Below are 56124 nucleotides of genomic sequence, written 5' to 3' on the forward strand. Positions count from 1 at the left end.
TTGAAGGAAGGACTGAATTACCGACAGGCTCACTTCCTGAAAAAAGTGCTGCAACACCCTGGGCGCATCTATACGTCCAGGGAACTCACCCATGACTATGACATTTCCGAAAATACGGCACGCAAGGATCTTGAAAAACTGGTCGGTATGAAACTTCTATTCAAGGTACAGGAAGGAAAAAGCCACCTGTACATCGCGCGCGACGATGCGCAGCTCAACTTGAAGAAGCTGACAAATGCGGGTTGATCGAAAACGAAAAAACCGGCTGATCAGGCCGGTTTGGGGTTCCCTTCAACAGCAGGGGTTATACGTGGTTGCTCAGCAGGCGTTCAGCGCCGCCCTCGGCCAGGCCACGTTCCTGCAGACGATCCGCACCGCCTTCAGCCAGGCCACGTTCCTGCAGACGGTCAGCACCGCCCTCAGCCAGGCCACGTTCCTGCAAGCGGTCAGCGCCACCTTCAGCCAGACCGCGTTCCTGCAAACGATCCGCGCCACCTTCGGCAACACGGGTTTCAATCATGCGATCCGCGCCGCCTTCAGCGACTACCGGGTGGGCGAAAGCGTTTGCAGCGAGTACCGAGAAAGCGAGGCTAAGCAAGAGTTGGCGTTTCATGAGGGTGTGCTCCAAGTGTTTTAGTCGGGTGCCGTTTGGCATGGGTTTGATGTTACGCGTCGCATTTTTTAAGAGAACTTCATTGCGCTGATGGTGACTATCGACGCCAGCGATGGTCCCGCTCACGGGGCCATCACTGCGACCGTCATGGCATCTGCGGCACTTCATTGGGGCGCAGGTCAAATACCAGCACCTCGGCGTCAGTGCCCTGGCTCAGGCGAATCTGGCGCTCGTCCCGTACGCGCACGCCGTCGCCTTCCTGCAAGCGCTGGCCATTGAGCTCGACGCTGCCGCGCGCCACATGGATGTAGGCATAGCGATCCGGCGCCAGGTCCAGTTGCGCGCGTTCATCGCCATCGAACAGCCCGGCATACACCCGCGCATCCTGGCGAACATTCAACGAACCGTCGGCGCCATCCGGCGAGATGATCAACTGCAGGCGTCCGCGTTTTTGCGCCTCGCTGAAGTGCTCCTGCTGATAGCGCGGCTCGGCCCCTGCTTCATTGGGCACAATCCAGATTTGCAGAAAGTGCACGCCCAGGCGCTGACTGTGGTTGAACTCGCTGTGGGCCACGCCGCTGCCGGCGCTCATCAGTTGCACATCGCCGGGGCGGATCACCGAACCGGTGCCCAGGGTGTCCTTGTGTTCCAGGGCGCCTTCGAGCACGTAGGAGAAAATCTCCATGTCACGATGCGGGTGCTGGCCGAAGCCTTTGCCGGCGGCGACGCGGTCGTCATTGATCACCAGCAGGTCGGAAAAACCCTGTTCCTTGGGGTTCCAGTAGTTGGCGAAGGAAAAGGTGTGGAACGACTTCAACCAACCGTGATTGGCGGCGCCGCGTTCGGAAGCTTTGCGAAGGGTCAGCATGGTCCAGTCCTCAAGTGAGCGCGGGCTGCGAGATGCAGGGCGCTTGCGTTGAGAAGAAGATTAATGGTTAACGGTGAATTCATTAAGAAGATTAAATCTGAATAACTGTCCTGTATGAGTTGACAGTAAAAGACATGCCATAATGCCCGCCGCATTCCCTTCCCGATGGACGTTTCCCGCTTATGAAAACCGTGGCCATGGCGCTGTTTCCGGACTTCCTGCTGCTCGACATGGCCGGGCCGCTTGAAGTGTTTTCGATTGCCAACCGCTACCTGCCGCCGGCCGACCACTACCGCATCCTGACCATCGGCACCGAGCCCGGGCCGTTGCGTGCCTCCAATGGCGTCATGGTGCAGACCGATCTGCTGCTGGAGCAGGCCCAGGACGCCTATGACGTGCTGCTGGTGCCTGGCGGTCCGGGGGCCTATAACGAATGCCATCCCGCGTTGCTGCCCTGGCTGAAGGCGGCGGCGCCACGGGCGCGGCGTTTCGGCTCGATCTGCACCGGCGCCTTTGTGCTCGGGCACGCCGGCCTGCTCGACGGGCACCGCGTGACCACCCACTGGCATTACACCGAGCGCTTGATCAAGGCATTCCCCAACGCCGTCGTCGAGACCGATCGCATCTACTTGCAGGACCGGCGCCTGATCACCTCGGGCGGCGTCACGGCCGGTATCGACCTGGCTCTGTCGATTGTCGCCCAGGACCATGGCAAACAAGTGGCGGTGGACGTGGCCAAGGTGTTGCTGGTGGTGATGAAACGCCAGGGTGGCCAGACCCAGTTCAGCCCGATGACCGCCGCCGTGGCGCCCCAGGAAACCGCGATTACCCGGGTGCAGCACCATGTGCTGGCCCATCTCGACCAACCCTTTACCATCGAGTCGATGGCCGAACTGGCCGGCATGAGTGCGCGTCACTTTGCGCGACTGTTCGCCAAGGAAGTGCAGATGACGCCCATGGCATTCCTGCAAGGCGCACGCATCGACCGTGCCCGGCAGTTGCTGGAAACCACCGACCTGCCGCTCAAGACCGTGGCGTTCCACGCAGGCTTCGGCAGCGTGCGGCACATGCGCTTTCTGTTCAGTGAAAAGCTCGGCCTGAACCCTACCCAATACCGACAACAGTTCAGTTAACGACACAATGTCCGTCTGACGCACCCGATTGTCCGTATCGCTCCCCGTGCCAGCATTGTCCTGTCACCGCCAGCTGGCAAGATAACGCCGAGCCCACGGAAAAGGATGCGCAGGCACTCAAGCACGGGTGTTTCAGCGCTGTTACGGACATGAATCATGCTGCGGCGGTGAGCTTTGGCCCCTATACGTTTCATCGGCACCAGCGTCTGGTCAGCAAGGCCGGCTGGCCGGTGCCGCTGGGTGGCCGCGCCCTGGACATCCTCGCCGTGTTGCTCGAAGCACCGGGGCACTTCGTCAGCAAGGCGACCTTGATCGAACGGGTCTGGCCCAACAGCGTCGTCGAAGACAATAACCTGCGCGTGCACATTGCCGCGTTGCGCCGCGCCCTCGATGTGCAACCCTTGATCCTCAATCATCCGCAGCGCGGTTACTGCTTCGCCGCCCCCGTGCACGGCGCGCTGCCGACGTTGCCGGCGCAGCACAACCTGGCGGCGCGGCTCAGCCCGGTGGTCGGTCGCGATGAGCTGGTGGGCGTGCTAGTGCGGCGCATGGCCGGGCAACGGTTGTTGACCCTGACCGGGGTGGCCGGTATCGGTAAAAGTACCCTGGCCCTGGTCCTGGCCGAGCGCGTATTGCCACGCTATCGCGACGGGGTGTGGTGGGTTGACCTGGGCAACCTGCACACGCTGGACGAACTGCTCGGGCATCTGGCCACGCTATTGCAGTTGGACCCTGCCAGCAGCCTCGATGAGCTGTGCCGACGGTTGGCCTCGCGCCGGTTGTTGCTGGTACTCGACGGGGCCGACCTGCTGCTCGGTGCCTGTCGCACGCTGCTGCGCGCGCTGCACCACAGGGCACCGCAGGTCAGCGTGCTGGTCAGCAGCCGCGAGGCCTTGCTGGCGCCGGGCGAATGGGTGGTGCGCGTGCCGCGGCTGAGCGTGCCGTCCCCATCGACGCTGGGCAGTGTCGAGCAGGCCATGGCCTGTCCTGCGGTGCAACTGTTCGTCACACGGGCACGCGCCAGTCAGCAGGGTTTCGTGTTGCGGCCCCAGGAATTGACGCCGCTGCGCGATATTTGTCGGCGCCTGGACGGTATCCCGTTGGCCCTCGAACTTGCGGCCGCCCAGGTCGACGCGCTGGGCGTCAGCGGGGTGCAGCGGCAATTGCGCACCGGCCTGCACGGGCTGAGCCGTGGCCGTCGCACGGCGGTGGAACGCCATCGCTCACTGAGTGCCGCGCTGGACTGGAGCTACCAGCGCCTGAGCCTGCCGGAGTGCTGGCTGTTCCTGCAGTTGGGCCTGTTCAAGATGGCGGTGACCCTGCCCACCTTGAGTGAACTGGTCGCCGGTACCGAGCTTGAACATGCCGATTTGTATTACCTGCTGGCGCGTCTGGTCAACCTGTCGCTGCTCACCGTCGAGCCTGGCCTGGGCCCGACGCGCTATCGCCTGCTCAATTGCGTGCGCAGCTACGCCCTGGCGCAACTGCGCGATCCGCGTCAGGTAGAGCGCCTGCAGCAAGGCTACGGGGAGTGCCTGGGTGGGTTTTCAGGCCGGCCGTTTGTCCTGCAACTCGTCGAGCAGGCGGCGTACGCGCAGTAGATCGCGGGTGGCGAAGCCTTCGGTAAAGCGAGCATAGAGGGGCTGCAGCAACTCCCTGGCGGCTTGCCTGCGCCCTTGTTGTTGCCAAAGTTGCGCCAGGCTATCGGCACAGCGCAGCTCCCAGGCCAAGGCATCTTGCCGGCGCGCGAGGTCAATGGCTTCAAGCAGCAGTGTTTCAGCGCCGTGGGTATCACCCTGGAGCGCTGCCTGCTCGGCGTACACCCGCAGGATTTCCGGGGCGCACCAGCCCGCCGCGCCAGTGCGCGCGCGTTGCATCCCCGGCTCATCGACCCGGCTCATGCCAAAGGTGACCAGGGTGTCCTCGATCAGTCCCAGGCCCTGTAGATCCTGGTCGCCCAGGATACCGGCGTAGTGCCCGGCCCAGGTCTGGAACAGTTGCACCGAATGCTTGTGTGCCTGCTCGAGCAGCAGGCGTTGCATGGCGTGGGCCTCGTCGTCGGCACCGTTGTAGCGGGCGATCACCACGCCGGCCAGGGCCAGGGTGTAGCAGATCGAGGTGCCGTGGTTGATCTGCAGCGCCAGGTCCAGTGCCTGGCTTGCGGTGCGCCAGGCACGTTCGGGGAAGCCTTGCAGCCAAAGGATGCGCGCCAGTACCGTCAGGGAGGCGACGCTCTGGTCGTATTGCACGCCGACGCCGTGGGCGAAGCGGTTCACGTGACCGCTGTGGCTCATGCGCTGCAGCACCTGCTCGGCCTGATGTCGGGCCGGTGCCTGATTGCCGGTGTAATGCTGGGCCAGGGCGCGCAGGCGCTGGGTGCTCAGGTCCAGCAGCGGCTCGGTGCGCGGGTCGAGGCGATCGAATTGCAGGCTCTGTTCCAGCGCCTGGCCATAGCGCCCGGCACACAGGTTCACCGCCATATGCCCGGAGACCGCGCGCAACTGGCCGGCCAGGTCCTGGCGCTCTTCGGCCAGGCGCGCGGCACCGACAAATGCCGCAATGGTCTGCGGCGCGGCGCCCAGGGCATGGTAGGAAAGGCTACCCAGGGCCAATTGCAGTTGCAGGGTCAATTGTGTGCAGGGCGCCTCGACCTGATCGATCAGCGCCAGCGCCTTGTCCACATAACCGGCATGTTCGCGCAGCAACGACAGTTCTTGCCACAGGGGCATCGCACTGACCGTCAGGCGGATCGCCAGCAAATGCCCCGTGGCGTCGGCAAACCCCCAGTCGAGGGCGGCACGCACGTCTTCGCGCAGTGGTGCGTAGCGCTCGATCCAGGGCTGGGTGGCGATCAGCTCCCAATCGCCCTGGGCCTGTTCCATCAGCGCCAGGCAGCGCGCCGCGTGGCGCTCGCGTGTGGCCTGCAGTTCGTCCGCGAGGTTGAGCTTTTCCAGGGCGTAGGTGCGGGTGATATCCAGCAGGCGATAGACCATCTCGTCCTCGCCGGCGTCCACGTTCAGCAGCGACTTGGCCACCAGTTGCGTGATGGAGCCCAGCACATCGGCCGGGGCGATGTGGTCCCCGGCGATCACCGCCGCCGCGCTGACCAGGCTGAAGCCGCCGCGAAACACCGCCAGCCTGCGCAGGCAGATTTTTTCGCCTTCGGTGAGCAGGTCAAAGCTCCAGTCGAGCGTGGCCCGCAGGGTTTGCTGGCGGGGCAGGGCGCTGCGCTGTCCGCGGGTCAACAGGCGCAAGTTGTCTTCCATCTGTACCAGCAGCCCCGACAAGCCAAAACGCTCGATCTGCGCGGCCACCAGTTCGATCGCCAGGGGGATGCCGTCCAGGCGCTGGCAGATATCGATGGCCAGCGGCAGTTCGGCGTCGCTGAGGACAAAGCTGTCCTGGTGGGCCATGGCCCGCTCGATCAGCAATTGCATGGCCGGGTAACCCAGGGCCTGGGCGCGGTTGCCGGTGGCGGGCGGGCAGCTCAACGGCTCCAGGCGTTGCACGGCTTCACCCTCGGCACGCAGGGCTTCGCGGCTGGTGGTGAGGATGTGCAGATGCGGCGCATGGCGCAACAGGGTTTCGCTGATCAGGGCGATGTCGTCGAGCAGGTGCTCGCAGTTGTCGATCACCAGCAGCAGCTGGCGTGCCTGCAGGCTGCGGGCGAAGCTGACCAGTTGCGTGCTCTCGCCAGGTGCGGCGCCAAGCAGGGCGGCGAGGTTGGGCAGGATCATCGACGCGGCGCTGAGCGGCGCCAGGTCCAGCAAATGAATACCATCGCGGTAATGCCCGATCAGCAATTCCGCGACGCGCAGGGCCACGGTGGTCTTGCCGATGCCACCGGCACCGGTCAGGGTGATGAAACGTTGCTGCGGCAGTTGCTGCACCAGCGCATCGATCAGCGCCTGGCGGCCGATCATGCGCGTGCGCCGCAGCGGCAGGTTGTGGCTTGGGCGTTGGGGCGCGCCGTCGGTGGGTAGCGTCATCGGTTCGATGCTCAGTGGCGCGACAAAACTGTAGCCGCGCTGGGCGACCGTGACGATATAGCGCTGCCCGGCCTGGCCGTCGCCCAGGGCCTTGCGCAACGCGGCCATGTGCACCCGCAGGTTGCCGTCTTCCACCACACTTTTGGGCCAGACCCGGGCGATCAGTTCCTGCTTGCTCACCACATTGCCGGCGTGCTCGAGCAGGATCAGCAGAATGTCCATCGCTCGCCGTCCCAGGCGCAGCGGGCGACCGGCCTCCAGCACCAGGCGCTCGCGCGGATGGATGCGGTAGGGGCCGAAGTGCACGGCCTGGTCGCTCAAATCATTCATGGCTGCCCGGGTTCAAACGTAAAGGATGGGCCAGCATATTCCAGGTGCTTGAAGACCACTAGGCCGCGATCACCTCGGGCTTGGGGCGCGAGTGGTGGTTTCGCCAGGTCATCGGGTTGACGCCTTCACTGCGGGTGAACATGTGACAGAAGTGCGCCTGGTCGCAAAAGCCGCATTCCAGGCTGATTTGCGTAAGGCTCAGGGACGAGCCGGTGATCAGTTCCTTGGCGCGCAGAATGCGCTGCCGGCGAATCCATTCCTGGGGCGAGACCCCGGTGGAACATTTGAAGGCGCGGGAAAAGTGGCTGCGCGACAAGGCGCAAGCCTGGGCCAGCTCGGTAATGCTCAGGCTTTCGCCGAGGTTGGCGAGAATCAGCTGTTTGGCGATGCGTTCGCGCCGGGGGCACAGGCCTCCGGTGGCGGATAGACGAGGGGCATATTGCTCGAGTCGGGCCATGACAAATATCCGCAGTCGATGGGAGCGTTCCCGTTGAATGGATGCAGTGTAGACGCCGCCCATCTTGTTGCCGGACCGCCTGGCTGACGAGTTAATCGTTGTTAATTTCGCCAGGTGCGGGCGTGGAAAAGACAGCACAGGTATGCAATCGCGAGCGTTGCGGGCATGCTTCCCTGACCCCCTGCAAACCGTCCGGATACCGCCATGAATCGCAACGACCTGCGCCGCGTCGACATGAACCTGCTGGTGATTTTCGAAGCCCTGATGTTCGAGAAGAACCTGACCCGGGTCGCCGAGAAACTCTTTATGGGCCAGCCGGCGGTGAGTGCGGCACTGGGCCGCCTGCGCGATCTGTTCGACGACCCGTTGCTGTTGCGCAACGGTCGCGGCATGGAACCCACGCCACGGGCGGTGGCGATACTCAAGGAGCTGCAACCGGCCATGGACACCATTTCAGGCGCCGTCAGCCGCGCCAAGGATTTCGACCCCTCCACCAGTTGCGCGGTGTTTCGCATCGGCCTGTCCGACGACGCCGAGTTCGGGCTGTTTCCGCCACTGCTCAGTCGCCTGCGCGAAGAAGCGCCCGGCATTATCGTGGTGGTGCGCCGGGCCAATTACTTGTTGATGTCGTCGCTGCTGGCCAGTGGCGAGATTTCGGTAGGCGTGAGCTACACCACCGAACTGCCGGCCAACGCCAAGCGCAGGAAGCTGCGCGATATTCCCTGCAAGGTGTTGCGCGGGGATGACGGCGAGGCGCCGCTGACCCTGGACGATTACTGCGCCAGGCCCCATGCCATGGTGTCGTTCTCGGGCGACCTGAGCGGCAATATCGACCTGGACCTGGCACGCATCGGCCGCTCGCGGCGGGTAGTGCTGGCGGTGCCGCAGTTCAGCGGATTGCGCGCATTGCTGGCCGGTTCGCAGATCATTGCGACGGTACCCGACTACGCGGCGTGCGCCTTGACCGAGGGCACCTGCCTGCGGGCCGAGGACCCGCCGTTCGCGATCGATGCGGCAGAGCTGTCGATGGTGTGGAGCGGGGTGCATGACAATGACCCGGCGGAGCGCTGGCTACGCGGGCGGATTGCCGAGCATATGGCGGCGAGTTGACTGCCAAGTGACTGTCGGTGACCCCCTGTAGGAGCGAGCTTGCTCGCGAAAAACTTACAGGCGCCGCGTTCATTCAGGAAGCACGCTTTATCGTTGACGTTTTTCGCGAGCAAGCTCGCTCCTACAGAGGGCAAGCACCCTCCCACAACAGCACATACATCCAATTCCCCGCCTTCTGATCCCGGCAAACTTCCCCCATCGCTCAATCCTGCGGGGAACACCCAACCATGGACCCAACACCCAACACCAGCGCCGACGAAGTCGTCCGCTGGTCGTCAAGCACCGGGTCAAACCCGGTCGTGAAACCGAGTACGAAGCCTGGCTGCGCCGCATCGTGCGCATCGCCGGCGAACGCCCCGGTCACCTTGGCGTCGACGTAGTGCGCAGCCAGCAGAGCGGCATGGCCCTGTTTACCTGCGTACTGCGCTACCGCTCCACCGAGGCCCTGGAGTTGTGGCTCGAATCCCCGCAACGCCAGGCCCTGATCGACGAAGCCGCGCCCATGCTGGCCGACGGCGATCAGACCGAAATCGGCGCCGCCAATGAATTCTGGTTCGCCCCCCAGGCCGACGGCGCCGCCAAGCCGCCGCGCTGGAAGCAGGCCGTGGTCAGCCTGTGTGTGATCCTGCCGCAAACCTTGCTCCTGCCGTTTATCTGGGGCCCGATCCTGCGGTTGCACCCGTTTCTGTCCAACTACGTGGTCTCCACCTTCCTGGTGACCCTGACCATCGTGCTGCTGGTGGTTTACCTGCTGATGCCGGCCGCCACCCGCCTGTTCGCTCCCTGGCTTGAAGCCTCTGTAAAGGAAACCCTATGAACGCCGATCTGATTCTGTTCAATGGCCAGTTCCACACCGTGGACCGGGAAAACCCCCGCGCCAGCGCCGTCGCCATCCGTGACGGGCGCTTCGTCGCCGTGGGCACCGACGGTGAAGCCATGGCCCTGCGCGGCAGCGCCACCCAGGTCATCGACCTCAAGGGCCGTACCGTGATTCCCGGCCTTAACGACTCGCACCTGCACCTGATCCGCGGCGGGCTGAACTATAACCTCGAGCTGCGCTGGGAAGGCGTGCCGTCCCTGGCCGATGCCCTGCGTATGCTCAAGGACCAGGCAGACCGCACTCCCACGCCGCAATGGGTGCGCGTGGTGGGTGGCTGGAACGAATTCCAGTTCGCCGAAAAGCGCATGCCCACCCTTGAAGAACTCAACCAGGCCGCGCCGGACACCCCGGTATTCGTGCTGCACCTGTACGACCGCGCCTTGCTCAACCGCGCGGCACTGCGCGTGGCCGGTTACACCAAAGACACGCCCAACCCACCGGGCGGCGAGATCGTGCGTGACAGCAACGGCAACCCCACCGGCATGCTGGTGGCGCGGCCCAACGCGATGATTCTGTACTCGACCCTGGCCAAGGGCCCGAAACTGCCGCTGGAATACCAGGTCAACTCCACCCGCCAGTTCATGCGTGAACTCAATCGCCTGGGCCTGACCAGCGCCATCGACGCCGGCGGCGGTTTCCAGAACTATCCCGACGACTACGCGGTGATCGAGCAACTGGCCAAGGACCAGCAGTTGACGGTGCGCATCGCCTACAACCTGTTCACCCAGAAGCCCAAGGAAGAGCTCAGCGACTTCAAGCACTGGACCGGCAGCGTCACCCTGCATCAGGGCGATGACTACCTGCGCCACAACGGCGCCGGCGAGATGCTGGTGTTCTCCGCCGCCGACTTCGAAGACTTCCTCGAACCGCGTCCGGACCTGCCGCTGACCATGGAGCAGGAGCTGGAACCGGTGGTGCGGCACCTGGTGGAACAGCGCTGGCCGTTCCGCCTGCACGCCACCTACGACGAATCCATTTCGCGCATGCTCGACGTGTTCGAGAAGGTCAACCGCGACATTCCGTTCAATGGCCTGCCGTGGTTTTTCGACCACGCCGAAACCATCACCCCGAAAAACATCGAGCGCGTGCGCGCCCTCGGCGGCGGTATTGCGATCCAGGACCGCATGGCGTTCCAGGGCGAATACTTTGTTGAGCGCTACGGTGCCAAGGCCGCCGAAGCGACGCCGCCGATCAAGCGCATGCTCGCCGAAGGCGTGCCGGTAGGCGCGGGCACCGATGCCACACGGGTGTCGAGCTACAACCCGTGGACGTCGCTGTACTGGATGGTCAGCGGTCGCACCGTGGGCGGCCTGGAACTGCACGCCGAAGGCCTGCCGCGCCTCACCGCGCTGGAGCTGTTTACCCACGGCAGTGCGTGGTTCTCGTCCGAGCAGGGCAAGAAGGGCCAGATCAAGGTGGGTCAATTGGCCGACGTTGCGGCGTTGTCAGCGGATTTCTTCAGCGTCGACGAAGAAGCCATCAAGTGGATCGAGTCGGTGCTGACCGTGGTTGGCGGCAAGGTGGTGTATGGCGCCGGCGACTTCGAGGATTTCGCGCCACCACGCGTTCCGGTGCTGCCTGACTGGTCGCCGGTGGTCAAGGTGCCGGGGCACTGGCGCCCGGCTTCAGCGTTGCAGGCCCAGGTTCACCACTGCAGCGGCCCCTGCGGCGTGCATGCCCACAGCCATGAAAAAGCCCGTCTTTCCAGCGTGCCGGTCAGCGACTTCCAGGGTTTCTGGGGTGCGTTTGGCTGTTCGTGCTTTGCCTTCTGATTGTCACTACCCAAAGGAGTTACCCGCATGACTTATTCGCGCTTGAACAAAGATGACGCTGTCGTACTGCTGGTCGATCACCAGACCGGCCTGATCTCGCTGGTGCAGGATTTCTCCCCCAACGAATTCAAGAACAACGTGCTGGCCCTGGCCGACGTGGCGAAGTTCTTCAACCTGCCGACCATCCTCACCACCAGCTTCGAAAGCGGCCCCAACGGCCCACTGGTGCCGGAACTCAAGGCACTGTTCCCCGACGCGCCGTACATCGCGCGCCCTGGCCAGATCAACGCCTGGGACAACGAAGAGTTCGTCAAGGCCGTCAAGGCGACCGGGCGCAAGCAGATCATCATTGCCGGTGTCGTGACCGATGTGTGCGTTGCATTCCCGACCCTGTGTGCCCTCGATGAAGGCTTCGAAGTGTTCGTGGTCACCGACGCCTCCGGTACCTTCAACGAAACCGTGCAACAAGCGGCCTGGGCGCGTATGACCGCCGCCGGTGCGCAACTGGTGAACTGGTTCGCCGTGGCCTGCGAGCTGCAGGTTGACTGGCGCAACGACATGGAAGGCCTGGCCAACCTGCTGTCGCCGCGCATTCCCAACTACCGCAACCTGATGAACAGCTACTCGGCGTTCACCGCCAAGTAACCCGGTCTGCCAGATGTAGGTAGTCCCCTGTGGGAGGGGGCTTGCCCCCGATAGCGGTGCAACAGTCACAGTTGCTGTGTCTGAACCACCGCTATCGGGAGCAAGCCCCCTCCCACATTTGATTTGTGGTGCTGCGACCAACCGGTTATAAAACAGCCCATCGTCCACCGAGAAGCGACAATGAACCCCTTCGAAGACATGCGCCTGTTCTGCCAGGTCATGGAGTCCGGCAGTTTTACCGCCGCCGCCGAGCAGCTGGGCCTGTCCAAGCAGTTCGTCAGCCGCCGCCTGATCCAGCTGGAAGACCGTCTGGGCGTACGCCTGCTCAACCGCTCCACGCGCCGCCTGGATGTCACGCCGCTGGGCCAGAGTTACTACGAATCGGCCTTGCGTTTGCTCAGTGATGTCGAGCAAGTGGAGCAGGGCATCGCCGGCCAGAACAGCGAACCGCGCGGCACCATTCGCCTCAGCGCGCCGCTGTCGTTTGCCATGGCGCACCTGGGTTGCCTGCTGCCGCTGTTCCTGCAGCGCTATCCTGACGTGGCGGTGGAAGTCGACCTCAGCGACCGTCCGGTGGACCTGATCGGCGAAGGCTACGATCTGGTGCTGCGCATCGGCACCCTGGAAGATTCCACCTTGATCGCCCGGCGTATTGCCAGCATCCCGCGCGTCTACTGCGCCAGCCCCGATTACCTGGCCCTGCGCGGTACGCCGCAAAAACCCGATGACCTCGCCGATCACGATTGCCTGCCCTACGGGCACGGTCGCCAGGTGCAATGGCGTTTCAAGGGCAAGCTGCAAGCGCTGAACGTGAGCGGGCGCATGCGCGTCAATAACGGCGACTTGCTGCGCGACACAGCGATTGCCGGCCTGGGCGTGACCTACCTGCCGACCTTTATCGTCGGCGATGCGTTGAAGGATGGCCGCCTGGTCAGCGTACTCGACGACTTCGCCCCCGAAGCCCTGACATTGTCGGCGGTGTACCCCCAGCACCGACAGAGTTCGCGGCCGGTGCAGGCGCTGGTCGAATTCCTGCGCGAGCGTTTGGCTAGCGGCTGCTGAACAACTGCCGGATCAGGTTGGGCGTGCTGCCGGTCCAACGCTTGAACGCGCGCCGAAAGTTCGCCGCATCGTTGAAGTTCAGGTAGGCGGCCACCTCGTCGTTAGTGAGTCCCTTGACTTGATACAGGTGCAGCGCCATGTGCTTGCGTACCCGGTCCACCTGTTGCTGATAGCCGGTGTCGTGTTTGTGCAGCTTGCGCTTGAGGGTCGCCGGGCTCATGGCGAAGGCCTGCGCGGTCTGTTCCAGGCTCGGCGGCTGGCGCACGTGCTCGCGCAGGTAGTCGTTAAGACCGTCGAGAAAACTGCCGGCAAAACCCAGCTGGTCGATCTGTTCGCGGGCCTGCTGGCGCGCCACCTGGCCGGCCGTGGCCGAGGCACCAGGCCAGGCGCGCGTGAGGTATTCGCGCGGCAGGCACATCATGTCCAGCGGGCGTGCGAAGCGCGTCTGTTCGCCCAGGTGCACCCAGTATTGCTCCACGTACCGCGGCTCGGCATGGCTGAAGCTGCACACCCACGGCAGGCGCTCGCCGCTGAGCCATTGGCTCATGGCAACCAGCGCGGTCATGCTCGCTTCCAGCAAAAAACGCCAATGCTCGCCGGCGCCGCAACTGTCCAGCCAGTACAGGTAGGCGTGGTGCTCATCCAGCTCCAGGTGCGGCGTGACCAGCGGGCTGAGCAGCACGTGCTGCTGGATCAGGATCTCCAGCGCCTGATGCAGGTTCTGTGCATGCCCCAGGGCATGGCTGGCCGCGCCGTAGTGGCCGGGCAGCAGGCGCTGGCCAAACAGGAAACTGCTGTCATCGGCGTCCAGCAGCTTGCGGCTGTTGCCGATCAGACCGAGCAACTGCTGCGGGCTCACGCGTGCGTTGCCGGCCAGGATGTCCTCGTGGAACAGCCCGGTGCCGCGCAGCAGGCGATGGCTGTCGATGTCCCGGGACAAGGCCAGGTCGATCAATGTGGCGGGTTGGTAATGGCCGGGAATGAAGCGGCTGTCGCATTCATACCCGCTGGCTTTCACCGCCATCTCAGGCGCTTTTCGCCAGGGGTTGCTTGGCCCGCGCCAGCGCCAGGTTCAGGCGCTTGAGCAAGTCATGGGGTGGCTCGTCCAGGGCCATCACCACCGCCGTGGTCGCCGCCAGTTGCAGGCGCTCGCCCTGTTGCCGGGTTTTGTGCGCCAGGCTCTGCACCGCCTGCTGCAACTCGAGCGCCAGCCCCTGGGCCTGGCGCTCGCCGGTGTTGGGCAGCAACACCACAAAGCGGTCGCCGGCCAGGCGGCATAACAAATCCTGACGGCGCAGGTTGAGCAGCAGCACATGGCTGACCGCCTGCAACACCGCATCGCCTTCGGCATGCCCGTAGGCCTGGTTGACGGCGGCGAAGCGGTCCAGGTCCAGGGCCAGCAGCGACAAGGGTTGCTGCTGGTCGCGGCTCTCTTGCAGGCTGTCCTGGAGTTGGCGCTTGAGGTAGTCGGCACCGGCCAGGGGCGTGAGTTTGTCGAACAACCGATGTTCGCGAAACAGGCGCTCGCGCTTTTCCATCTGCGCACTGATCGCCAGTTGTTCGCGGTGCCAGTGGTAGATGCCGATGGTCAGCAGGATCATGCCCACCGGCATCGGCCCCGATTCCAGCCAGTGATCCCAGGTGATGCTGTCGGGCAGGCGGATGAACTCGTCGAGGCTGTCGATCCACCAGGAAAAGAAGATGCACGACAAACCCAGTGCCAGGTAGTTGGTGACCCGTCCGGCGGGGCGGCTTTTGAGCACCAGGCCCAGCCAGATCAGCGCGAGCAGCGCTGAACCGCCTTCGCCGACGATATCCAGCCACACCCATTCGCCGACGCTTTTGAGCTCGCCGCAGGCCAGGTGCAGGATCAGCCCGAGGTTGGCCGCGATCAGCAGCAGGGCGAGTTTCCAGCGGTGGGGTTTGAGCACGGAAAACATGGCTGCGAGTCCTTGGGCAGGTAAGCGATGGACGTCAGCACAGCAGATGCATGTGACGGTTGGATGACGGTGGGGGAAGGTCGAATCAGCTCACATCAGCGGGCGATGAGAAGCAAAATGTGGGAGGGGGCTTGCCCCCGATAGCGGTCTATCAGCCAGCTTATTTGTCGCTGACACACCGCTATCGGGGGCAAGCCCCCTCCCACAGGGGATTTTCACCGGTCATATCAGCTCATTGTGAGCCAAGAGTTCGTTCAAAGCCCCGGTTTACGGGCTTCGCTACCCAACGCTGTCACAGAATCGTCATCCCCCACCCCTAGCTTGCCCTCCCAGTTGCCGGGCCCCTTGCCTGGCGCCAACGGATTCTTGGGGAGGGTTTCATGTACAAGCGCACCGGGCTCGTCAGCTTCACGCTTACCGCCTTGGCCCTGGCAATCGCCTGCGAGCGGCTCAACGCCGCCGAAGCGGCCGCCACCGAGCATGTCGATGTGGTCGGGCAGGCCGCCGCCATTGGCAGCGCCCTCAAGGAGCAACGCGTCTCCGACAGCATCAAGAGCGTGGTGCATGCCGACGGCGTGGCCCAGTTGCCGGATGAAAACGTCGCCGAAGCGGTGCAGCGCCTGCCAGGCATCAGCGTCGAACGTGACCAGGGCGAAGGCCGGTTTGTCAGCGTGCGCGGCCTGGGGCCGGACCTCAACAGCGTGACCATCAACGGCACTCTGGTGCCATCGCCGGAAAGCGAGCGCCGCGCCGTGGCCCTCGATGTACTGCCCTCGGAACTGGTGCAGTCGCTGTCGGTGATCAAGACGCTGACGCCGGACATGGACGCCAACTCCCTCGGCGGCACCGTCGAGGTAAAAAGCCTGTCGGCGTTCGACCACAAGGGCCTGTTCTATACCGGCAGCACCGAGGCCAGCTACGACAAGAACACCCGCCAGACCAGCCCGAAATTCTCCGGCGCCGCCAGCAACCGGTTCAGCCTTGGCGAGGGTGTCGACAATTTCGGCGTGGCGGCGGCCCTCAGCTGGCAGCAGCGCGATTTCGGCTCGGACAACGTCGAAACCGGCGGCGCCTGGGATTTTCGCAACGGCGCCAGGCTCAACGAGTTCGAGCAGCGCGACTACGACATCAGCCGCGAACGCGCCGGTGGTGGCCTGAACTTCGACTACAAGCCCGATGACCTGAGCAGCTACTACCTGCGCACCCTCTACAGCCGCTACAAGGACACCGAAACGCGCAACGCCGCCAGCCTTGAATTCGCGGAACCACAAGCGCCGGGCGAACTGGGCGAGGCCGAGGGCAAGCGCAAGCTCAAGAACCGCGAAGAAACCCAGCAGATCCAGTCCTACGTGTTCGGCGGCGAGCGCATGCTCGGCCTGTGGACCTTGAGCGGCCAGGCCGGTTACAGCCGCTCCAGTGAGGACAGCCCGGCGCATATCGCCGGGGCCACCTTTGACGGCGGTGACTTTGCAGGCAGCGGTTTCTACGACAAGGCCAAGCCACGCCCGATCATCGGCAGCGGCTTCTACGACGCCGGCAATTTCAGCCTCGATAAAGTCGACTGGGAGAAACAGAACACTCAGGACACCGAGAAAAACCTGCGCCTGGACCTGGCCCGCGATTATGACCTGAGTGGCTACGCCTCCCAATTCAAGTTCGGCGGCAAGGTCAGCCGCCGCCATAAAGACAACGACCTGGAAGCCTGGGCCTACAAGGACCTGGATGAACAGGGCTTCACTGACGAGCAGCTCAACCTCACGCAGTTCCAGAAGGGCAACGTCGATTACCGTCTCGGCCGCTTTGGCCCAGGCATCAGCGCCGGCAACATCCGCCAGTTGATCGGCGGCCTCAACCGCGATGACTTCTATGACCCGACCGAATCGCGGGTCAACGACTTCACCATTCGCGAAGACATCAACGCCGGCTACCTGATGAACACCGTCGACATTGACGACTGGCGGTTCATCGCCGGGATGCGCTACGAGGGCACCGAATTCGACGCCAAGGGCACCGGCGCCACGGACGGTCAGTTCAGCACCACCGAGACCAAACGCCGTTATCACCACTGGTTGCCGGGCCTGCATGCGCGCTATCAGATCGACAAGAACACCCAGGTGCGCGCCGCCTGGACCAAATCCGTGGTACGCCCGACCTTTGGTCAACTGGCCCCAGGCTTCGTGATCGACGATGACGAAGCCACCTTCGGCAACCCGGACCTCAAGCCCCTGGAGTCGAGCAACCTTGACCTGGGCATCGAACACTTCATGGGCCGCGCCGGTACCGTGTCGGCGTTCGTGTTCTACAAGGACATCCAGAATTTCGTCTACAACACCGATGTCGCCGGCACGGGCGCCTGGACCGATTTCGCCGAGGCCCACACCTTCGCCAACGGCGACAGCGCCAAGCTGTATGGCCTGGAACTGGCCTACTCACAGAAATTCGACTGGCTGCCCGCGCCGTGGAACGGCCTGCTGATCGGCGCCAACAGCACCTTCAGCCGCTCCAGCGCGGACATCGAGGGCTTCGACAGTGCCGGCGGGCGCAACCGCAAGCGCAACATCAGCCTGCCCAACCAGTCGGACAGCGTCGGCAACCTGATGCTGGGCTGGGAAGACGACAAGCTCAGCCTGCGCCTCTCGGCCAACTACAAATCGGCCTACCTGTACGAGCTGGCGTCGATCAACGACAAGGCCCATGACCTGCATGTGGATGCGCAAACCTTCGTCGATTTCAGTGCGCGCTACTCGGTGACCAAGAACCTGCAAGTCAGCTTCGAGGCGCAGAACCTCACCGATGAATCCTACTTCGTCTACACCGGCCACCGCAGCTACAACGGCCAGTACGAAGAGTACGGGCCCACTTACAAGCTGGGCCTGACCTTCACCCATTTTTGAATTCAACCCATCCCAATTTGGGAGGGGGCTTGCCCGCGATAGCAGTGGGTCAGTCAAAGCTGCATCAACTGACACACCGTCATCGGGGGCAAGCCCCCTCCCACATTGGATCTTCACCGTATTCGAAGGATTTGCCTGTTCATGAGAACTTCCAGGCTGTACCTGCTGATCGCGCTGGTCATCAGCGCTAATGCATTCGCCACTGACCTGGCCCTGACCCCCTGGGCGCCGGGCCTGAATGCCGAGGCTGTGGCATTCCTGCCCAACCGCACCGACCGTGTGGTCGCCAGTACCCACGATGGCCTGTTGCTGCTTGACGAAAAAGGCGCCGAACTAGCCCGATTCAACGGTAATTTCAGCAGCCTCGACAGCCGCGCCGCCGGCACTCGATCGCTGGTCGCCAGCCTCGACAACGACCGCCAGCAGGCCGTGTTGATCAACCTTGATGTCGCCGGCAATGCCTGGGGCAAGCCGCTGTATCTGCCCACGCGGGATTTTCCGGTGAACGGCCTGTGTCTGTACCGCGATTCGGCGGCCAATCTGTTCGTGTTCCTGGTGGGCGAGGAGGGCAAGGGCGAGCAATGGCTGGTGGGCAGTGGCGCGACGCTGCTGGCCCAGGCACAGCGCGTGCGTGGCGTTCCGCTGCCGCCGTCGGCGCGGTTCTGCCAGGTGGACGATGCGGCCGAGCGCCTGCTGGTGAACGAGGCAAACGTCGGCTGGTGGGCCTACCCGGCGCACCCGGAAGCCGAGGTGAAACGCACGCCCGTGGCGCTGTTCGACAATCCCGGGCGCGAAGCAGGGGCCATGGCGCTGATGCCCGGTGGGATGGTGGCGCTGGACCCGAAAACCGCGCGCTTGCATCTGTTCCAGCAGACCGGCGAGCGCTGGGCCGAGCAATCGAGCCTGACCTTGCCGGGTCTCAAGGAGCCGGAGCAACTGGCGATCAACGCCCGGCAGGTGCTGGTGCGCGATGACGACAGCGGCCAGCTCTACCAGGCCCGACTCGACTGGCAGGCCACACCGGTGCCGGTCGCCCCGGTGCTGGCGCAGGTCGCCGCCCTGCGCCAGACCGAGCCGGTGGCACGCCAGGGCGACGCGGCGGATGACCCGGCCATCTGGATTCACCCGCACACGCCCGCGCACAGCCGCGTATTGGGCACCAACAAGAAGCAGGGCCTGCTCGTCTATGACCTCAACGGCAAGCTGCTGCAGGAACTGGCGGTCGGGCGCCTGAACAATGTCGACGTACGCCCCAACTTCAAGCTGGGCACGCAGACCGTCGACCTCGCCGTCGCCAGCAATCGCGATCGCAACAGCCTGAGCCTGTTCAGCATCGACCGCCAGAGCGGCGAGCTGCGAGAAGCCGGCGAAGTGCCGACGCCGCTCAAGGAAATCTACGGTATCTGCCTGTTTCAGCCCGCCGGCGGCGAGCTGTATGCGATTGCCAATGGCAAGGACGGCACCTTCCTGCAATACCGCCTGAGTGCGCCGACCGGGCGTGTGCAGGGCGAGCTGGTGCGCCAGTTCAAGGTCGACAGCCAGCCGGAAGGTTGCGTGGCCGATGATCAACGTCAGCGCTTGTTCCTGGGGGAGGAAGACGTCGGCGTGTGGGCGCTGGACGCCCGCGCCGACCAACCGGCCACGCTGACCAGCGTGATCCGGGTCGGCGCGCAACTGCACGCGGATGTCGAAGGCCTGGCGCTGTACCAGAGCCCCGCACGGGATTACCTGGTGATCTCGAGCCAGGGCGATGACAGCTACCTGGTGCTGGACGCCGAACCACCGTTCGCCGTGCACGGTGCCTTTCGCGTCGGCTTGAACGCCGCCGCCGGCATCGATGGCGCCTCGCAAACCGATGGCCTGGAGACAACCGCCATCAACCTGGGCGGGCCGTGGAGCCAGGGCATGCTGGTGGTGCAGGACGGGCGCAAGCGCATGCCCGAACAAGCGCAGAACTTCAAGTTCGTGCCCTGGGCCGAGGTGACCCGCGCGCTGAAATTGCCTTGAGCTGTCATCACGCAGTCATCCGTTTTTAATCGAATAGGAGTTTCACCATGCACGCGACGATGGAACATATGACGATCTGGAGCTTGATCAGCGATGCCAGCCTGTTGGTCAAGGCGGTGATGATCACTTTGCTGCTGGCGTCCCTGCTCAGTTGGTACCTGATCATTCGGCGTGGCAGCGTGCTGCGGCGCCTGGAGCGGCAGTTGAATGATTTCGTGGCGCGCTTTCGCGGCGCGTCGGACTTGCAGGCGCTGTACCGCGATGCCGTGCAGGCGGGCGAGGGCGGTGTGACGCCGATCTTTATCGCCGGCCTGCAGGAGTATCAGCACCTGCACACCCATGACCCGGCGGTACTCGAAGGCGTGGAGCGTGCGCTGCAGGTGGCGATCACCGAGCAGGAACTGGAGCTGGAAAAGGGCCTGCAGTTTCTAGCGACCGTGGGTTCGGTCAGCCCCTATATCGGTCTGTTCGGCACCGTGTGGGGGATCATGAACTCGTTCCTGGGCTTGTCCCAGGTACAACAAGCCACCTTGTCCACCGTGGCGCCGGGGATTGCCGAAGCCTTGATTGCCACGGCCATTGGCCTGTTTGCGGCGATTCCGGCCGTGATCGCCTATAACCGCTTTGCCGCGCGCAGCCAGACCCTGCTCACCCGTTACTACGCCTTCGGCAACGAACTGCAAGTGCGCCTGCACCGCGCCCTGCGTGGTACTTCGATCAACCTGGCCGTGGCCGCCTGAACAGGAGCAGACCGATGTTGATCAGGCCGCAACGCAAGCACGGGCCCAAGGCCGAGATGAACGTGGTGCCCTATATCGACGTGATGCTGGTGCTGCTGGTGATCTTCATGGTCACCGCGCCCATGCTGACCCAGGGCGTGAAGATCGAATTGCCCAAGGTCGCCGCCGAGGCGCTGGCCACCGACACCCGCCAGCAAATCCTCACGCTGTCGGTGAAGGCGCACGGCGGTTACTACTGGAACCTGGGCGGGGAGCTCGACACCCGGCACCAGACCGACAGCGCCGTGAGCCTGGAAGACATGGGCGCCAAGGTCATGCAGGTGGTGGCGGCGCGCAGCGACACCCAGGTGTATATCCGCGCTGACGACAACGCCGGGTACGGTCGCGTGGTGGCCGCCATGGCGGTGTTGCAAAAGGGTGGTGTCACTCATCTGGGGCTGGTGACCGAGGCTCCCCAATGACCGCGATGATCATGCACGGTGCGACACCGGTGCAGGTGCCGCACAGCGACGGGCTGTGGCGCAACAGCCTGGCGGCGGGCCTGGCCGTGGCGCTGCATGTAGCGGTAGTGGCGGCGCTGACGCTGGGCTGGTCGCCGGAAACACCGCAGGCAGACGCGCCAAGGGTGATGCACACGCAGTGGGTGATGATGCCGGCCCCAGCGCCTGAGCCGGTAGCCCCACTCACTCCCGTAGCGCCTGAGCCTGTTGTTGTCCCTGTACCGGCCAAACCAACGGTTGACCCGCAGATCCAGGCGCAAAAACTCGAGAAAGCCGCGCTGGCGCGAAAGCGGGTCGAAGCGCAGAAAATCGAACAGCAGCGCCTGGCCGCCGAGCAACGCAATCGGGAACTGGAGCAGCAACGTCTGAACCAGGAGCGTTTGGCTGCTGAAAAAGCCCGCGCCGCCTTACCCGCGCCCACCGCTGCTCCGGCGTTCGACAGCCGCCAGTACCAGCCCCTGAGCAAGGAAGCACCGGACTACCCGGAGCGCGCGCTGGACAAGAACCTCGAAGGCGACTGCTCGGTGGAATACACCGTCAATCCCCAGGGCCGGGTGGAAAACCCCAAGGTACTGGACGGCTGTCACCCAGTGTTTATCCGGCCCTCACTGGCGGCGGTGGACACCTTTCGCTATCAGCCCAGGGTTGTCGACGGCAAGCCCGTCGCCGTACCGGCGGTGCGCAACACCTTTCACTACCGCATAAAATGATGGTTAACACCGAACCAACGTGGGAGGGGGCTTGCCCTAATGCCAGTCAGTTAAGGCTTTTTGTAGGAGCGAGCTTGCTCGCGAAAAACGTCAACGATAGCGCGTGCTTCCTGAATAAACGCGGTGTCTGTGAGTTTTTCGCGAGCAAGCTCGCTCCTACAGAGGGCCACGTACGCTTAACTGACTGGCATTAGGGCTTGCCCCCTCCCACATTTTGGATCGCATCAGGCATTGGCGACGTTGGCTAATGCAAGGCCTGCCACATAGCGCTCCAGATTGGCCAGGAACGTGTCGGCAATCTCTGCCTGGCTATTGGTGGATATCGCCGACGTATGCGGCGACAACCGCACCCTCGGGTGGGTATACAACGGATGCCCATCCGGCAACGGCTCGGGCTCCGTTACGTCGAGTGACGCCAGCCCGATCCGGCCGTTATCCAGCGCTTCGAGCAGCGCCTCCTGATCCAGCAACCCACCCCGCGCGATATTGATCAGGTGCAGCCCCGGCCTGGCGCTGCCCAGTACGTCGCGGTTGATGATGTGCCGCGTCGCGTCGGTCAGCGGTGCCGCCACCACCAGGTGGTCGGCACGGGCGAACAGGTCGTGGATATCCCTGGCCGCTTCCACACCGTCGACGCCAAAGGGCGTCGTGCTTTGGCGCAGCGCTACCACCTTGATGCCCAGGCCCAGGGCTTTTTGCGCCAGGCGCTGGCCAATCGCACCAAACCCGAGAATGCCCAGGGTCGTGCCCTTGAGCGGGCGCAACGCGGTGAATTGCCACTGCGAATCCTGCACCCAGATGGCCGGCAGATGCTTGGACGCGGCAAAGATGGCCGCCAGGGCGAACTCGGCCAGGTTGTCGGCCGCGCTGCCCCGTGACGTGGTCACCGGCGGGCCGTTGAACAGCCATTGCGGGTAGAAGTCGATGCCTGATGACACCAGGTGCACCCATTGCGCACCGTAGGGCCAGCCCGGGGGCGGCGTATCCGGTGCGGTGTAGCCGCGCACGTTGATGGGCCGCAGCAGCAGGATATTCGCCTGGGGCGGCAGGTCGCTCGGCACGCCGGCCGGCACTCCGATCACCTGGGCCTGGGGATGCAGCGTGGCGAGACGGGCGCGGATCACGTCGTTGTAGTCTTCGTCCAACTGGCTGGCAATGATCACCTGGCTCATGTGCGTGCCTTCTGGCGTTGGGCGAACACCGCTTTGCCGACACCTTGCAGCACGGCGTCGTTCTGTGGCGTATGCACGCGGCTGCACAGCACATCGCGATAGTGCCGTTGCAGTGGGCTGTGCCGTGACAGGCCGGGGTTGCCCGAGGCTTCGATGGCCAGCTCGACCGCACGGATGGCGTTGCCGGTCACCAGGTACTTCAATTGCGCCGCGTTGGCGACCGGGGTGTGGCCGTCGGCGGCGGCATCGAGCAGGCTGCGGTTGGCGAACAACAGGGTGTCGATATGGCCGACGGTCTCCTGGAACCGCGGCAGGGTCGACAGCGCCGCACCGAGATTCGACGGCTGGCGTTCTTCCAGCCAGTGCACCAGCCAGTCCCGTGCGGCCTGGGCCACGGCGTCGTACACCGATGACAGCAGCACCGACATCCACAGGAAACCCTCGCCATCCAGCTCCGGCTGCGGCGCACTCCACGGGCTGACGCTGACCGCGTGGTCCAGCGGCACCAGCACATTGTCGAGCACCACTTCATGGCTGCAGGTGGCGCGCATGCCCAAGTGATCCCAAGTGTCGATGATGCTCACGCCGGGGCTGTCCCTGGGCACGAGCCAGGCGCCCACCAGCGGGTCGGCATCGTCACTGCGCGCCCACACGCTGAACCAGCTCAGGCCATGGCTGCCGGTGGAGTAGATTTTGCGCCCGCTGATGCGCCAGCCTTCGGCGCTGCGCACGGCGGTGGTCGCCGGCAGGCCGCCCCGGGCCGGTGTGCCCAGGTCCGGTTCGACGCGCAGGGCATTGATCAGCGCGCCCTTGTGTACCGCGTCTTCGGCGACGCGCACACGCAAGTGCCGGGGCCAGGTTGTGCTGTCTTGCAGGCGGGTGTGTTGCAGGTACTGCATCACCAGGATCAGCGCGGTGGAGGGCTCGCCTCTGGCAATTGCACTGATGGCCTTGCGCGCCAGTGGCAGGCCGGCACCGCCGCCGCCGAGGGCTTTGGGCACCGTGAGCGCGATCAGGCCGTGGGCGTGCAGCAAGGTGAAGTTGGCGTGGGGGAAGGCGCCGCTTTCATCATAAAGGTGTGCGCTGCCGGCCAGCTCGGCGCTGAGTCGTTCGAGGGTGGCGTCGAAATCGACGGCCTCCACAACGCGTAGAGACGATTGAGTCATAAGCATGTACTCGGTTAAAAATGTGGGAGGGGATAGTGGTCAGGCCAGGGCGTTTTCGGCGGCTTCAACCGAGCTGTAGCGGTTGGCCGGCACTTGCAGGCCGAGGTTGTCGCGCAGCGTCTGCCCGCTGTACTCGGTACGGAACAACCCACGCTGCTGCAACACCGGCACCACCAGCTCAGTGAAGTACTGCAAGCCATCGGGCAGCACCGAGTTGATGATGAAGCCATCGCTGGCACCCGCCTCGAACCAGCGCTGGATTGCATCGGCGACCTGTTCCGGCGTGCCGACAAAATCGCGCCTGGGCCGCGAGAACCGCAGCGCCACTTCACGCAGGGTCAGGCCCTCGTCCCTGGCCAGTTGCTTGATGCGTTCGGAGCCGCCTTTCTGGCTGTTGGCGCCCAGATCGCCCAGTTCGGGGAACGGCGCATCGAGCGGGTATTGGCTGAAGTCATGATCGTTGAAGGGACGGCCGAGGGCGACAATCGCATCTTCCACGCTGACCAGCTCCACCGCCTGCTGGTAACGGCTTTGCACTTCGGCGGCATCGCGTCCCACGATCGGCCGGATACCCGGCAGGATCGACAGGCTGTCGGCATCCCGCCCGAAGCCCCTGGCGCGGCGTTTCAAATCGGCCGTATAGGTTTTGGCCTCGTCGATGTCCTCGACATGCACAAAGATCGCGTCGGCGTTCTGCGCGGCAAAGTTGCGCCCGTCTTCGGAGGTGCCGGCCTGGAAGATCACCGGCTGGCCCTGGCGCGAACGCGCGATATTCAGCGGGCCCTTGACCGCGAAGAATTCGCCCTTGTGGTTGAGTGCATGCAACTTGTGCGGGGTGAAAAATTCGCCGCTTTGCTTGTCATAGGCAAAGGCGTCGTCCTCCCAGGAGTCCCACAGGCCCTTGACCACGTTCAGGTGTTCCTTGGCGATGCGGTAGCGCACGGCGTGAGGCGGGTGTTCGGCCTTGCCGAAGTTGTCGGCGGTGCCGCTCAGCCACGAGGTGACCACGTTCCAGCCGGCGCGGCCACCGCTGATGTGGTCCAGCGAGGCCAACTGGCGCGCCACCTGGTAGGGCTCGGTGTAACTGACGGTCACGGTGGCGACCAGGCCGATATGGCTGGTCAGCGCGGCCAGGGCCGACAGGATCGTCAGCGGTTCGAAGCGGTTCAGGTAGTGCGGGCTGGACTTGGCGTGGATATGCAGGCTGTCGGCAATGAACACGAAGTCGAACCGCGCGGCTTCGGCCAATTCGGTCTGCTGCCTGTAAAAGCCGAAATTCGTACTGGCGTCGGGCTGCGCCTGCGGGTGGCGCCATTCGCCCCAGCCGTGGCCGACACCGTGCACCATGGCACCGAGTTTCAATTGACGTGGCTTGCTCATGGGCTGCTCCTTAGCGTGAGGCTTGGGAATTGGGGGCGCGCAGGGCGTTGAAGCGTTTGTCGAAGCCTTGCGACACGTCGATATGCCGGCTCAACAGACCTTCCTTCTGGTAGGTGTCGGCGGTGGCTTGCAGGCCGCTGATCACCGCGTCGTCGATCAGTACCGGGGACAGAAGGGTGTCCTTGGCCACTTCGATGTGCACGGCCAACGGCAGGCCGGTGATCTTGGCCTGGGCCGCGGCGTACTCGTCGGGGTGGCGGTTGGCCCAGGCGTAGGCGCGGTCAACCCGGGCGACAAAGTCGTCCAGTTGCACGCGTTTGTCGGCAATGGCCTGGTCGGTGGCGGCGAAGTACAGGTGGTTGCTCAAGAGGTTTTTGCCGCTGACCAGCACACGGGCGTTGCTTTGCGAGGTGACCACGGTGGTGTAGGGGTCCCAGGTGGCCCAGGCGTCGGCGGTGCCGTTATCCAGCACCAGCCGCGATTCGGCGGGCAGCAGGAAGATGAACTGCACATCCTGTGAGGTCAGGCCTGCGCTGGCCAGGGCCTTGATCGCCAGGTAGTGCCCGATGGAACCGCGCCCGGTGACGATCTTCTTGCCCTTGAGGTCGGCGGCAGTCTTGATCGGCGAATCCTGCGGCACCAGCAGGGCAGTGGTGTTACGCCCTTCGGCGTGGATGATGCTGATCACTTTGAGCGACGCACCGGCGCCGAGGGCGAACACATAGGGCGCATCGCCCAGGGCGCCGACATCCACCGCGCCGGCATTCAGCGCTTCGCCCAGGGGCGAGGCCGAGGGGAACTCCGACCACTTGATCTCGTACGGTACGTTTCGGGTTTCGCCCGAGGCTTCCAGCAGCGCTTTGATCGTCGATTTCTGGTTGGCCACGCGCAGGGGTTGCAGGTCGGCGGCGTGGGCGTTGCCGAGCAGGCCGAGCGCCAGGGCGCCGCCCAGCAACAGGCGCTTGAGTGGGATAGTAGAAGACATGGGACAGACTCCAGGCGTTGGGTAAGGGAACATGCCTCCGCCTGGAGAAGGGGTCGGATTTCCGGAAACGGTGCAGCAGTGGATCAGATCACGTAGAAACCGTGGGTGGCGTCGCGCGCCAATTGCTCGACCAGGCCGAATTCCCAATCCAGGTAGGCCTGCATGGCTTCCCGTGGGTTATCGGTGCCTTCGTAGGGACGGCGGTAGCGGTCGATGCGCGGTGAAGCAAGATGGATTTCACCTTCTTCCAGCGGCAGTTGCGCGGCGATCCAGGCGGCGGTGCCGTCCTGCAACAGGAACACCTGTCTGCCGGTCAACGCTTCGACTTCGGCCACCGCCAGGCGCGCCAGCTGGCTGCTGCCGCAGGTCAATACGTAGCGCTGCGCAGTGGGCACCTTGGCCAGGGCTTCGGGCAATTGCGCGCGCAGCACCCACCAGGCACCGGGGATATGGCGTTTCACGTAATTGGCGCTGGCGGTGAAATCCAGCACCACGGTGTCGCCATGCTCGAGCCAGTCGGCCAGTGTCTGCGCACTGATCAGTTCGGCCTGGGGCGGCGCGGGCACCGGGGCGATCCAGGCGCCCTGTGCGCTGAAGTGCGCCTCTTGCAGCTCGTCCAGGACAAAGACTTCCCAGCCCAATTGCGCGAGCCAGGACGCCGACATGTTCGCGCGCACACCGTCATCGTCGACCAATACCAGGCGCGCGCCACGCACGCTGGCGACATGGTCGGTTTCCTGCACCAGTTGCCCGCCCGGCGTGGAGCGGGCGCCGGGCAGGTGGCCGGCTGCGAATTCTTCCGGGGTGCGCACGTCGAACAGGTAGGTGGTGCGTGTCCCATCCTGCTGCCAGCGTTGCAGGTCATCCAGGGTTGCACGGCCGACTTTGGCCTTGTCGGCCACGCCGCGCGCCTGCCGGGCGGCACTGCGCCGATGCTCCTCGGACGTCGGCGCAAAGCGGCGCGCCTGACCATGGGCGAGTGTCTGCCCGGCCAGGGTCCAACCGATGGTGCCGTTGCGCAGCGCCGACACCGGGTTGGCCACGCCGGCGTTGATCAACGACTGGGTGCCGATAATGCTGCGGGTTCGCCCGGCGCAGTTGACGATAATGCGCGTGGCCGGGTCCGGGGCCAGTTCACGGGCACGCAGCACCAGCTCGGCACCCGGCACGCTGATGCCGGTGGGAATACTCATGGTCTGGTATTCATCGAAACGCCGCGCATCAAGCACCACCACATCGGCCTGGCTGTCGAGCAGCGCCTGGACCTCCTCGGCGGCCAGGGACGGCGTGTGGCGCTGGTTTTCCACCAGTTCGCCAAAGGCTTTGCTCGGCACATTGACGTCGATAAACAGCTCGCCACCGGCCTGGCGCCAACCCTCAAGCCCACCCTCAAGCAGGCTGACCCGCGTGTAACCCAGCGCAACCAGGCGTTCGGCGGCGCGTTCGGCCAAGCCTTCACCGTTGTCGTACAGCGTAACCTGGGTATCGCGGTGTGGAATGCGCGAATACACCTCCAGTTCCAGCTTGGACAGCGAGATATTCGCGGCAAACAGCGGATGGCCTTGGGCATACGGCGCTTCCTCGCGCACGTCTACCAGGGCGACTTCCTCACGGGCCAACAGGGCCTGGCGAATCTGGGCAAAGCTGCGGGTCGGTACGGTGCTCATAGGGCAGGGCTCTTTTCTTTGGACAGGTCCCAGATATTCGGGAGGTAGGCGTTGGAATAACCGGAGATGAACAGTTTCTCGCTGCCGTCGGCTTGATACACCGCACGGCGCACCGCGCCGATGTTGGCGCCGTACACATGAATGCTGATGGACACCTGGTCATCGTGAGCATTGCTCACCTGATGGATATCACCGACCTTGGGCGACACCGCTTCGACCTGGCCCGGCCGCAAGTGCGCCGGCGTACCCTGGGCTACCAACGCACCCTCGGCCGTGCGGGCAAAACCCTGGGAAAATTCCGCACCGCGCAACATGCCGATCAGCCCCCACACCCGATGATCGTGAATCGGCGTGCGTTGCCCCGGTCCCCAGACAAAACTGACGACGCTGAAGCGCTGGCGCGAATCGGCGTGCAGCAAAAATTGCTGGTAGCGCTCGGGGTCGGGTTGGGCGAAGGCGTCGGGCAGCCAGTCGTCATGGCTGACCAGTTGCGCCAGCAGCTTGCCGCCACGGTGCAGCAGGTCGCCTTCGCGCGGGTTGCCGTCGATCAGCTCAGCCAAGGCGCCAATAAAGGCGCGCAGTCTCTCGGGGTGTCGGGCCTGGCTCATGAACATTCCATTGGCGATGTTGATGGCGTTATCTAAGCATAATGTTAAATCTTAATATGCTATTTTTTAATGATTAGCTTATAGCTGCAGGTAATTTAGAACCGCTCTGCATAGCGTTAGACGTTATCGATCACAGGGCGGGCTATCCAGACCGGGTTGCGCCCACTATGCTTGCCACACATCTTAATGACTGTTCTCTATGTGCGGCCCAAATGAAAATTGACGATATCGATGCCTTTGTCGAAGTGATTCGTTGCCAATCCATCAGCCATGCCGCCGAGTCGTTGCAATTGACCCAACCGGCCATCACCCGCCGCGTGCAGAACTTCGAGCAGGCGCTGGGGGTGGAGTTGTTCGACCGCAACACCAAGCCTCTCAAGCCAACGCTGATCGGTACCCGGGTGTATGAGCAGTGCCGGCTGATCCTGCGTGAAATGGACGCGCTGCGCGAGTTGGTTGCCACCGATGCACCGCCCACCGGCGTGCTGCGCCTGGGCGTGCCGCAGACCCTCGGCGACGTGGTGCTGCTCGATGCGCTCAAGCACCTGCGCACCGAGTATGCCGACCTGCGCGCCCAGGTGGCCACGGGCTGGGGCAGCCAATTGGTGGGCAAGATCGAACGCGGCGAGCTGGATGCGGCGGTGGCGTTGTTCCCGGCGGGCAAGATCTTTGCGGACACTGTCGTCGGTGAGTCCATCGGCAAGATGGAACTGGTGGTGGTGTGCGCCAAGGCGCAGCGGCCGAAAAAACCGTGCAAGCTGGCCGATGTGTACCAGCACGGCTGGGTCCTCAACCCGGACGGGTGCGGCTTCCGTGCCGGCTTGCAGCGCACCCTGGCGGATCAGGGACTGGCCCTGCGGGTCAACCTGGAAACCTTCGGCACCGAATTGCAACTGGGGCTGGTGGCGGATGGGCTGGGCCTCGGCCTGGTGCCACGCCCGTTGCTCGAGCGCAGTGCCCATCGAGAACAACTGGCCGTGATGCCGCTGAAGGATTTCAAGCCGGTGATGGACTTATGGCTGATCTATCCGCATTTCCTTGGCAACCTGCAGGGGCCGGTGGATGCGTTTGGCAAATGGGTGGCCGATTCGCTGCACAAGATCCGCAACGCGGCCTGAACCCCGGGGGGCTTGCTCCCTTCACGGTGTCCCAAGCTTCCCAACTGATACGCCCCGGTCCAAATGTGGGAGGGGCGGTGCGACGATTCGACTTGCCCCCGATGGCGGCCTCAGGATCGACCAGAATGTTGGATCAGACCGAGTACCTATCCGTTTGTGCGGTAACGGCTTCTGGCGGTTGCGCTCTAGCCTGCCGCACATTTTGCTTGGTGCTATACCCGCCAATCTCATTTCATGCGATCTTCTCGGCATTCGCCCTGGAGTCGCCTGGATGCCCTCATTTATCGTTGATCACCCGATGGTGTGCGCCCTGGCGCTGATCCTTATCGACATTGCCGTATGGCGCCTCATCAGCCCCGCGCTGGCCAACTGGAAACTCGCGGCGCGGCTGGTGATCTTTGCGGTGTTCAGCGCGGTGTTGTTCAACGATGGCATGAACCCCATGCAGGCGGCGCCCTATGTCGATGACACCGCCCTGCACCTGGCGGCCACGGCCTTGCAGATCGGCTGGTGGCTGTTCGCGGCGCGCACCCTCACGGTGTTGCTCGGCGCGGTGATGATGCAGCGGGTCGGCCACACCGGGCGCTTGTTGCAGGATCTGATGGGCGCGGTGATTTTTCTGATTGCGATCATCGCCGCCATGGCCTACGTGCTCGACCTGCCGGTCAAGGGCGTGCTCGCCACCTCCGGCGCCGTGGCGATCATCGTCGGCCTGGCGCTGCAAAGCACCCTGAGCGACGTGTTTTCCGGGATCGTGCTCAACACCACCAAGCCTTACCAGATCGATGACTGGATCTCCATCGACGGCACCGAAGGCCGCGTCACTGATATCGATTGGCGCGCCACACGCCTGCAAACCTCCCAGGGCAGCCTGGCGGTGATCCCCAATTCCCTGGCGGCCAAGGCCAAGATCATCAACTTCTCGCGCCCGGCCGACATGTTCGGTCTGGCGGTCAGCCTGCAAGTCAGCCCCCATGCGCGCCCGCAAACGGTGATCGAGGCCCTGGAGCGGGCGATGCAGGGCTGCCGCGCGCTGTTGGCCAAACCGGCGCCCAGCGTGGCGTTCAAGGCTTCGGCCAGTGGCGGCGTGGAATATGAAATCAGCGGCTTCGTGCCGGCCATGGGCCTTAAACGCGAAGTGCGCAACCAGCTTTACGACCTGGCCTTCCGGCATCTGCAGGCGGCGGGCGTGGGGCTGTTGTCCGCCAGCGAAGGCAGCACGCCGGCCACGGTCTCCGGCGCGCGCGCACTGCTTGAGCGGTCGTCGATCTTCTCCACCCTGCGCCAGGAAGAAAAAGACACCTTCAGCCAGAACATGACCCTGCACACCTACCGCGCTGGCGACATGATCCTGCCGGCGGGGGAGGTCAGCGATCACCTGTTCATCATCGAATCCGGCGTGGTCTCGGTGATGCTGGTCAAGGGCGGCCACGCGTTCGAGGCCGGGCGCATGGGGCCGGGGGAGGTGATTGGCGAGTCGGGCATCCTGTCCGATCAGGCCACGCTGGCGGATTTCACCGCCAAGACCTACTGCACGCTGTACCGCATCGAAAACGAATACCTCAAGCCCTGCCTGGACGCGCGCCATGATATCGGCGAAGCCATGAAGGCGCTGCTGGACTTCCGTGTGCATGCCGCCCAGGCGTTGACCGAAGACGCGCCGGTGGTGCCGGTGAAGAAAGGTTTCCTGCAGTGGTTGAGGAGCCGTGGCCTGTAGATTGGTCACCTGTTCTTCGCCCGGATTGGCTATTTCTCCAGAACGCCCGGGTGACTAATCTGCGCACCCATCCCAACGTTCTGGAGCTCCACCATGCAAACCCGTACCGATTTCTACACCGCTTCCCCAGACGCGATGAAGGCCATGCTGGCCCTGGAGGCGGCGGTCGGCAAGCTGTCCATCGAACTGCCCCTGCTGGAACTGGTGCGCCTGCGCGTTTCGCAAATCAACGGCTGCGCCTTCTGCCTCGACATGCACACCGCCGATGCGCGCAAGGGCGGTGAAACCGAGCGCCGCCTGTACACCCTGTCGGCCTGGCGGGAAACGCCGTTCTTCACCCCGCGTGAACGCGCCGCCCTGGCCTGGGCCGAAAGCCTGACCCTGCTCAGCCAGACCCACGCCCCCGATGAGGACTTCAACGCCTTGGCGGCCGAGTTCAGCGCGCAGGAACAGGTCGACCTGAGTGTGGCGATTGCCACCATCAACAGCTGGAACCGCCTGGCGGTGGGTTTTCGCAAGATGCCCAAGTAAGCGTTCAGCCGGACTTGAAATAACCGCGCGGCGTGGTACCGGTCATGCCTTTGAAGAAGGCGATCAACGCACTGTCGCTGGCAAAGCCCAGTTCAAAGGCGCAGTAGCCCAGGCTGCGCCCGATGGCGAGCAGTTCGATCACCCGCATCAGACGCCACTGTTGGCGCCACTGCTGATACCCCAGGCCGGTTTCCCTAAGGAAAATCCGGCCGATGGTCTTGGTGCTGGCGCCAATGTGCTTTTCCAGCGCCTGCAACGTGGGGGGCAGGCGGTCGAGCCGGGCCAGCAGCGGCGCCAGGCGTTTGTCCCGGGGCAAAGGCAGCAGCAGCGGCTGTTCGGCGGCCTGGCGGATTTCGTCGAGGCACAGGCCGAGCAAATGCGCATGGCGGCCCGTGTGCCAATCGGTCTCGAACGGGGCCAGGGCCATCGGTTCCAGCACCGCCCTGAGCAGGGCGCTCACTTCGATCACCCGCACCTGCGCCGGTAACTGCTCGGCCAGGGCCGCGCTCACATACACCGAACGATAATCCACGGTTTGCTGCATCACCGCGCGATGGGGCAAGCCGCCGGGGATCCAGGCCGCGCGCGTGGGGGGCAACAGGCACAGTTGATTGTCCAGAGTGATCCGCGTGCAACCCTGCTGGGTGAACAGCAGTTGCCCGCGTTGGTGCCGGTGCAAGCCGGAGTCGTGGTTGCCCAGCACTGCGGCGATGCCGATCACGGGCGCCGCGAATGCGTCGGGGTTGAACGACGCGGTGGCCTCAAGCCAAGCCATGGGATGTCCGATTTCAAGGGTAAACTGTCGAAGTTCGGATAATACCCCAGGCGCGGCGCTCTAGAATCCCTGCGGTGTGTTTAGGGAGGGATCTGGTGATGAAGTCGAAAAATCTGCTGATGTTAACCATGGCCCTGCTGATGTTCCCGCAGTTGGCGCAGACCCTGTACAGCCCGGCTTTGGGCGATATCGGCCGGGCTTTTGCGGTCGCGCCCGAACGGGCCGGGCAGGCACTGTCGGTGTACTTCCTGGCCTTTGCCGTCGGCGTGGTGGTATGGGGACGTTTGAGTGATCGTTGGGGGCGGCGGCCCGTCATGTTGATCGGGCTTGCACTCTATGCGGGGGCCACGGCGCTGGCCCTGAACGTGGCAACCTTCAATGCCTTGCTGCTGGCCCAGGCCGCTGCCGCCTTCGGGGCCGCAGTGGGATCGGTGGTCACGCAGACCGTGTTGCGCGACCGTTTCCAGGGTGTGGAACTGGCCCAGGTATTTTCCGCAATGGGCATTGCGCTGGCGGCAAGCCCTGCCATCGGGTTGTTCAGCGGTGCGAGTCTGGTCGAGTATTTCGGTTATCGCGGCGTGCTCGGCGGGTTGCTGCTGTTGGCGCTGCTGCTGTGGAGCTGGAGCCTGTGGGCCTTGCCGGAAACGCGCCCGGCCACGCTGCCCACGGCCGCCCTTGGCCAGACACTCGGCCTGATGCTCAAGGATGCCGGGATCTGGCGCTCGGTCGGGTTGGTTGCGGCGTTCAATATTGCGTTGTTCAGCTATTACAGCGTGGGGCCGTTTATCTTCGCGCAGCTAGGGCGCTCCACCGCCGAGTTCGGCTACAGCGGCGTGCTGTTGGCCCTGGGGTCCGGGTTGGGCGCGTGGCTGAACAAAATCCTGCTCAAGCGCGGGATGGACAGCGATCAGTTGGTGTTTGTCGCTGCGGTGGTGGCGGTGGTCGGCAGCCTGTTGGTGTTGGCCCTGCAACACAGTGCGCTGCTGGTATGGCCGATGCTGCTGGTGGTGCTGGCATTCGGCATGGCAATCCCCAACGTGCTCGGGGCGGCGCTGGTCGATTATCGCGACCGTCTCGGCACCGCCGGCGCACTGTTTGGTTTGTTGTACTACCTGGTGATTGGCAGCGGCCTGAGCCTGGTGGCCTGGGCCCAGGACCTGGGCTGGAGCCTGCTGGTGTGCGGCCTGGCGGCATTGTGGCTGGCAACGCCGCGGGTCTTCAGAAGTTGACCGACGCACTCAGGCGCGCCGTCAACGGCGCACCCTGGAACAGATAGTCATCGCCCATGTACTCCCCTGCGTCGCGCCAGTAGCGCTTGTCGAACAGGTTGTCGACGCTCAAGCGAAATACCGTTTCATAACCATCTACTTTGGTGGTGTAGCGGCTGCCCATATTGACCACCGCATAATCGCCCACTTGCACATTGCCGGTGCGGTTAGCGTACTTTTTGGCGCTGTATTGCACGCCACCGAGCACCGCCAGGCCATTGACCCACGGCAACGCATAGTCGGCATACACACTGGCGCGCAGCGTGGGCACGTTGATCGCCTGGTGGTCTTCGTAGTCCGGCGTACCGCTGCCGCTCACCCGCGCTCGAATGGCGGCCACGCTGGTGGCGATCTGCAAGCGGTCGGTAGCCCAGCCGTTGGCGGACAGCTCCAGGCCGGTGTTCTTCTGCTGGCCTTGCTGCACGTAGGTGAAGCCGTCAGCTTCGGGCTTGGCGTACTGATAAGCCTGGCGCGTCTGGAATACGGCGGCGGCGAAACTGATGCGGCGCCAGTCGTATTTCACTCCGGCTTCGAGCTGGCGTGACGTGGTGGGCGCCAGGGTTTCACTGCTGTTGCCTGCAAACCACGGCGCGGTGCCGCCCAGGGACAAACCTTTGCTGTAGCGGGTGTACAGCGAAACGTTGTCTACCGGTTTATAGATCAACGCCGCTTGCGGCAGGAACACATACCGCTGAGTGTGGCGCGATTCGGTACCATTTTTATCGAAGGCCTTTTCATCCAGGCGAACTTCGCGGCCACCGAGGAGGGTCTGCCACTGCTCGTTGAAGCGGATGCGGTCGGTGACGAACACGCCGTACTGACGGCTATCGAGGTTGCGATGGCTGTCGTTCAGCGGTTTGTCGGTCGGCGTGAAGCTGGGGGCATCCTGATTGATAGTGCCACTGCCAATGTATTCGTTGACCGCGTCACGCTTGTCGATCACCCGGCGAAACGCGCTGGTGCCGAAGGTCAGTTCGTGGCCCAGGCCTGCCGTATCGAACAAGCCGGTCATGGCCGCCTGGATTTCATCGTCGCGGCGGGTGTCGTCGGGGCTGCGGTAGTCGTAGATGTCGTAGCCGCCCTCCGGCGTGAAATAATTGCCAACGCCATTGGTATCGCCACCCCAGGCAAATGAACTGTAGTCATCGATCACCACTTTACTGCGCGCCGCGCTGACACTGCCTTTCCACTGATCGCTGAAACGGTAGTCAAACTTGCCGTTGAGGTTCAGCGAATCAATGCCTACCTGCTTGCCCCCGGTCTGATGCCCCAGCAGCTTTTTCGGTGAAGCGTCGCGAGGCACTTCAGTGCCACCCAGCAATTGATACCCCGGCACCGAGCGCTGCTGTTTGTTCTGGTATTCGGCATCCAGTTGCAGCACGGCGTCGGGGCTGATGTTCCAGTCAAAGGCCAGTGACACAAAATCACGCTGGCCGTTGGCGTGTTCCACGTACGAGTTGAGGTCCTCATGGGCGACGTTGGCGCGCAGGCCAAATTGCTGCTCACTGCCAAACCAGCCGCCCACATCGGTGGCGATATAACCACTGCCGCGATCGTCGCTGGATACCGTCACCGAACGCACGTCCTCGGGGCGCTTGGTCACGTAGTTGATCACGCCGCCGGGTTCGGAAATGCCGCTTTGCAACCCGGCCAGGCCCTTGAGCACTTCGACCTGCTGCTTGTTTTCCAGGGCGACATTCTGCTCGCCGGTGATGGTGCGCCCATTGATCTTGTAGCTGCTCGCCGCATTCAGCGAAAACCCGCGCACCACGAAGTTTTCGTAATAGCCGATGGGTGCATAGCTGTCGCCCACCGAGGCGTCGTTGCGCAGCACCTCGCTGAGCAGGCGGGCTTGCTGGTCCTTGATCAGTGCGGCGTTGATCACGCTGATGGAGGCCGGGGTATCGAGCAAGGGCGCTTCATCGAAGCCACCCACCGAGGCGGTTTCACTGCGATAACCGGACTCGTCCTGGCCCTGGACCTTCACTGCCGGCAGTTCGATCTGCGCTGCCAGGCTGTTGCCGATGCCTCCACTGAGCAACAGGCCGAGGGCGAAACGTGAAGTGACGACGGGGCGAAAACGCAAAACCATGGGGCAAGGCCTTAAAGCGCTGGGCGGGGGCGCATAAGCTAGGGGGAAGCGCTGAGCTTTACAAGTTATCGAATACGGACTCGGTCCAATGTGGGAGGGGGCTTGCCCTAATGCCAGTCAGTTAAGCGAACGAAATGCTTAAAGCAGCGAAAATCAAATGTGGGAGGGGGCTTGCCCCCGATAGCGATGGGTCAGTCAGCTCATCTGTGGCTGATGTGCCGCAATCGGGGGCAAGCCCCCTCCCACATTTGCGCGATGGAGCATCCGTTAAATAGCCTCAGGTTCGGTCAGCACCTTGCGAAACGTCTCCACCAACGGCCGCAAGTTGATCCGGTGCCATGCCGCCCACAGCGGTGTGGTGTAGCTCAGCCACGGCAGTTCGCGCAGCACCACGCCGGGCGGTGCGTTGCGGCTCAGGCCTTTTTGCACCATCGCCACGCCCAGTCCGGAGGCCACCAGCCCCAAAGCGGTGAAGGGCTCGCTGGCTTCCATGGGGATCTGCGGGGTGAACCCTGCGCGGATGCACGCCGCCACAAAATCATCCGCCGGGTTGGCGCCGGGTTTGCGTTGCACGCCGATCCATTGCTGGTCGGCCAGGTGCTCGGGCAGCAACTCGCGCTGGCGTGTCAACGGGTGATGTTCCGGCAGGGCCAGCAGCATCGGGTCATCGAGCACTTGCCGGGCGGTCAGGTCCGGGTCGTCGGCCGCGGGCGGTTCGCCCACCAGGGCAATGTCCAGGCTGCGCTGACGCAGACCTTCGAGCTGTTCGAGGGAGGGCAGGTTATACAATTTGATATGCACGGCAGGCCGGTCATCGCGCAGCACGCGCAAGGCGTTGGGCAGTACACCGGCGTGCATGGCGTTCTCGATATAGCCGATGCACAAGCCGCCTTCTTCACCCCGGCCCAGGCGCTTGCCCAGGGACTCCAGGCGGTTGGCATGGGTCAGCAGCGCCCTGGTTTCGGCAAGGAAGGTGTGGCCATCGCGGGTCAGGCGGATACGTTGCTGGCTGCGCTCGAACAGCGTCAGGCCCAGGCGTTCTTCGAGCTGGGCGATCTGCCGGCTCAAGGGCGACTGGGAGATGTGCAGGCGCTCGGCGGCGCGGCCGACGTGTTCCTCTTCGGCGACCACTTCGAAGTAGCGCAGTTGGCGTAGATCAATCATGTCAGACCTGCTGGGACTCAAGTTGGTCGCAGTATGTCTTGGACGGTCTGATCAAGGCAATCTAGGATCTGCTCAACGGTCAACGCGACCTTGAACCGATTGAGGAACCACCATGAGCTTGAACCACATACTGCCCGGCGTATTGGGCTTTGGCACTCGCGCCGCTGGGGTCGAGCATATCAAGGCGATTGCCCAGGCGTTTGGCGTAAGCGTCAAGGCCGCTGCGCTACAGTTTTCCCTGGCGCACCCGGCCGTGGCGGCGGTGATTCCCGGTGCCAGTCGTCCGGGGCGGATTGCCGAAGACGTGGCGGCGTTGTCAGAGCAGATTCCAGCAGCCTTCTGGCAGGCGCTGCGCGATGCACAGTTGATTTCGCTTCGCGCGCCTCTGCCGCTTTAACTTCAGGAGTTCCACCATGAAAATCGATATAAGCGGCAAAGTGGCAATCGTCAGCGGCAGCACCGCCGGCATCGGCCTGGGCATCAGCCAGGCCCTGGCGCAATCCGGCGCCACCGTGGTGGTGATCGGGCGTGATTCCGGCAAGGTTGACGCTGCGCTGGCGAGTATTCGCCAAGCAGTGCCGGGCGCCAATCTGCGCGGGCTGGTGGCCGACCTGGGTACGACCGAAGGCGCTGAAAAACTGTTCGCCGCCGAACCGCGCGCCGACATCCTGGTCAACAACCTGGGCATCTTCAATGATGTGGATTTCTTCGAGGCGCCGGACAGTGAATGGACGCGCTTCTATGAGGTCAATGTGATCTCTGGCGTGCGCCTGGCGCGGCATTATGTGCCAGCTATGGTCGAGCAGGGCTGGGGGCGGGTGATCTTCGTGTCATCCGAATCCGGCGTAGCGACCCCGGCGGACATGATCAATTATGGCGTGACCAAAAGCGCCAACCTGGCGGTGTCCCATGGCCTGGCCAAGCGCCTGGCAGGTACCGGTGTGACGGTGAATGCGATCCTGCCGGGGCCGACCTTTACCGACGGCCTGGAACACATGCTCAAGGACGCCACGCAAAAATCCGGGCGCACCGCGCGGGATGAAGCCGATGTATTCGTGCGCAGTGCACGGCCGACCTCGATCATCCAGCGTGCGGCGAATGTGGATGAAGTGGCCAACCTGGTGGCGTACATTGCTTCACCGCTGTCGTCTGCCACCACCGGTGCCGCGTTGCGGGTCGACGGTGGTGTGGTAGACAGCATGGCGATCTGAATTCTTTTAACGATTTGGAGTATTTATTGTGGCAAAAGCGTCTTCTGTGATTGAAATTCCTGCCTCGGCGGACCAGGTGTGGGCACTGATCGGCGGCTTCAACAGCCTGCCCGACTGGCTGCCCTTTATCGCCAAGAGCGAGCCGGGCGAAGGCGGCCGCGTGCGCCACCTGCATACCACTGATGGCGGCCAGATCGTCGAGCGGTTGCAGACCTTCGACAATGTGGCGCGCACCTACAGCTACACCATTGGACAGTCGCCGTTTCCGGTGAGCGCCTATCTGGCGACCGTGCAGGTGGAAGCCTTGACTGACGCGTCGGCGAAAGTGACCTGGTCCGGGGTGTTCACACCGGCTGCGGGCACTACCGATGAAGCGGTGGAGGAACTGTTTGCCGGCGTTTACGGCGATGGCCTGACGGCCTTGCGGGCCAATTTTCCTGGTTGATACCTATCGGGGGTGGGGGCTGCGCTAACGCTCAACGGCTCCCATACTCGACAGATAGACATGGGCTGCGGTGCTGGCCTGTTCGGACGTTAACGCTGCCGTATCAAGCGTGAATGGCGGCGTGTCCCAGGCTTCATACTCATGCGCCAGCACCGATGGCCAAGTCGGCGGCAGCAGGCCTGGGATATCGCCCTCACGGCTCTCCACTCGGCGCCGATGCTCCTGCTGATCGGAACACACCACCTGAATATCGATCAGTTCGACGCCCGCCGCCAGCGCCACGGCCCGCCAAGCCTCGCGGCTTTCCCTTACCGGGTTCACACAGTCGGCGATCACTCGCTGGCCCACACGCAAATTACTCAAGGCCAGCGCATTCGCCACCTCATAGCCGCTGGCACCCACATCGCCCGCCAGTACGCCAGACCCGCGCAGCGCTTGTTCGATTACATCGATGCGCAGATAAACCGCGCCCATCCGGCGTGCCAGCTCCCTGGCAATCGTGGTCTTGCCGCTACCGGGCAGGCCGCTGAATACGATTAGCATGGTCCGTCAATCCTTTTGTAGGAGCGAGCTTGCTCGCGAAAAACGTCAACGATGACGCGTAGTTCCAGGAAAAAACGTGCTGTCCCTGCGCTTTTCGCGAGCAAGCTCGCTCCTACAGGGGTGTTAGAGTAGGGCCGTTCAGTTCGACCACAGGATCGCCCATGACTTTACCCTTCGTGAAGATGCACGCCCACGGCGACGACTTCATCATCATCGATCGCCGTGGCCAGGATAACCCCATTACCCCGGAGATCGCCCGGCGCCTGGGTGATCGGCACACCGGTATCGGTTTCAATCAGCTCGCCGTGATCCTCGACTGCGACGATGCCGCCGCCCGCGTGCAGTTCTGGAACACCGACGGCACACCCCTGCAAACCTGCGGCAGCGCGACACGCGGCGTGGCTGACCGGCTGATGCATGAAACAGGCGCCCACGCCATCGTGCTGCGTACCGACCGAGGGTTGCTGACGTGCGTGCGCGTCAGCGGCCAGCGCGTCTCGATAGACATGGGCGCGCCATCCTTGGAGTGGGCCGGCGTGCCGCTGGCCAGGGCGATGGACACTCGCGTGCTGCCTATCGACGGCGAGCCGGCCGCCTGTGGCATGGGCAATCCGCACTGCACGTTTTTCGTGGACGACATTGCCACCGTCGATGTCGAAGCCGTGGGCCCGGCCCTGGAACGTCACCCGCTGTTCCCGGCCAAAACCAACGTGCATTTTGTGCAGGTGCTCGACCGCAACCGCATCCGGCTGCGCATCTGGGAGCGGGGCGGTGGCGTGCCGTTGGGCTCCGGGTCGTGCTGCTGCGCGGCGGTGGTCAATGGGGTCAGGCGCGGGCTGCTTGATGACAAGGTAGAGGTCGAATGCGACGGCGGCACGCTGACGGTGCAGTGGGACGGGCAGGGCGGGGTAGTGCTCACGGGCAGTGTCGAGCCGATCATGCAGGGTGCGGCGTACCTGCCTGGAACGTCACGCTGAAGGTGGTGCCGCGCGTCGCACAAGAGTTCACCGCCACATCGCCGCCGTGCACCCTGGCCAGTTCGCGCACGATATACAGGCCCAGGCCCACGCTGCGTACATCACTGCCCTGGTGGGTGCCGCGAGTCATGGGTTCGAACAGTACGGCCAGCAACGCCTCGGGAATCGCCGTGCCGTAGTTATGCACCGACACCTCGGCGCCCCTGGCACCCAGGCGCGAGGTGACAGTGATCGGCTGTTGCAGGTCACCGTAGGCCACGCTATTGGCGACCAGATTGCCGATCACCTGCTGCACACGGTCGGCATCCAGGCACGCATCGCCACGGCCCTCGGCGTGATGCACCAGCGTGGCCCTGGGGAAGGCCACCCGCAGTTCGTCCACGGCGCGATGAATCACACTGTGCAAATCCAGCGGTTGGGCGCGGATGGTGATGCCGTGACCAACCCTGGCCTGGGTGAAGTCCAGCAGGTCGGCGATCATGCGCTGGGCACGTTCGGACGACTGGCCGATATGCCCAAGCAACTGCTGCTCCTTGGGCGTGCGCTGGCCGCGTCGAAGAAAGTCCGACGCCATGCGGATCGCGGTCAGGGGGTTCTTCAAGTCGTGGCTGACAATCGCCACCATCTGTTCGGCGAACAACGCGCGTTGCTGGGCAATGGCATAGGCCTCGCGCAATTCGGCCTGGGCCTGATGCAGTGCCTGCTCGGTGGCGGTCTTTTCCTGAAGCAGCGCTTCGGCCAGCTTGCGTGCGTTGAGCAACTCGCGCTCGTACTTGTCGCGGTCGGTCGTGCCGAACAGCGCCAGGTCGTACACCACCTCGTCGTCCTGCTGACGTTTATGGGCGTTGAGCAGCACGGTCACTTTGTGGCCGTCGCGATGGCGAATGTCGAGCTTCACCTCGTTGACGCCGCCATGCATACGCAGCATCGGCGCCAGATGGGTCTGGTAGAAAATCCGCCCGCCCATGGTCAGCAGGTCCTGAAAGCGTTGCCCGATCAGTTGGGTGCTGCCGAGGCCGAGCCAGTCGCTCAAGCGCTGGTTGGCCTGCACAATCGTGCCGTCTTGCCGGGTCACCGCCAGGGCACAGGCGGCGTTGTCGAACAGCGACTCAGCCGGCACTGACGGTCGCCCAGGGCGCCAGGAACTGATCCATGGCCGCCGCGCATGCCTGGGGCGCACTCATGTGCGGGCAGTGGCCGATGTTGTCCACCAGGTGATAGGTGCTGTTGGGCAACACGCTGTGCAGGTATTCGCCGACGGCCACGGGGGCGATCAAGTCGTCGCTTGACTGCAGGATCAGTACGGGCGTGGTCAGGCCGATCACATCGTGGCGGTTGTCCGACAGAAAGGTCACCCGCGCAAATTGCTTGGCGATGTCCGGCTCGGTGCGGCAGAAACTTGCGGTCAGTTCGGCGCTCAGTTCAGGTTGTTCCGGGGCGCCCATGATCACCGGGGCCATGCTGCTGGACCAGCCAAGGTAGTTGCTGTCGAGGGTGTCGAGCAGGTCGTCGATGTCGTCGCGCTTGAAGCCGCCGACATAGCCATCGGTGTCGATATAGCGCGGCGACGGGCCAATCATCACATGCGCCGCGACCCGCCCCGGCGCAAGGCGGTCGGCGAGGGTGCCGATCATTGCGCTGACCGAGTGCCCCACCAGAATCACCGGGCCTTGGGCGTAGGCGTCGATAATTTCATTGAGATCGCGGGCATAGCCGTTCAACGTGCTGTATTTGTCTTTATCGAACGCGCTGAGGTCCGACAGGCCGGCACCGACCAGGTCATACAGGACCACGCGAAAGCGCTCGCGAAAATGCGGCGCCAGGGCATTCCACATCGCCTGGTTGCAGCCAAAGCCATGGGAAAACACCAAAGTCGAAGAGCCGTGGCCCATCACACTGACGTTGTTGCGGTGAAGCAAGTCCATGGCGTTCTCGTAGATGGCTTAGTGCTATGCAGCGCAGCGGCAGTTTAGAGAGTCGCAGGCCCTGGGTCACGCGTTAGCGCGCGGATAAGGTAAAGTCGGCACCTTCAGGACGAAACTTCAGGTAACAATACATGATGGTGATTCTACGGCAATCGGTCTTGAGCGTGCTGGTTCTGGTACTGGCCAGTCTGTTGATCACCGCCAGGGCCGACACCTCGCCTATCGGCGTTGCGCTTGACCAGCGGGTCATTGACCTGACCAACACCCTCGACGCGGACAGCGTCCAGCGCCTCAAGCAGCAACTGGCAGACCTTGAACAACGCAAAGGCGCGCAAGTCGCTGTATTGCTGGTGCCCAGCACCGGTGATACCGCCATCGAAGACTATGCCAACCAACTGTTCCGCGCCTGGAAGCTGGGGCGCAAGGACGTCGATGACGGCATCCTGCTGGTAGTGGCCAAGAACGACCACACCCTGCGCATCGAAGTGGGCTACGGGCTGGAAGGCACGGTCACCGACCTGCTGGCCCATCGCATCATCGAAGAGCGCATCACCCCGGCGTTTCGCCAGGGTGACTTTGCCGGCGGTGTTCAACAGGGCGTGGACGCGCTGACGGTGCTGGTGGACGGCGGCGACTTGCCTGAAGTCGCCAAGCGCGGAATCAACCCGCAATTCATCGCGCTGCTGGCGGCGTTCGTTCTGGGTGGCCTGCTGGGTGTGCTGCTGGCCGCCGGCAAGTTGCATTGGCGCAAGGCCTTGATCGTCACGGTGGCGGCCACGCTGTTGCTGGCGCTGCTGGGCGGCGGGCGGGAATGGCCGATGTTTCTGTTTATCATACCGTTCACCCTGTTGATCGGCGGTGCCCTGTTTGGCGCATTGTGGCAGGTGCGGGCGCTGTTCTACGGCGTAATTGGGTTGTTGGTCTATATCGCCGCTCTGGTGGTGGCCGACCGCTACGTGGACGTCAGTTTTATCCGGTGGCTGCTGTGGCCGCTGGGCGTATTGGTGGTACTGGGGTTGTACCTGGTGCTGCTGCTGATCATGCGGCAAACCTGGAGGGCCAGCCGCACAGGTTTTAGCGTGCGACTGGTGGCGGCGGTCGTGGTGTATGGCGTGGCCGGGCTGGTGATCGATCATGGCCGCGACGGCTGGCTGCTGGCGTTCCCTATCGCGTCGTTTGTGGCGTTGATTCTTTTCGGCAAGGTCGGCGAGGGTTCGGGGTCGGGATCGAGCGGTGGCTCCGGTTCGAGTTCCGGCGGCTCCAGTTCCAGCAGCAGCTCGTCCGGCGGTGGTGGTTCCAGCGGCGGCGGCGGGGCGTCGGGGAGTTGGTAAAGAGGTAGAAGGTACCACCGAGATCCAAATGTGGGAGGGGGCTTGCCCCCGATAGCAGGGGTTCAGTCTATACATACAGTGACTGACACACCGCCATCGGGGGCAAGCCCCCTCCCACAGTTTTGACCGAGTTTGGCATGCCAGGTTGGCTGGTTGCAGCTCGCTCACAACTCACTGAGACTCTGTATCAAACCCCACCCACCAACTTCCCTCCGTCCATCCGACGCTTATACGCACTGTCCCGACTCGCCAACCAGAAGTACAACGGCGACGTCACCACCAACCCCACCACCCACGACAGGTCCGCGCCGTTGATATGTTCGGAAATCGGTCCCACGTACAGCGGCGTGTTCATGAACGGAATCTGCACCGCGATCCCCACCGCATACGCCAGCAGCGCCTGGGGGTTGTACTTGCCGTAGATGCCGCCGTCCACGCGGAAGATCGAGGCGATGTCGTATTGGCCTTTGTGGATTGCGTAGAAGTCGATCAGGTTGATCGCGGTCCACGGCACCAGCACCACGAGCAGCACCAGCACCATGTCGACGAAGTGGCCGATGAAGTCCTTGGAGGCGAATACCGCCGCAATTGCGCAGGCCACCAGCACCACAATCGAGATCACCGCGCGGCTTTTCGCCGTGGGAATCCAGCGGTAGGCGAAGGTCTGCACCAGGGTGATGATCGACAGCACCGCGCCGTACAGGTTGAGGGCGTTGTGGCTGATTACGCTGAGCAGGAACAGCACCAGCATTAAAGGACCGATGGACCCGGTGGCGAGCTTGACCGCCTCCATGGTGTCCATGCCGACGGGCGTGGCAAGCACGGCGACGGCGCCGAAGATGAACGCCAGGCTCGAACCCAGGGCCGAACCCAGGTAGGTGGTCCAGAAGGTGGAAGCGACGGGGACATCGGCCGGCAGGTAGCGCGAGTAATCCGAGACGTACGGCGCAAAGGCGATCTGCCACAGCGCGGCCAGGGACACGGTGGCCAGCCAACCGGAAATGTTGAAGCTGCCACGGGTCAGGAAATCGCTGGTCTGCACATGGGTAAAGATGTAGCCGAAGCCCAGCACGATGCCGGCGCCCAGCACCCAGGTGCCGATGCGGTTGAGCACATGAATGAAGCGATAGCCGATGATGCCGATGATCCCGGAACCGATGGCGCCGATCACGATGCCGACCGGCACCGGTACCGCATCCACCACGCCGTGCAGAGACTTACCGGCCAGCACGATATTGGAGGCGAAGAAGCCGATATACATCACGCCGGCAATCACCACCACCAGCAACGCGCCGAGGGAGCCGAACTGGGCACGGCTCTGGATCATTTGCGGAATGCCCATCTGCGGGCCCTGGGCCGAGTGCAACGCCATCAACACACCGCCCACCAGATGGCCGACGAGAATGGCGATGATGCCCCACACCAGGTTGAGGTGGAACAGCTGCACACCCAAGGCGCCGGTGACGATCGGCAGCGGTGCGATGTTGCCGCCGAACCACAGGGTGAACAGGTCTCTTACCTTTCCATGGCGATCTTCCGGGGGCACGTATCCAATCGTGTGTTTTTCGATAAGCGGGGCGGAGGATGTTGCAGTGGTAACCATGACGAGCTCCAAGGCAAGGTGAGTACGTGGACGTACTTCGCTGTGCGCAGCAACGGCGGCGCTTTGTTGTTGGAGCGATCATCTGCAATGGACACGGGGAGGTAAATTAGTAAGTTTGTTGCTATAGACCTTAAAAAAAGTATCTCGCGGCGATTTTTGCTCCGGTATGTTGCAGGGGCTCCAATTGCTGGAAAAAGCCGGTTTTTCCTGCACTGGTCTGGGGCAAAACACCCTGTTTTTCGGAGGCCCGATGGCTGCCTACAACCTGCGCCAACTCAGATATTTCGTCACCACGGCCGAATGCGGCAGCGTCGCCGAGGCGTCGCGCAAGCTGTATATCGCCCAGCCGTCGGTTTCCACCGCGATCAAGCAGTTGGAAGACAGTTTTGGCGTGCAGCTGTTTATCCGCCATCACGCCCAGGGCGTGTCCCTGACCCCCAGCGGCGCGCGGTTCTATCGCAAGGCGCTGGAGCTGTTGCGAGTGGCCCATGAGTTCGAACAGAACGCCTTGGCGGACAATGATGTGGTGGCCGGGCAGATCGATATCGGCTGCTTTGAAACCGTGGCACCGCTGTACCTGCCGCGTTTGATCGCCGGCTTCAAGGCGCGTTGGCCGGGGGTGGAGATCCGCATTCGCGATGGTGAGCAACAGGAGTTGGTGCAGGCGCTGACCGCGGGCACGATCGATGTGGCGATGCTGTTCGAACACGACCTGGGCGGCTCCATCGAAACCACGCCGTTGATGCCGCCGCAGCAGCCGTACGCGTTGTTGCCGGCCGATCATCGCTTTGCACGGCAGGCCAAAGTGTCGTTGGCGGACCTGGTGCTGGAACCGATGATTCTGCTGGACGTGCTGCCCAGCCGGACCTACTTCGTGAGCATCTTTGAAGAACGCGGGTTGACGCCGAATATCGTGTTCAGCTCGCCTTCGATCGAGATGGTGCGCGGGATGGTGGGGCGGGGGTTCGGGTTTTCGATCCTGGTGACCAAACCGTTCAGCGAGTACACCTATGATGGGCAGAAGGTGGTGTGTATTCCGTTGATGGAAACCGTGACAGGTTCAGGCTTGTCGGCCGTCTGGCTAAGACGGGCTCCACTGACCAAACCAGTGCAGTTGTTCGTCGATTATTGCCGCGAAGAACTGGCACGATTACTTGGTTGAACACAGAACAAAATGTGGGAGGGGGCAAGCCCCCTCCCACAGTTGATTGTTGGTGCGTTCAGATGCGTAGCCAGTCCAGCATCCGCTGCAACATGGCATCGCAACCCTTGAGCTGTTCCAGGCTCACAAACTCATCCGGCTTGTGCCCCTGGTCCATGCTCCCCGGTCCGCACACCACGGTGGGGATGCCGACTGCATCAAACAGCCCGCCCTCGGTACCAAACGCCACGGTGCCAAACGCCCGCGAGCCGGAAAACGCCGCAATCAACTCGGCAGCCTGGCTGCGCTCATCGGTGACCAGGCCCGGGTAGGCCGACAACTCGGTGAACCGGATCGAACTCTGCCGGCTCACGGCCTGCATGCGCGGCAGTACCTCTTGCATGGCGTACGCTTGCAACGCCTCGGCCACTTCGCCTGGATCCGTCAAGGGCAGGGCACGTATTTCAAAATCAAACCGGCAATCGGACGGTACGATATTCAGGGCCTTGCCGCCGCTGATCACCCCGGTTTGCACGGTGCTGAACGGCGGGTCGAAGCGCGGGTCCTGGTGTGCGCGCAAGCGCTGGCCGATGCGCCCCAGTTCGCCGATCAACTCGGCGGCATGTTCAATCGCATTCACGCCGGACGGTGCATACGCCGAGTGACACGCCTGGCCATGCACATCGCAGCGCATCGCCAGCTTGCCCTTGTGGCCGAGCACCGGTTTGAGCTCGGTCGGCTCGCCGATCATGCACAGCATCGGCTTCACCGGACGTTGCGCCAGCACGCCAAGCAGCGAACGCACACCGAGGCAACCGACTTCCTCGTCATAAGACAGGGCAATATGCAGCGGCAGGCGCAACGGCGCCTTGACCAGTTCCGGCACCAGCGCCAGCACGCAGGCGATATAGCCCTTCATGTCGGCGGTGCCACGGCCGTACAGCTTGCCGTCACGCTCGGTCAGTTGAAACGGTGGCAGCGTCCAGGGTTGCCCGTCCACCGGTACCACGTCGGTATGCCCCGACAGCACAATGCCGGGCAGCTCAATCGGGCCGACGCTGGCGAACAGGTTGGCCTTGCTGCCTTCTGCGTTGTAGATCAACTCACTGGCCACGCCGAAGCCCGCCAGGTAATCGCGCACGAATTCGATCAACTGCAGGTTGGATTCGCGGCTGGTGGTATCGAACCCCACCAGCGTCTGCAACAGGTCGCGGCTGCGGCTCATCGCTCGTCTCCGGCCACGCCGTAGCCGGGGGAGCGGTCGGGGGCGAGGGCGCGGTCGACGTAGTCCTGCACCTGCGGGCGGTAGGCGTCCCAGAGTGTTTGCAGTTCACCAATGGGCGCTTCATCGGCCCAGTCCACGCGCAAGTTGATGATCGGCCAGGTGAGTTCGCCCACCACCACCAGCGCAGCCGAATGCACCGGGCCTGCTTCGCCGCCGGCGGCGATGGCGGCATGCATGGCCGCCAGCAAGCGGTCGGCCAACTGGCCTTCGCCGTGTTCGAAGGCCTGGACCATCGCTTCGATCACCCCTGGGTCAGCGAGCATATTGCCCGCCGCCACGCACTGCTCGCCCGACAGGGCATTGTGGGTGCCCAGGGTTTCGCTGCCGCTGAAATGCACGCTGCGGCCCAAGTGATCGATCGCCGTGAGTTGCCGGTATTGACTGTAGCCGTTGCGCGTCAGGGCGGTGTCGATGGCATCGGCGGGCGTGAGGCCTTGCTCGAGCAAATCGAGCACGTCGGGGCCGAGGGCCGGCAACGTGATGTTCTGGGTGGCGACCGCGCCCACGCCCGGGCGCAGCCATGGGCAGCGGGCGCCCACGGCGATGCTCGATGAGCTGATGGCGATGCCCAACTGGCCGGTGTCCGCGCAGCGACCGACGATGGAAAAGGTCATGGCTCGCCTCCTTATTCCGGGATAACCGCGATCACATCAATTTCCATCAGCCACTGCGGCTGGCCCAGGGCCGAGACCACCAGCCCGGTGGAGATCGGGAACACGCCCTTGAGCCACTTGCCGACTTCCTGATACACCGGTTCGCGGTAGCGCGGATCGATCAGGTAGGTGGTGGTCTTGACGATATGGCTGAGCTCGCTGCCGGCTTCTTCCAGCAGTTGCTTGACGTTGCGCATGGCCTGTTCGGCCTGGGCCCGCGGGTCACCGAGGCCCACCAACTGGCCATCGAAATCCGTGCCCACCTGGCCGCGCACATACACGGTGTTGCCGGCGCGCACGGCCTGGCACAGGTCGTTGTCCAGGCTCTGGTTGGGGTAGGTTTGCCGGGTGTTGAACATGCGGATACGGGTGTGAGTAGGCATTGTGAAAAACTCCGGTAAAGGGATCAGGCGCTGACAGGGGACGGGCGAACCGGCGAGGCGGGTTCGCGGTACTCAAGGTATTGACGCTGGATGGCGATGTGGTCCGCCACGTACTTGGCGTCATGCCATACGCCCCAGATAAACGACGAGCCACGCCGTGACTGCCAGGGCAGTCCGAGGAAATAAATGCCGGCTTCGCTGGAGACACCGCGCTGGTGCCGGGGCTTGCCGGCCGCATCGAACGCATCCACCTGGAGCCAGCTGTAGTCCACGGCAAACCCGGTGGCCCAGATGATCGAGGTGATGCCGGCCTGGGCCAGGTCCAGTTCCAGGATCGGGTTTTTGATGCAGTGCGCATCCGGGAATACGCGGCGGGCTTCGGGCTCCAGGGGCAAGTCCAGGCCGTTGCGCTCGATGTAGGCGTCGGCCGCATCCAGCAGGGCCAGGTAGTTCTCGTCGCCACGGGCCAGGTTGTCCACCAGGTTGGGTTGGAACCTAGCCACGTTGCCATGGAAGGATTGGGTGAGGCCGACCAACGTCATGCCTTGCTGGGCCAGCTCACGAAAATCGATGGTCCTGCCGCCGTGGGCGCCGCTCACCGCAATGGTCACGTGCTCGCGGCCAGGCTTCATCGCCGCCTGGTCCCACTCGCCCAGCACCCCCAGCCACCAGCAGAAATCGCGGTTGCGATAAGCGCGAGGCGGGCGGTCATGGGCACCGACCGACAGGTACACCTGGCGACCGGCGCGCTGCAACTCATCGGCAATCTGTACCCCGGAAGAACCGGCGCCCACCACCAGCACGGCGCCTGCCGGCAGTTGCGCGGGGTTGCGGTAGTCGGCGGAATGAATCTGATGCAGCGCCGCATTTATCGGCGCGATGGCCGGGATCACCGGCTTCTGGAACGGGCCGGTGGCCGCCACCACCCGGTTGGCTTCGATCACGCCTTCGCTGGTGTGCACGGTAAAGCCTGGGCGACCTTCGTTGCGCACCACCGACGTGACGTCCACGCCCGTGCGAATCGGCGCATTGAACGTGCGCGCATACGCTTCGAAGTAATCCGCCACGCGCTCCTTGGGCGCAAAGCCGTCCGGCGCGATGTCGTCGAATTCCAGGCCGGGAAAACGGTCATGCCAGGCCGGCCCGTTGGCGACCAACGAGTCCCAGCGCCCGGTGCGCCAGCGCTCGGCGATGCGGCTGCGTTCCAGCACCAGGTGTGGCACGCCGTGCTTGCTCAAGTGCTCGCTCATGGCCACGCCGGCCTGGCCGGCGCCCACCACCAGGGTGTCTGTTTTTGTTATTGCTTGGGTCATGTGTCTGTCCTTGCGTAATGCAGTTGGATTCAGCTTGGGCATGACTGCAAGGCTAGGGGGAGGGGGGTTTTTAATAAAATATTATTAAGCTTGGGAGTGAGCATAAATATCGGATGCAGAGCGGGGTGTGAGGGGCTGACTGAGGCGACTCGGTCGAATGTGGGAGACAGGTTTTGTAATAGTTTTGAATTGTAGGAATTAAGTGTTTTGGCTGTAGGATTCAGGTCCTTTTGTTATGTCAGGACTTGCATGAACACCCTCTCGGAGCCCCCCAGTCGTCTTTCCCCAGGACACCCGCTGTCGTCGTTCCCGCTCAAACACCCCGTATTTCATCGACTAATCTTGTCCCGGTCCAATGATCGCGCTTTGCCGTGCCCGGCATTCTGAAAAACTTGAATACAGAGAATCCATAGATGGAATGGTTAGCGGATCCAACGGCCTGGCTCGGCCTGGCGACCTTGATTGTGTTGGAACTGGTGCTGGGCATCGACAACCTGGTGTTTATCGCGATTCTGGCGGACAAGCTGCCGCCGGAGCAGCGCGACCGTGCGCGGCTGATCGGTTTGTCCCTGGCCTTGCTGATGCGCCTGGGCCTGCTGGCGAGTATCTCCTGGTTGGTGACGCTGACCCAGCCGCTGTTCGAAGTGTTCGACAAGAGCTTCTCCGGGCGTGACCTGATCATGCTGTTTGGCGGTGTGTTCCTGTTGTTCAAGGCCACCATGGAACTGCATGAACGCCTGGAAGGGCATGTGGCCCAGCACAAGGGCAACGTGGCGTACGCGATGTTCTGGCCGATCGTGGCGCAGATTGTGGTGCTTGACGCGGTGTTCTCCCTGGACGCGGTGATAACCGCCGTGGGCATGGTCGATGAGCTGGCGGTGATGATGATCGCGGTGATTGTGTCCATCGGCCTGATGATTGTGGCGAGCAAGCCGCTGACCCGCTTCGTCAACGCGCACCCGACGGTGATCATGCTGTGCCTGGGCTTTTTGATGATGATCGGCTTCGCGCTGACTGCCGAAGGCCTGGGTTTCCATATTCCAAAAGGCTACTTGTACGCGGCAATCGGCTTCTCGATTCTGATTGAAGTGTTCAACCAGATCGCCCGCTCGCGGCGCAAGAAGTCGGCGCAAGGCGTATTGCCGGTGCGTGAGCGTACCGCCCACGCGGTGATGCGCCTGCTCGGCGGTCGCAGCCTGGCGTTGGAGGAGGTCGGCGAAGAGGTGGCGGACCTGCTGGACGAGTCGGATGCTGCGCAGGGCCCGTTGTTCGACCGACGCGAGCGCGTGATGATCAGTGGTGTGCTGCAACTGGCAGAACGACCGATCCGCACGCTGATGACGCCACGGGCCAAGGTCGACTGTATCGATTTGGCGGACGATCCCGAGAGTATTCGCCTGAAACTGATGCACTCGTCCTACTCGCGGTTGCCGTTGATTCGCAACGGCGCAGTGGATGAGCCCCTGGGCTTCGTGCACAAGAAGGAATTGCTCAAGGATTATCTGGCCGGCAACGAGCCGAACCTGGAGCATTTGGCGCGCCGGGCGATCAACCTGCTGGAAAGCTTTTCGATCCTGAACGCACTGGAACAGATGCGCCAGGAATCAACCCATATCGCCTTTGTGATCAACGAGTTCGGTGATTTCATGGGCGTGCTGAGCATGACCGACATTCTCGAATCCATCGCCGGTGAGCTGCCGGATGCCAGCGAGATCGAAGGGCCGGGCATTGTCGAGAACGGCGCGGGGTTTCGTGCCGATGGCGCGTTGAACCTCGACCAGGTCCGCCGGCGCACCGGCTTCAAGGCGGCCGCTACCGAGGATTACCAGACCCTGGCCGGTCTGGTCATGAGCCTGCTTGATCGCCTGCCCGTGGTGGGCGATCACCTGGAACATGAAGGTTGGCGCTTGACGGTGGCTGCGGTGCGAGAGCGCCGGGTGACGCAGGTAGGCCTTGAGCCTCTTTCAGGGCGTGCCTGAATATGCCTTCAAGGGTCTGCTTTTGGGTTGCCTGGGGGCCAAATCCTTCGATGAATTTCTTGACCTTGCCGTTGACGTGGGGAACGAGAGTGGGTGTCGCTCTCACCCCTGGCAATCTGGGAGTTTTTGCGATATCGACCACCAGGCATTTCACTGTTTTGTAATGCCGTGCAACCGCTTCAAAGTGTTCGGCTGCGGGGCCGCATCCCGGGCAGGTCTCTGAAACAAACAGTATGAATACGATTGGAGCGGATCCTACGATCAACTGATACTGCTCGTTGGTTGCAATAACGTCCTTTGCGATACCCATAGTGACTTCCCTCGGCCAGCGTTTTTTGCCAACGCTAGGCCGGTGGTGCATCGGCGTCTACTGTCAACCTTCACAGGTCCGGCTGGCGCTCCAGTCGCTCCCGGGCCTTGCGCGCCTGGCTCGCGCATTTTCGGTATTCCTCATTGTCACGGGACGCCTTGGCCTCGCGGTAGGCATGGTGATTCTGGCTGGTGTAGTTGGTGTCGAAGGCTTCCTTGAGTTTGCGCAGTTGTTCCTTGCAGTCGCGGCGGTCGTTGCTGGCAAGGGCGTTGCCGGCCATCAGGTAACACAGCATTAACAGGCCAAGGCTCAATTTCATCCGGGGGTTCCTCCGTGCAGGGGCTTGCTCGCTCTACAGGTTAGCCCAACGGTGCACAGTTGGTGCGCAGTAACACCGTTGTGGGGCAACCGGTAGCAGCCTGATAGGGTGATGGCGCAACGCCGCTGCGCTCTTCAATCTCTATCCTGCTGATCCATAAACGATTTCTCTCCTGCATATTTTTCTCTGAAGGCATATGGCACACTTTCTGCTGTCTATTCCGTTGTTACATACCAAGTTCCGGTATAGCGGAATACACATCTCCTGGAGTGCTTGTCATGCATCACCGACCTTCCGTGTTCAAAGCGTGTGTTTTTCTCGTCGCCGCATCGGCGTGCGTTGCCAGCCTCGCGCAGGCGGCGGACAGCAAGCTCGACGATGTGCTCAAGCGTGGGCATCTGATCGTGGGTACAGGCAGTACCAATGCGCCGTGGCACTTCCAGGGAGCGGATGGCAAGTTGCAGGGGTTCGATATAGACATCGGCCGCATCGTGGCCAAGGGCCTGTTCAACGACCCGAGCAAGGTCGAGTTCGTGGTGCAGTCGTCCGACGCGCGGATTCCCAACCTGCTGACCGACAAAGTCGACATGAGCTGCCAGTTCATCACCGTCACCGCAAGCCGTGCGCAGCAAGTGGCCTTCACCCTGCCGTACTACCGCGAGGGCGTCGGCCTGCTGCTGCCGAACACCAGCAAGTACAAGGAAATCGAAGACCTGCAGGCGGCGGGCGATGGCGTCACCGTGGCGGTGCTGCAGAACGTGTATGCCGAGGAATTGGTGCACCAGGCGCTGCCCAAGGCCAAGGTCGACCAGTACGACAGCGTCGACCTGATGTACCAGGCCGTGAACTCCGGTCGCGCCGATGCCGCAGCCACCGATCAGTCTTCGGTCAAATACCTGATGGTGCAAAACCCTGGCCGCTATCGCAGCCCGACTTACGCCTGGAGCCCGCAGACCTATGCGTGCGCGGTCAAGCGTGGCGACCAGGACTGGCTGAACTTCGTCAATACCGCGCTGCATGAAGCCATGACCGGTGTGGAGTTCCCCGCCTACAAGGCCTCGTTCAAGCAATGGTTCGGCGTTGACCTGCCGGAGCCGGCGATTGGTTTTCCTGTGGAATTCAAATGACCCGCAACAATCGGGGCGCGCTTGATGGCGCCCCATTCAGGTAGTGCCGACCATGAACTATCAGTTGAACTTTGCCGCCGTGTGGCGTGATTTCGACACCTTGCTGGCGGGCCTCGGCCTGGGCCTGCAGTTGGCCTTGCTGTCGATCGCCATCGGCTGCGTGATCGGCCTGCTGATGGCGTTTGCCATGCTGTCCAGGCACCGCGCATTACGTATCTTTGCTTCGGTGTACGTGACGGTGGTGCGCAACACGCCGATCCTGGTCCTGATCCTGTTGATCTACTTCGCCTTGCCGTCGCTGGGGATTCGCCTGGATAAAATCCCCTCGTTCATCATCACCTTGTCGCTGTACGCCGGGGCCTATCTGACCGAAGTGTTCCGCGCCGGTCTGTTGAACATTCCCAAGGGCCTGCGCGAAGCCGGCTTGGCGATTGGCCTGGGTGAGTGGCGTATCCGCGCCTATATCACCGTACCGGTGATGCTGCGCAACGTGCTGCCGGCGCTGTCGAACAACTTTATCTCGCTGTTCAAGGACACGTCCCTGGCCGCTGCGATTGCGGTGCCGGAGCTGACCTATTACGCCCGCAAGATCAACGTCGAAAGCTACCGGGTGATTGAAACCTGGCTGGTCACGACCGCGCTCTACGTGGCTGCCTGTTACCTCATCGCCATGCTGCTCCGTTACCTGGAACAGCGTCTGGCGATCCGTCGTTAAGGAGGGTTTCCATGTACGAATCCCCCAGTTGGCTGCATGAATTGTGGATCGCCCGGGAGACGCTGTGGGCAGGGTTTCAGACCAGCATTTATTGCTCGGCGCTGGCGATTGTCTTCGGCACCCTGATCGGCATCTTCGCCGGGCTGGTGCTCACTTACGGCAAGTTCTGGATGCGTGCGCCGTTTCGCCTGTATGTCGACCTGATTCGCGGCACACCGGTGTTTGTACTGGTGTTGGCGTGTTTCTACATGCTGCCGGCACTCGGTTGGCAGATCAGCGCGTTCCAGGCCGGCGCCGTCGGGCTCACGCTGTTCTGCGGCTCCCACGTCGCGGAAATCGTGCGCGGTGCGCTGCAGGCCATTCCCCGTGGGCAACTGGAAGCGGGCAAGGCGATTGGCCTGACGTTCTACCAGTCCCTGGGCTACGTGCTGTTGCCCCAGGCGCTGCGCCAGATCCTGCCGACCTGGGTCAATTCCTCGACGGAAATCGTCAAGGCCTCGACCTTGCTCTCGGTGATCGGCGTGGCCGAATTACTGCTGAGCACCCAGCAAGTCATCGCGCGCACCTTCATGACCCTGGAGTTCTACCTGTTCGCAGGCTTTATGTTCTTTGTCATCAACTACGCCATTGAAATATTCGGGCGCTACATTGAAAAGCGGGTGGCCTTGCCATGAATCAACTTCAAACAACCGAGTCGCTGTTGAACATTCGTGGCCTGCGCAAGCAATACGGGGCAGTGGAAGTGCTCAAGGGCGTCGACCTGAGCCTGCAGCGCGGCAACGTGGTGACCCTGATCGGCTCCAGCGGCTCGGGCAAGACCACCCTGTTGCGGTGCGTCAACCTGCTGGAGGAATTCCAGGGCGGGCAGATCACCCTGGACGGCGAATCCATCGGCTACAGCGACGTGGGCGGCAGGCGCGTGCGTCACCCCGAGCGCGTGATCGCCCAGCACCGCGCCATGACGGGCATGGCGTTCCAGCAGTTCAACCTGTTCCCGCATTTGACCGCCTTGCAGAACGTGACCCTGGGCTTGTTGAAAGTTAAGAAAATGCCTAAGGACGAGGCCGTGTCCCTCGCGGAAAAATGGCTCGACCGCGTGGGACTTCTGGAGCGTCGCAATCACTTCCCCGGCCAACTGTCCGGCGGCCAGCAACAGCGCGTGGCGATTGCGCGGGCCATTGCCATGAACCCCAGCCTGATGCTGTTCGACGAGGTCACCTCGGCCCTCGATCCGGAACTGGTGGGCGAAGTGCTCAGCGTGATCAAAGGGCTGGCGGAGGAGGGCATGACCATGTTGCTGGTCACCCATGAAATGCGCTTTGCCTATGAAGTGTCGGACAAAATCGTGTTCATGAACCAGGGGCGCATTGAAGAGCAGGGCAGCGCCAAGGATATTTTCGAACGCCCGCAGTCGCCGCGACTGGCGGAATTTCTCAAGAACATTCGTTTTTAATCAAGGAGCTATTTTATGAGCATTACTCGTTACGGTGCCGGCAGTACCGCCGGCGGCGGCCAGCCACGTCCTTTCGCCCGCGCGGTGGAAGCCGACGGTTGGCTCTACGTGTCGGGCC

Annotated in this window: 51 protein-coding genes and 3 pseudogenes (2 of these 54 running past the window's edge); 30 read left to right on the forward strand and 24 right to left on the reverse strand. The window is 63.2% G+C overall.

All coding sequences use genetic code 11. The features are described 5' to 3' along the window. Both TU82_RS05110 and TU82_RS28615 read left to right on the forward strand, forming a co-directional pair. Nucleotides 1-246: the final stretch of a Fic family protein gene (locus tag TU82_RS05110; RefSeq protein WP_057722045.1), read on the forward strand. 1107 nt of this gene lie to the left of the window's left edge; 246 of the gene's 1353 nt are visible here — the last part of the coding sequence; its start codon lies off the left edge, out of view; its stop codon occupies nucleotides 244-246. A gap of 64 nt (nucleotides 247-310) precedes the next feature. Beyond that, nucleotides 311-637, forward strand: coding sequence for a hypothetical protein (locus tag TU82_RS28615; protein ID WP_156421638.1), 327 nt, complete (start codon nucleotides 311-313; stop codon nucleotides 635-637). Between the two features lie 121 nt (nucleotides 638-758). Here the strand turns inward: TU82_RS28615 and TU82_RS05120 are convergent, their stop codons facing one another. Beyond that, nucleotides 759-1481: a pirin family protein gene (locus TU82_RS05120; RefSeq protein WP_057722046.1), complete on the reverse strand. Its 723-nt coding sequence runs from the start codon at nucleotides 1479-1481 to the stop codon at nucleotides 759-761. A gap of 182 nt (nucleotides 1482-1663) precedes the next feature. Between TU82_RS05120 and TU82_RS05125 the strand changes: the two genes are divergently transcribed. Both TU82_RS05125 and TU82_RS05130 read left to right on the forward strand, forming a co-directional pair. Continuing rightward, entirely contained in the window at nucleotides 1664-2614 is a 951-nt protein-coding gene (locus TU82_RS05125) for a GlxA family transcriptional regulator (protein WP_057722047.1), read from the forward strand. 149 nt (nucleotides 2615-2763) lie between these two features. After that, nucleotides 2764-4215, forward strand: coding sequence for an ATP-binding protein (locus tag TU82_RS05130; RefSeq protein ID WP_057722048.1), 1452 nt, complete (start codon nucleotides 2764-2766; stop codon nucleotides 4213-4215). On the opposite strand, the gene TU82_RS05135 is transcribed toward TU82_RS05130, so the two are convergent. Further along, nucleotides 4162-6933, reverse strand: a complete 2772-nt coding sequence (locus TU82_RS05135; RefSeq protein WP_057722049.1) for an ATP-binding protein — start codon at nucleotides 6931-6933, stop codon at nucleotides 4162-4164. The two genes, TU82_RS05130 and TU82_RS05135, sit on opposite strands and share 54 nt — an antisense overlap. Nucleotides 6934-6991: 58 nt before the next feature. Continuing rightward, on the reverse strand, nucleotides 6992-7390 hold the full coding sequence (locus tag TU82_RS05140; protein WP_057722050.1) for a helix-turn-helix domain-containing protein: 399 nt from the start codon (nucleotides 7388-7390) through the stop codon (nucleotides 6992-6994). A 204-nt stretch (nucleotides 7391-7594) separates the two neighbouring features. Here TU82_RS05140 and TU82_RS05145 point away from each other — a divergent pair, with 204 nt between their 5' ends. The 5 genes and pseudogenes from TU82_RS05145 (at nucleotide 7595) to TU82_RS05165 (ending at nucleotide 12859) form a co-directional block, all read left to right on the forward strand. Then, a complete protein-coding gene (locus tag TU82_RS05145) occupies nucleotides 7595-8500 on the forward strand; it encodes a LysR family transcriptional regulator (protein ID WP_057722051.1) in 906 nt (301 codons plus the stop codon). Nucleotides 8501-8727: 227 nt separating this feature from the next. Beyond that, nucleotides 8728-9317 (forward strand): annotated as a pseudogene (locus TU82_RS05150) (antibiotic biosynthesis monooxygenase). Then, nucleotides 9314-11152, forward strand: a complete 1839-nt coding sequence (locus TU82_RS05155) for an amidohydrolase (RefSeq protein WP_057722053.1) — start codon at nucleotides 9314-9316, stop codon at nucleotides 11150-11152. The pseudogene TU82_RS05150 and the gene TU82_RS05155 overlap by 4 nt, the downstream one beginning before the upstream one ends. Nucleotides 11153-11179: 27 nt before the next feature. Next, nucleotides 11180-11797 (forward strand): isochorismate family cysteine hydrolase YcaC, encoded by a 618-nt coding sequence (gene ycaC, locus TU82_RS05160; protein ID WP_057722054.1) that lies wholly within the window; start codon nucleotides 11180-11182, stop codon nucleotides 11795-11797. Between the two features lie 180 nt (nucleotides 11798-11977). After that, the gene (locus TU82_RS05165) at nucleotides 11978-12859 is read left to right on the forward strand and encodes a LysR family transcriptional regulator (RefSeq protein WP_057722055.1); all 882 of its coding nucleotides are present in this window, start codon (nucleotides 11978-11980) and stop codon (nucleotides 12857-12859) included. On the opposite strand, the gene TU82_RS05170 is transcribed toward TU82_RS05165, so the two are convergent. Continuing rightward, nucleotides 12846-13883, reverse strand: a complete 1038-nt coding sequence (locus tag TU82_RS05170) for an AraC family transcriptional regulator (RefSeq protein ID WP_057722056.1) — start codon at nucleotides 13881-13883, stop codon at nucleotides 12846-12848. The genes TU82_RS05165 and TU82_RS05170 overlap by 14 nt on opposite strands. A 1-nt stretch (nucleotide 13884) precedes the next feature. Continuing rightward, complete coding sequence (locus TU82_RS05175) at nucleotides 13885-14799, reverse strand: GGDEF domain-containing protein (protein ID WP_057722057.1); 915 nt, start codon at nucleotides 14797-14799, stop codon at nucleotides 13885-13887. Nucleotides 14800-15179: 380 nt separating this feature from the next. Here TU82_RS05175 and TU82_RS05180 point away from each other — a divergent pair, with 380 nt between their 5' ends. The 5 genes from TU82_RS05180 (at nucleotide 15180) to TU82_RS05200 (ending at nucleotide 21650) form a co-directional block, all read left to right on the forward strand. Continuing rightward, a complete protein-coding gene (locus TU82_RS05180; RefSeq protein WP_057722058.1) occupies nucleotides 15180-17693 on the forward strand; it encodes a TonB-dependent receptor in 2514 nt (837 codons plus the stop codon). A gap of 141 nt (nucleotides 17694-17834) precedes the next feature. Next, on the forward strand, nucleotides 17835-19700 hold the full coding sequence (locus TU82_RS05185; protein WP_057722059.1) for a phytase: 1866 nt from the start codon (nucleotides 17835-17837) through the stop codon (nucleotides 19698-19700). Between the two features lie 47 nt (nucleotides 19701-19747). Continuing rightward, nucleotides 19748-20440, forward strand: a complete 693-nt coding sequence (gene tolQ, locus TU82_RS05190; protein WP_057722060.1) for a protein TolQ — start codon at nucleotides 19748-19750, stop codon at nucleotides 20438-20440. Between the two features lie 14 nt (nucleotides 20441-20454). Then, nucleotides 20455-20901 carry a protein TolR gene (gene tolR / locus TU82_RS05195; protein ID WP_057722061.1) on the forward strand — a complete coding sequence of 149 codons (447 nt, stop codon included), beginning with the start codon at nucleotides 20455-20457 and terminating at the stop codon, nucleotides 20899-20901. Continuing rightward, nucleotides 20898-21650: an energy transducer TonB gene (locus tag TU82_RS05200; RefSeq protein ID WP_057722062.1), complete on the forward strand. Its 753-nt coding sequence runs from the start codon at nucleotides 20898-20900 to the stop codon at nucleotides 21648-21650. The genes tolR and TU82_RS05200 overlap by 4 nt, the downstream gene beginning before the upstream one ends. 224 nt (nucleotides 21651-21874) lie before the next feature. Here the strand turns inward: TU82_RS05200 and TU82_RS05205 are convergent, their stop codons facing one another. The 6 genes from TU82_RS05205 to TU82_RS05230 all read right to left on the reverse strand — a co-directional run bounded on the left by TU82_RS05205 (nucleotide 21875) and on the right by TU82_RS05230 (nucleotide 28628). After that, nucleotides 21875-22822 (reverse strand): D-isomer specific 2-hydroxyacid dehydrogenase family protein, encoded by a 948-nt coding sequence (locus TU82_RS05205; RefSeq protein ID WP_057722063.1) that lies wholly within the window; start codon nucleotides 22820-22822, stop codon nucleotides 21875-21877. Then, nucleotides 22819-23988 (reverse strand): acyl-CoA dehydrogenase family protein, encoded by a 1170-nt coding sequence (locus TU82_RS05210; protein ID WP_057722064.1) that lies wholly within the window; start codon nucleotides 23986-23988, stop codon nucleotides 22819-22821. The genes TU82_RS05205 and TU82_RS05210 overlap by 4 nt, the downstream gene beginning before the upstream one ends. Nucleotides 23989-24027: 39 nt before the next feature. Beyond that, nucleotides 24028-25368, reverse strand: a complete 1341-nt coding sequence (locus TU82_RS05215) for an LLM class flavin-dependent oxidoreductase (RefSeq protein ID WP_057722065.1) — start codon at nucleotides 25366-25368, stop codon at nucleotides 24028-24030. A gap of 10 nt (nucleotides 25369-25378) precedes the next feature. Further along, nucleotides 25379-26353: an ABC transporter substrate-binding protein gene (locus TU82_RS05220; protein ID WP_057722066.1), complete on the reverse strand. Its 975-nt coding sequence runs from the start codon at nucleotides 26351-26353 to the stop codon at nucleotides 25379-25381. 83 nt (nucleotides 26354-26436) lie between these two features. After that, on the reverse strand, nucleotides 26437-28020 hold the full coding sequence (locus TU82_RS05225) for a rhodanese homology domain-containing protein (protein WP_057722067.1): 1584 nt from the start codon (nucleotides 28018-28020) through the stop codon (nucleotides 26437-26439). Further along, nucleotides 28017-28628, reverse strand: a complete 612-nt coding sequence (locus TU82_RS05230; RefSeq protein WP_057722068.1) for a cysteine dioxygenase family protein — start codon at nucleotides 28626-28628, stop codon at nucleotides 28017-28019. Before TU82_RS05230 ends, TU82_RS05225 begins: the two co-directional genes overlap by 4 nt. A 212-nt stretch (nucleotides 28629-28840) precedes the next feature. On the opposite strand from TU82_RS05230, the gene TU82_RS05235 reads away from it, so the two are divergent. The 3 genes from TU82_RS05235 to TU82_RS05245 all read left to right on the forward strand — a co-directional run bounded on the left by TU82_RS05235 (nucleotide 28841) and on the right by TU82_RS05245 (nucleotide 31994). Next, entirely contained in the window at nucleotides 28841-29746 is a 906-nt protein-coding gene (locus TU82_RS05235) for a LysR family transcriptional regulator (RefSeq protein ID WP_057722069.1), read from the forward strand. Nucleotides 29747-30017: 271 nt separating this feature from the next. Continuing rightward, complete coding sequence (locus tag TU82_RS05240) at nucleotides 30018-31463, forward strand: mechanosensitive ion channel family protein (protein ID WP_057722070.1); 1446 nt, start codon at nucleotides 30018-30020, stop codon at nucleotides 31461-31463. 93 nt (nucleotides 31464-31556) lie between these two features. After that, nucleotides 31557-31994 (forward strand): carboxymuconolactone decarboxylase family protein, encoded by a 438-nt coding sequence (locus tag TU82_RS05245; RefSeq protein ID WP_057722071.1) that lies wholly within the window; start codon nucleotides 31557-31559, stop codon nucleotides 31992-31994. Nucleotides 31995-31998: 4 nt separating this feature from the next. On the opposite strand, the gene TU82_RS05250 is transcribed toward TU82_RS05245, so the two are convergent. Beyond that, the gene (locus tag TU82_RS05250; protein WP_057722072.1) at nucleotides 31999-32769 is read right to left on the reverse strand and encodes an AraC family transcriptional regulator; all 771 of its coding nucleotides are present in this window, start codon (nucleotides 32767-32769) and stop codon (nucleotides 31999-32001) included. 98 nt (nucleotides 32770-32867) lie between these two features. On the opposite strand from TU82_RS05250, the gene TU82_RS05255 reads away from it, so the two are divergent. Beyond that, on the forward strand, nucleotides 32868-33998 hold the full coding sequence (locus tag TU82_RS05255) for an MFS transporter (RefSeq protein ID WP_057722073.1): 1131 nt from the start codon (nucleotides 32868-32870) through the stop codon (nucleotides 33996-33998). On the opposite strand, the gene TU82_RS05260 is transcribed toward TU82_RS05255, so the two are convergent. Further along, on the reverse strand, nucleotides 33988-36129 hold the full coding sequence (locus TU82_RS05260; RefSeq protein WP_057722074.1) for a TonB-dependent siderophore receptor: 2142 nt from the start codon (nucleotides 36127-36129) through the stop codon (nucleotides 33988-33990). The two genes, TU82_RS05255 and TU82_RS05260, sit on opposite strands and share 11 nt — an antisense overlap. 267 nt (nucleotides 36130-36396) lie before the next feature. Continuing rightward, a complete protein-coding gene (locus TU82_RS05265; RefSeq protein WP_057722075.1) occupies nucleotides 36397-37293 on the reverse strand; it encodes a LysR substrate-binding domain-containing protein in 897 nt (298 codons plus the stop codon). 169 nt (nucleotides 37294-37462) lie between these two features. Here TU82_RS05265 and TU82_RS05270 point away from each other — a divergent pair. The 3 genes and pseudogenes from TU82_RS05270 to TU82_RS05280 all read left to right on the forward strand — a co-directional run. Further along, nucleotides 37463-37690, forward strand: a pseudogene (locus tag TU82_RS05270) (aldo/keto reductase); the annotation flags it as partial. 16 nt (nucleotides 37691-37706) lie between these two features. Beyond that, nucleotides 37707-38504, forward strand: a complete 798-nt coding sequence (locus TU82_RS05275; protein ID WP_057722077.1) for an SDR family NAD(P)-dependent oxidoreductase — start codon at nucleotides 37707-37709, stop codon at nucleotides 38502-38504. A 28-nt stretch (nucleotides 38505-38532) separates the two neighbouring features. Further along, nucleotides 38533-38949, forward strand: coding sequence for an SRPBCC family protein (locus TU82_RS05280; RefSeq protein ID WP_057722078.1), 417 nt, complete (start codon nucleotides 38533-38535; stop codon nucleotides 38947-38949). A 24-nt stretch (nucleotides 38950-38973) separates the two neighbouring features. Here the strand turns inward: TU82_RS05280 and TU82_RS05285 are convergent, their stop codons facing one another. After that, the gene (locus tag TU82_RS05285; protein ID WP_057722079.1) at nucleotides 38974-39492 is read right to left on the reverse strand and encodes a P-loop nucleotide/nucleoside kinase family protein; all 519 of its coding nucleotides are present in this window, start codon (nucleotides 39490-39492) and stop codon (nucleotides 38974-38976) included. 161 nt (nucleotides 39493-39653) lie between these two features. Here TU82_RS05285 and dapF point away from each other — a divergent pair, with 161 nt between their 5' ends. Then, nucleotides 39654-40469: a diaminopimelate epimerase gene (dapF, locus tag TU82_RS05290; protein ID WP_057722080.1), complete on the forward strand. Its 816-nt coding sequence runs from the start codon at nucleotides 39654-39656 to the stop codon at nucleotides 40467-40469. On the opposite strand, the gene TU82_RS05295 is transcribed toward dapF, so the two are convergent. Together TU82_RS05295 and TU82_RS05300 are read right to left on the reverse strand one after the other, a co-directional pair. Further along, nucleotides 40429-41589: a PAS domain-containing sensor histidine kinase gene (locus tag TU82_RS05295; RefSeq protein ID WP_057722081.1), complete on the reverse strand. Its 1161-nt coding sequence runs from the start codon at nucleotides 41587-41589 to the stop codon at nucleotides 40429-40431. The two genes, dapF and TU82_RS05295, sit on opposite strands and share 41 nt — an antisense overlap. Beyond that, on the reverse strand, nucleotides 41579-42394 hold the full coding sequence (locus tag TU82_RS05300) for an alpha/beta fold hydrolase (protein ID WP_057722082.1): 816 nt from the start codon (nucleotides 42392-42394) through the stop codon (nucleotides 41579-41581). Before TU82_RS05300 ends, TU82_RS05295 begins: the two co-directional genes overlap by 11 nt. A gap of 131 nt (nucleotides 42395-42525) precedes the next feature. Between TU82_RS05300 and TU82_RS05305 the strand changes: the two genes are divergently transcribed. Beyond that, nucleotides 42526-43725 (forward strand): TPM domain-containing protein, encoded by a 1200-nt coding sequence (locus tag TU82_RS05305; protein ID WP_057722083.1) that lies wholly within the window; start codon nucleotides 42526-42528, stop codon nucleotides 43723-43725. Between the two features lie 187 nt (nucleotides 43726-43912). On the opposite strand, the gene TU82_RS05310 is transcribed toward TU82_RS05305, so the two are convergent. Beyond that, on the reverse strand, nucleotides 43913-45328 hold the full coding sequence (locus TU82_RS05310; protein ID WP_057722084.1) for a purine-cytosine permease family protein: 1416 nt from the start codon (nucleotides 45326-45328) through the stop codon (nucleotides 43913-43915). A gap of 250 nt (nucleotides 45329-45578) precedes the next feature. Between TU82_RS05310 and TU82_RS05315 the strand changes: the two genes are divergently transcribed. Beyond that, the gene (locus TU82_RS05315) at nucleotides 45579-46490 is read left to right on the forward strand and encodes a LysR substrate-binding domain-containing protein (RefSeq protein ID WP_057722602.1); all 912 of its coding nucleotides are present in this window, start codon (nucleotides 45579-45581) and stop codon (nucleotides 46488-46490) included. Between the two features lie 58 nt (nucleotides 46491-46548). Here TU82_RS05315 and argE read toward each other — a convergent pair whose 3' ends face one another. From argE to TU82_RS05335, 4 genes are read right to left on the reverse strand one after another with little or no spacing between them, the layout of a single operon-like run. After that, nucleotides 46549-47694: an acetylornithine deacetylase gene (gene argE / locus TU82_RS05320; RefSeq protein WP_057722085.1), complete on the reverse strand. Its 1146-nt coding sequence runs from the start codon at nucleotides 47692-47694 to the stop codon at nucleotides 46549-46551. Further along, nucleotides 47691-48368, reverse strand: coding sequence for a DUF1028 domain-containing protein (locus TU82_RS05325; RefSeq protein ID WP_057722086.1), 678 nt, complete (start codon nucleotides 48366-48368; stop codon nucleotides 47691-47693). The genes argE and TU82_RS05325 overlap by 4 nt, the downstream gene beginning before the upstream one ends. Before the next feature lie 11 nt (nucleotides 48369-48379). Further along, nucleotides 48380-48790 carry a RidA family protein gene (locus tag TU82_RS05330; RefSeq protein ID WP_057722087.1) on the reverse strand — a complete coding sequence of 137 codons (411 nt, stop codon included), beginning with the start codon at nucleotides 48788-48790 and terminating at the stop codon, nucleotides 48380-48382. A gap of 23 nt (nucleotides 48791-48813) precedes the next feature. Beyond that, nucleotides 48814-50145, reverse strand: a complete 1332-nt coding sequence (locus tag TU82_RS05335) for a flavin-containing monooxygenase (protein WP_420892997.1) — start codon at nucleotides 50143-50145, stop codon at nucleotides 48814-48816. 371 nt (nucleotides 50146-50516) lie between these two features. Between TU82_RS05335 and TU82_RS05340 the strand changes: the two genes are divergently transcribed. Further along, nucleotides 50517-52082, forward strand: a complete 1566-nt coding sequence (locus tag TU82_RS05340; RefSeq protein ID WP_057722089.1) for a TerC family protein — start codon at nucleotides 50517-50519, stop codon at nucleotides 52080-52082. A gap of 37 nt (nucleotides 52083-52119) precedes the next feature. Here TU82_RS05340 and TU82_RS29490 read toward each other — a convergent pair. Together TU82_RS29490 and TU82_RS05345 are read right to left on the reverse strand one after the other, a co-directional pair. Then, nucleotides 52120-52443: pseudogene (locus tag TU82_RS29490) on the reverse strand (thioredoxin family protein); the annotation flags it as partial. 19 nt (nucleotides 52444-52462) lie between these two features. After that, nucleotides 52463-52711 carry a hypothetical protein gene (locus tag TU82_RS05345; RefSeq protein ID WP_057722090.1) on the reverse strand — a complete coding sequence of 83 codons (249 nt, stop codon included), beginning with the start codon at nucleotides 52709-52711 and terminating at the stop codon, nucleotides 52463-52465. 278 nt (nucleotides 52712-52989) lie between these two features. Between TU82_RS05345 and TU82_RS05350 the strand changes: the two genes are divergently transcribed. The 5 genes in view from TU82_RS05350 to TU82_RS05370 are tightly spaced (at most 52 nt apart) and all read left to right on the forward strand, a layout consistent with a single transcriptional unit that may run on beyond the window. Further along, the gene (locus tag TU82_RS05350) at nucleotides 52990-53838 is read left to right on the forward strand and encodes a transporter substrate-binding protein (RefSeq protein ID WP_057722091.1); all 849 of its coding nucleotides are present in this window, start codon (nucleotides 52990-52992) and stop codon (nucleotides 53836-53838) included. A 52-nt stretch (nucleotides 53839-53890) separates the two neighbouring features. Further along, on the forward strand, nucleotides 53891-54553 hold the full coding sequence (locus tag TU82_RS05355; RefSeq protein WP_017737242.1) for an amino acid ABC transporter permease: 663 nt from the start codon (nucleotides 53891-53893) through the stop codon (nucleotides 54551-54553). A gap of 11 nt (nucleotides 54554-54564) precedes the next feature. Next, entirely contained in the window at nucleotides 54565-55227 is a 663-nt protein-coding gene (locus TU82_RS05360; RefSeq protein ID WP_057722092.1) for an amino acid ABC transporter permease, read from the forward strand. Further along, a complete protein-coding gene (locus tag TU82_RS05365; protein WP_057722093.1) occupies nucleotides 55224-56006 on the forward strand; it encodes an amino acid ABC transporter ATP-binding protein in 783 nt (260 codons plus the stop codon). The genes TU82_RS05360 and TU82_RS05365 overlap by 4 nt, the downstream gene beginning before the upstream one ends. A gap of 15 nt (nucleotides 56007-56021) precedes the next feature. Continuing rightward, on the forward strand, nucleotides 56022-56124 hold the start of the coding sequence (locus TU82_RS05370; protein WP_012723821.1) for a RidA family protein. Its footprint extends 287 nt past the window's final position; only the first 103 of its 390 coding nucleotides appear in the window; its start codon is at nucleotides 56022-56024; the stop codon falls past the right edge of the window.

The sequence above is a fragment of the Pseudomonas orientalis genome, from assembly GCF_001439815.1.
Lineage (GTDB): Bacteria > Pseudomonadota > Gammaproteobacteria > Pseudomonadales > Pseudomonadaceae > Aquipseudomonas > Aquipseudomonas orientalis.

Coding starts and splice junctions, on each gene's coding strand:
- TU82_RS05365 (WP_057722093.1), top strand. CDS start 55,224: ATGAATCAACTTCAAACAACCGAGTCGCTGTTGAACATTCGTGGCCTG.
- TU82_RS05255 (WP_057722073.1), top strand. CDS start 32,868: ATGAAGTCGAAAAATCTGCTGATGTTAACCATGGCCCTGCTGATGTTC.
- TU82_RS05285 (WP_057722079.1), bottom strand. CDS start 39,492: ATGCTAATCGTATTCAGCGGCCTGCCCGGTAGCGGCAAGACCACGATT.
- ycaC (WP_057722054.1), top strand. CDS start 11,180: ATGACTTATTCGCGCTTGAACAAAGATGACGCTGTCGTACTGCTGGTC.
- TU82_RS05180 (WP_057722058.1), top strand. CDS start 15,180: ATGTACAAGCGCACCGGGCTCGTCAGCTTCACGCTTACCGCCTTGGCC.
- TU82_RS05120 (WP_057722046.1), bottom strand. CDS start 1,481: ATGCTGACCCTTCGCAAAGCTTCCGAACGCGGCGCCGCCAATCACGGT.
- TU82_RS05145 (WP_057722051.1), top strand. CDS start 7,595: ATGAATCGCAACGACCTGCGCCGCGTCGACATGAACCTGCTGGTGATT.
- TU82_RS05200 (WP_057722062.1), top strand. CDS start 20,898: ATGACCGCGATGATCATGCACGGTGCGACACCGGTGCAGGTGCCGCAC.
- TU82_RS05275 (WP_057722077.1), top strand. CDS start 37,707: ATGAAAATCGATATAAGCGGCAAAGTGGCAATCGTCAGCGGCAGCACC.
- tolR (WP_057722061.1), top strand. CDS start 20,455: ATGTTGATCAGGCCGCAACGCAAGCACGGGCCCAAGGCCGAGATGAAC.
- TU82_RS05210 (WP_057722064.1), bottom strand. CDS start 23,988: ATGACTCAATCGTCTCTACGCGTTGTGGAGGCCGTCGATTTCGACGCC.
- TU82_RS05240 (WP_057722070.1), top strand. CDS start 30,018: ATGCCCTCATTTATCGTTGATCACCCGATGGTGTGCGCCCTGGCGCTG.
- TU82_RS05300 (WP_057722082.1), bottom strand. CDS start 42,394: ATGGACTTGCTTCACCGCAACAACGTCAGTGTGATGGGCCACGGCTCT.
- TU82_RS05360 (WP_057722092.1), top strand. CDS start 54,565: ATGTACGAATCCCCCAGTTGGCTGCATGAATTGTGGATCGCCCGGGAG.
- argE (WP_057722085.1), bottom strand. CDS start 47,694: ATGAGCCGCAGCCGCGACCTGTTGCAGACGCTGGTGGGGTTCGATACC.
- TU82_RS05230 (WP_057722068.1), bottom strand. CDS start 28,628: ATGAGCCAGGCCCGACACCCCGAGAGACTGCGCGCCTTTATTGGCGCC.
- TU82_RS05335 (WP_420892997.1), bottom strand. CDS start 50,145: ATGCCCAAGCTGAATCCAACTGCATTACGCAAGGACAGACACATGACC.
- TU82_RS05235 (WP_057722069.1), top strand. CDS start 28,841: ATGAAAATTGACGATATCGATGCCTTTGTCGAAGTGATTCGTTGCCAA.
- dapF (WP_057722080.1), top strand. CDS start 39,654: ATGACTTTACCCTTCGTGAAGATGCACGCCCACGGCGACGACTTCATC.
- TU82_RS05340 (WP_057722089.1), top strand. CDS start 50,517: ATGGAATGGTTAGCGGATCCAACGGCCTGGCTCGGCCTGGCGACCTTG.
- TU82_RS05250 (WP_057722072.1), bottom strand. CDS start 32,769: ATGGCTTGGCTTGAGGCCACCGCGTCGTTCAACCCCGACGCATTCGCG.
- TU82_RS05350 (WP_057722091.1), top strand. CDS start 52,990: ATGCATCACCGACCTTCCGTGTTCAAAGCGTGTGTTTTTCTCGTCGCC.
- TU82_RS05185 (WP_057722059.1), top strand. CDS start 17,835: ATGAGAACTTCCAGGCTGTACCTGCTGATCGCGCTGGTCATCAGCGCT.
- TU82_RS05325 (WP_057722086.1), bottom strand. CDS start 48,368: ATGACCTTTTCCATCGTCGGTCGCTGCGCGGACACCGGCCAGTTGGGC.
- TU82_RS05225 (WP_057722067.1), bottom strand. CDS start 28,020: ATGAGCACCGTACCGACCCGCAGCTTTGCCCAGATTCGCCAGGCCCTG.
- TU82_RS05220 (WP_057722066.1), bottom strand. CDS start 26,353: ATGTCTTCTACTATCCCACTCAAGCGCCTGTTGCTGGGCGGCGCCCTG.
- TU82_RS05140 (WP_057722050.1), bottom strand. CDS start 7,390: ATGGCCCGACTCGAGCAATATGCCCCTCGTCTATCCGCCACCGGAGGC.
- TU82_RS05345 (WP_057722090.1), bottom strand. CDS start 52,711: ATGAAATTGAGCCTTGGCCTGTTAATGCTGTGTTACCTGATGGCCGGC.
- TU82_RS05260 (WP_057722074.1), bottom strand. CDS start 36,129: ATGGTTTTGCGTTTTCGCCCCGTCGTCACTTCACGTTTCGCCCTCGGC.
- TU82_RS05125 (WP_057722047.1), top strand. CDS start 1,664: ATGAAAACCGTGGCCATGGCGCTGTTTCCGGACTTCCTGCTGCTCGAC.
- TU82_RS05130 (WP_057722048.1), top strand. CDS start 2,764: ATGAATCATGCTGCGGCGGTGAGCTTTGGCCCCTATACGTTTCATCGG.
- TU82_RS05170 (WP_057722056.1), bottom strand. CDS start 13,883: ATGGCGGTGAAAGCCAGCGGGTATGAATGCGACAGCCGCTTCATTCCC.
- TU82_RS05165 (WP_057722055.1), top strand. CDS start 11,978: ATGAACCCCTTCGAAGACATGCGCCTGTTCTGCCAGGTCATGGAGTCC.
- TU82_RS05315 (WP_057722602.1), top strand. CDS start 45,579: ATGGCTGCCTACAACCTGCGCCAACTCAGATATTTCGTCACCACGGCC.
- TU82_RS05265 (WP_057722075.1), bottom strand. CDS start 37,293: ATGATTGATCTACGCCAACTGCGCTACTTCGAAGTGGTCGCCGAAGAG.
- TU82_RS05215 (WP_057722065.1), bottom strand. CDS start 25,368: ATGAGCAAGCCACGTCAATTGAAACTCGGTGCCATGGTGCACGGTGTC.
- TU82_RS05305 (WP_057722083.1), top strand. CDS start 42,526: ATGATGGTGATTCTACGGCAATCGGTCTTGAGCGTGCTGGTTCTGGTA.
- TU82_RS05175 (WP_057722057.1), bottom strand. CDS start 14,799: ATGTTTTCCGTGCTCAAACCCCACCGCTGGAAACTCGCCCTGCTGCTG.
- TU82_RS05205 (WP_057722063.1), bottom strand. CDS start 22,822: ATGAGCCAGGTGATCATTGCCAGCCAGTTGGACGAAGACTACAACGAC.
- TU82_RS05355 (WP_017737242.1), top strand. CDS start 53,891: ATGAACTATCAGTTGAACTTTGCCGCCGTGTGGCGTGATTTCGACACC.
- TU82_RS05135 (WP_057722049.1), bottom strand. CDS start 6,933: ATGAATGATTTGAGCGACCAGGCCGTGCACTTCGGCCCCTACCGCATC.
- TU82_RS05330 (WP_057722087.1), bottom strand. CDS start 48,790: ATGCCTACTCACACCCGTATCCGCATGTTCAACACCCGGCAAACCTAC.
- TU82_RS05155 (WP_057722053.1), top strand. CDS start 9,314: ATGAACGCCGATCTGATTCTGTTCAATGGCCAGTTCCACACCGTGGAC.
- tolQ (WP_057722060.1), top strand. CDS start 19,748: ATGCACGCGACGATGGAACATATGACGATCTGGAGCTTGATCAGCGAT.
- TU82_RS05245 (WP_057722071.1), top strand. CDS start 31,557: ATGCAAACCCGTACCGATTTCTACACCGCTTCCCCAGACGCGATGAAG.
- TU82_RS05310 (WP_057722084.1), bottom strand. CDS start 45,328: ATGGTTACCACTGCAACATCCTCCGCCCCGCTTATCGAAAAACACACG.